Origin of the sequence: Gryllotalpicola kribbensis, assembly GCF_039538245.1 — a bacterium.
Lineage (GTDB): Bacteria > Actinomycetota > Actinomycetes > Actinomycetales > Microbacteriaceae > Gryllotalpicola > Gryllotalpicola kribbensis.
Genome location: NZ_BAABBX010000017.1, coordinates 1 through 56,807, shown reverse-complemented (window position 1 = coordinate 56,807; position 56,807 = coordinate 1). Strand labels below are relative to the sequence as shown.

General features: G+C 70.4%; 49 protein-coding genes and 3 pseudogenes (1 of these 52 running past the window's edge). 32 read left to right on the top strand and 20 right to left on the bottom strand.

Annotated features, from left to right (window positions below):
• The 8 genes and pseudogenes from ABD716_RS15535 to ABD716_RS15500 form a co-directional block, all read left to right on the top strand.
• Positions 1-80, top strand: the end of a protein-coding gene (locus ABD716_RS15535) for a carbohydrate ABC transporter permease (RefSeq protein ID WP_344778534.1). Its footprint begins 994 nt before the window's first position; the window shows 80 of its 1,074 coding nt (coding positions 995-1,074); its start codon lies beyond the left edge, outside the window; its stop codon occupies positions 78-80.
• Positions 77-973 carry a carbohydrate ABC transporter permease gene (locus ABD716_RS15530; RefSeq protein WP_344778532.1) on the top strand — a complete coding sequence of 299 codons (897 nt, stop codon included), beginning with the start codon at positions 77-79 and terminating at the stop codon, positions 971-973. The genes ABD716_RS15535 and ABD716_RS15530 overlap by 4 nt, the downstream gene beginning before the upstream one ends.
• A 146-nt stretch (positions 974-1,119) precedes the next feature.
• Positions 1,120-1,668: pseudogene (locus ABD716_RS16400) on the top strand (NAD(P)/FAD-dependent oxidoreductase); the annotation flags it as partial.
• Positions 1,669-1,768: 100 nt separating this feature from the next.
• A pseudogene (locus ABD716_RS15520) lies at positions 1,769-2,101 on the top strand (FAD-dependent oxidoreductase); the annotation flags it as partial.
• 97 nt (positions 2,102-2,198) lie between these two features.
• Positions 2,199-3,206, top strand: a complete 1,008-nt coding sequence (locus ABD716_RS15515; RefSeq protein WP_344778528.1) for a FecCD family ABC transporter permease — start codon at positions 2,199-2,201, stop codon at positions 3,204-3,206.
• Positions 3,203-4,285, top strand: coding sequence for a FecCD family ABC transporter permease (locus ABD716_RS15510; RefSeq protein ID WP_344778526.1), 1,083 nt, complete (start codon positions 3,203-3,205; stop codon positions 4,283-4,285). The genes ABD716_RS15515 and ABD716_RS15510 overlap by 4 nt, the downstream gene beginning before the upstream one ends.
• A gap of 61 nt (positions 4,286-4,346) precedes the next feature.
• On the top strand, positions 4,347-5,180 hold the full coding sequence (locus ABD716_RS15505) for an ABC transporter ATP-binding protein (protein WP_344778524.1): 834 nt from the start codon (positions 4,347-4,349) through the stop codon (positions 5,178-5,180).
• A 2-nt stretch (positions 5,181-5,182) separates the two neighbouring features.
• Complete coding sequence (locus ABD716_RS15500) at positions 5,183-6,199, top strand: ABC transporter substrate-binding protein (protein ID WP_344778522.1); 1,017 nt, start codon at positions 5,183-5,185, stop codon at positions 6,197-6,199.
• A 3-nt stretch (positions 6,200-6,202) separates the two neighbouring features.
• On the opposite strand, the gene ABD716_RS15495 is transcribed toward ABD716_RS15500, so the two are convergent.
• The 3 genes and pseudogenes from ABD716_RS15495 to ABD716_RS15490 all read right to left on the bottom strand — a co-directional run.
• Positions 6,203-6,817 carry a siderophore-interacting protein gene (locus ABD716_RS15495; RefSeq protein ID WP_344778520.1) on the bottom strand — a complete coding sequence of 205 codons (615 nt, stop codon included), beginning with the start codon at positions 6,815-6,817 and terminating at the stop codon, positions 6,203-6,205.
• Positions 6,814-6,972: a siderophore-interacting protein gene (locus ABD716_RS16395; protein WP_425553493.1), complete on the bottom strand. Its 159-nt coding sequence runs from the start codon at positions 6,970-6,972 to the stop codon at positions 6,814-6,816. The genes ABD716_RS15495 and ABD716_RS16395 overlap by 4 nt, the downstream gene beginning before the upstream one ends.
• Positions 6,973-7,124: 152 nt before the next feature.
• A pseudogene (locus tag ABD716_RS15490) lies at positions 7,125-7,478 on the bottom strand (hypothetical protein); the annotation flags it as partial.
• A gap of 89 nt (positions 7,479-7,567) precedes the next feature.
• On the opposite strand from ABD716_RS15490, the gene ABD716_RS15485 reads away from it, so the two are divergent.
• Positions 7,568-8,680 carry a glycerate kinase gene (locus tag ABD716_RS15485; RefSeq protein WP_344778518.1) on the top strand — a complete coding sequence of 371 codons (1,113 nt, stop codon included), beginning with the start codon at positions 7,568-7,570 and terminating at the stop codon, positions 8,678-8,680.
• A 95-nt stretch (positions 8,681-8,775) separates the two neighbouring features.
• Here ABD716_RS15485 and xylB read toward each other — a convergent pair whose 3' ends face one another.
• The 4 genes from xylB to ABD716_RS15465 all read right to left on the bottom strand — a co-directional run bounded on the left by xylB (position 8,776) and on the right by ABD716_RS15465 (position 13,888).
• Positions 8,776-10,203, bottom strand: a complete 1,428-nt coding sequence (gene xylB, locus ABD716_RS15480; protein WP_344778516.1) for a xylulokinase — start codon at positions 10,201-10,203, stop codon at positions 8,776-8,778.
• A 100-nt stretch (positions 10,204-10,303) separates the two neighbouring features.
• The gene (xylA, locus tag ABD716_RS15475) at positions 10,304-11,497 is read right to left on the bottom strand and encodes a xylose isomerase (RefSeq protein ID WP_344778514.1); all 1,194 of its coding nucleotides are present in this window, start codon (positions 11,495-11,497) and stop codon (positions 10,304-10,306) included.
• Positions 11,494-12,759 (bottom strand): endo-1,4-beta-xylanase, encoded by a 1,266-nt coding sequence (locus ABD716_RS15470; RefSeq protein ID WP_344778512.1) that lies wholly within the window; start codon positions 12,757-12,759, stop codon positions 11,494-11,496. The genes xylA and ABD716_RS15470 overlap by 4 nt, the downstream gene beginning before the upstream one ends.
• Before the next feature lie 91 nt (positions 12,760-12,850).
• Positions 12,851-13,888 (bottom strand): LacI family DNA-binding transcriptional regulator, encoded by a 1,038-nt coding sequence (locus tag ABD716_RS15465; protein ID WP_344778510.1) that lies wholly within the window; start codon positions 13,886-13,888, stop codon positions 12,851-12,853.
• A 221-nt stretch (positions 13,889-14,109) separates the two neighbouring features.
• Between ABD716_RS15465 and ABD716_RS15460 the strand changes: the two genes are divergently transcribed.
• The 14 genes from ABD716_RS15460 (at position 14,110) to ABD716_RS15395 (ending at position 31,789) form a co-directional block, all read left to right on the top strand.
• The gene (locus tag ABD716_RS15460; RefSeq protein ID WP_344778508.1) at positions 14,110-15,402 is read left to right on the top strand and encodes an ABC transporter substrate-binding protein; all 1,293 of its coding nucleotides are present in this window, start codon (positions 14,110-14,112) and stop codon (positions 15,400-15,402) included.
• A gap of 11 nt (positions 15,403-15,413) precedes the next feature.
• Positions 15,414-16,433, top strand: coding sequence for a carbohydrate ABC transporter permease (locus ABD716_RS15455; protein ID WP_344778506.1), 1,020 nt, complete (start codon positions 15,414-15,416; stop codon positions 16,431-16,433).
• The gene (locus tag ABD716_RS15450; RefSeq protein WP_344778504.1) at positions 16,433-17,335 is read left to right on the top strand and encodes a carbohydrate ABC transporter permease; all 903 of its coding nucleotides are present in this window, start codon (positions 16,433-16,435) and stop codon (positions 17,333-17,335) included. The genes ABD716_RS15455 and ABD716_RS15450 overlap by 1 nt, the downstream gene beginning before the upstream one ends.
• A gap of 3 nt (positions 17,336-17,338) precedes the next feature.
• On the top strand, positions 17,339-19,765 hold the full coding sequence (locus ABD716_RS15445; RefSeq protein WP_344778502.1) for a beta-xylosidase/alpha-l-arabinosidase: 2,427 nt from the start codon (positions 17,339-17,341) through the stop codon (positions 19,763-19,765).
• A 479-nt stretch (positions 19,766-20,244) separates the two neighbouring features.
• A complete protein-coding gene (locus ABD716_RS15440; RefSeq protein WP_344778500.1) occupies positions 20,245-21,567 on the top strand; it encodes an ABC transporter substrate-binding protein in 1,323 nt (440 codons plus the stop codon).
• A gap of 97 nt (positions 21,568-21,664) precedes the next feature.
• Positions 21,665-22,624: a carbohydrate ABC transporter permease gene (locus tag ABD716_RS15435; protein WP_344778498.1), complete on the top strand. Its 960-nt coding sequence runs from the start codon at positions 21,665-21,667 to the stop codon at positions 22,622-22,624.
• Positions 22,621-23,493: a carbohydrate ABC transporter permease gene (locus ABD716_RS15430; protein WP_344778496.1), complete on the top strand. Its 873-nt coding sequence runs from the start codon at positions 22,621-22,623 to the stop codon at positions 23,491-23,493. The genes ABD716_RS15435 and ABD716_RS15430 overlap by 4 nt, the downstream gene beginning before the upstream one ends.
• Before the next feature lie 4 nt (positions 23,494-23,497).
• Positions 23,498-25,570, top strand: coding sequence for a GMC family oxidoreductase N-terminal domain-containing protein (locus ABD716_RS15425; protein WP_344778494.1), 2,073 nt, complete (start codon positions 23,498-23,500; stop codon positions 25,568-25,570).
• Positions 25,567-26,571: a LacI family DNA-binding transcriptional regulator gene (locus tag ABD716_RS15420; RefSeq protein ID WP_344778492.1), complete on the top strand. Its 1,005-nt coding sequence runs from the start codon at positions 25,567-25,569 to the stop codon at positions 26,569-26,571. Before ABD716_RS15425 ends, ABD716_RS15420 begins: the two co-directional genes overlap by 4 nt.
• Positions 26,572-26,654: 83 nt before the next feature.
• Entirely contained in the window at positions 26,655-27,845 is a 1,191-nt protein-coding gene (locus tag ABD716_RS15415; RefSeq protein ID WP_344778490.1) for a Gfo/Idh/MocA family protein, read from the top strand.
• A gap of 44 nt (positions 27,846-27,889) precedes the next feature.
• A complete protein-coding gene (locus tag ABD716_RS15410; protein WP_344778488.1) occupies positions 27,890-28,894 on the top strand; it encodes a sugar phosphate isomerase/epimerase family protein in 1,005 nt (334 codons plus the stop codon).
• A 32-nt stretch (positions 28,895-28,926) separates the two neighbouring features.
• The gene (locus tag ABD716_RS15405) at positions 28,927-29,649 is read left to right on the top strand and encodes a ThuA domain-containing protein (protein ID WP_344778487.1); all 723 of its coding nucleotides are present in this window, start codon (positions 28,927-28,929) and stop codon (positions 29,647-29,649) included.
• Positions 29,646-30,764, top strand: a complete 1,119-nt coding sequence (locus ABD716_RS15400; protein ID WP_344778485.1) for a Gfo/Idh/MocA family protein — start codon at positions 29,646-29,648, stop codon at positions 30,762-30,764. The genes ABD716_RS15405 and ABD716_RS15400 overlap by 4 nt, the downstream gene beginning before the upstream one ends.
• Positions 30,765-30,775: 11 nt before the next feature.
• A complete protein-coding gene (locus tag ABD716_RS15395; RefSeq protein ID WP_344778484.1) occupies positions 30,776-31,789 on the top strand; it encodes a LacI family DNA-binding transcriptional regulator in 1,014 nt (337 codons plus the stop codon).
• A gap of 14 nt (positions 31,790-31,803) precedes the next feature.
• Here ABD716_RS15395 and ABD716_RS15390 read toward each other — a convergent pair whose 3' ends face one another.
• From ABD716_RS15390 to ABD716_RS15360, 7 genes are all read right to left on the bottom strand, one after another.
• Positions 31,804-32,796 carry an aldo/keto reductase gene (locus tag ABD716_RS15390; RefSeq protein WP_344778483.1) on the bottom strand — a complete coding sequence of 331 codons (993 nt, stop codon included), beginning with the start codon at positions 32,794-32,796 and terminating at the stop codon, positions 31,804-31,806.
• Positions 32,793-33,887, bottom strand: coding sequence for an NAD-dependent epimerase/dehydratase family protein (locus ABD716_RS15385; RefSeq protein ID WP_344778481.1), 1,095 nt, complete (start codon positions 33,885-33,887; stop codon positions 32,793-32,795). The genes ABD716_RS15390 and ABD716_RS15385 overlap by 4 nt, the downstream gene beginning before the upstream one ends.
• Positions 33,884-34,240: a tautomerase family protein gene (locus ABD716_RS15380; RefSeq protein ID WP_344778479.1), complete on the bottom strand. Its 357-nt coding sequence runs from the start codon at positions 34,238-34,240 to the stop codon at positions 33,884-33,886. Before ABD716_RS15380 ends, ABD716_RS15385 begins: the two co-directional genes overlap by 4 nt.
• Positions 34,241-34,271: 31 nt before the next feature.
• On the bottom strand, positions 34,272-35,060 hold the full coding sequence (locus ABD716_RS15375; protein ID WP_344778477.1) for a carbohydrate ABC transporter permease: 789 nt from the start codon (positions 35,058-35,060) through the stop codon (positions 34,272-34,274).
• Positions 35,060-36,028 (bottom strand): carbohydrate ABC transporter permease, encoded by a 969-nt coding sequence (locus ABD716_RS15370; RefSeq protein WP_344778475.1) that lies wholly within the window; start codon positions 36,026-36,028, stop codon positions 35,060-35,062. Before ABD716_RS15370 ends, ABD716_RS15375 begins: the two co-directional genes overlap by 1 nt.
• Positions 36,025-37,407, bottom strand: a complete 1,383-nt coding sequence (locus tag ABD716_RS15365; RefSeq protein WP_344778473.1) for an ABC transporter substrate-binding protein — start codon at positions 37,405-37,407, stop codon at positions 36,025-36,027. Before ABD716_RS15365 ends, ABD716_RS15370 begins: the two co-directional genes overlap by 4 nt.
• Before the next feature lie 241 nt (positions 37,408-37,648).
• On the bottom strand, positions 37,649-38,674 hold the full coding sequence (locus tag ABD716_RS15360; RefSeq protein WP_344778471.1) for a LacI family DNA-binding transcriptional regulator: 1,026 nt from the start codon (positions 38,672-38,674) through the stop codon (positions 37,649-37,651).
• 82 nt (positions 38,675-38,756) lie between these two features.
• Here ABD716_RS15360 and ABD716_RS15355 point away from each other — a divergent pair, with 82 nt between their 5' ends.
• Positions 38,757-39,548, top strand: coding sequence for an SDR family NAD(P)-dependent oxidoreductase (locus ABD716_RS15355; RefSeq protein WP_344778469.1), 792 nt, complete (start codon positions 38,757-38,759; stop codon positions 39,546-39,548).
• A gap of 7 nt (positions 39,549-39,555) precedes the next feature.
• On the opposite strand, the gene ABD716_RS15350 is transcribed toward ABD716_RS15355, so the two are convergent.
• Positions 39,556-40,641 (bottom strand): LacI family DNA-binding transcriptional regulator, encoded by a 1,086-nt coding sequence (locus ABD716_RS15350; RefSeq protein ID WP_344778467.1) that lies wholly within the window; start codon positions 40,639-40,641, stop codon positions 39,556-39,558.
• Positions 40,642-40,774: 133 nt separating this feature from the next.
• Here ABD716_RS15350 and ABD716_RS15345 point away from each other — a divergent pair, with 133 nt between their 5' ends.
• Positions 40,775-41,638, top strand: coding sequence for an SMP-30/gluconolactonase/LRE family protein (locus ABD716_RS15345; protein WP_344778465.1), 864 nt, complete (start codon positions 40,775-40,777; stop codon positions 41,636-41,638).
• A 9-nt stretch (positions 41,639-41,647) separates the two neighbouring features.
• Here ABD716_RS15345 and ABD716_RS15340 read toward each other — a convergent pair whose 3' ends face one another.
• From ABD716_RS15340 to ABD716_RS15320, 5 genes are all read right to left on the bottom strand, one after another.
• A complete protein-coding gene (locus ABD716_RS15340; protein ID WP_344778463.1) occupies positions 41,648-42,511 on the bottom strand; it encodes a fumarylacetoacetate hydrolase family protein in 864 nt (287 codons plus the stop codon).
• Positions 42,511-44,223, bottom strand: coding sequence for an IlvD/Edd family dehydratase (locus ABD716_RS15335; protein ID WP_344778461.1), 1,713 nt, complete (start codon positions 44,221-44,223; stop codon positions 42,511-42,513). Before ABD716_RS15335 ends, ABD716_RS15340 begins: the two co-directional genes overlap by 1 nt.
• Positions 44,224-44,307: 84 nt before the next feature.
• The gene (locus ABD716_RS15330; protein ID WP_344778459.1) at positions 44,308-45,441 is read right to left on the bottom strand and encodes a zinc-binding dehydrogenase; all 1,134 of its coding nucleotides are present in this window, start codon (positions 45,439-45,441) and stop codon (positions 44,308-44,310) included.
• Positions 45,438-46,886 carry a glycoside hydrolase family 5 protein gene (locus ABD716_RS15325; protein WP_344778457.1) on the bottom strand — a complete coding sequence of 483 codons (1,449 nt, stop codon included), beginning with the start codon at positions 46,884-46,886 and terminating at the stop codon, positions 45,438-45,440. The genes ABD716_RS15330 and ABD716_RS15325 overlap by 4 nt, the downstream gene beginning before the upstream one ends.
• Before the next feature lie 99 nt (positions 46,887-46,985).
• Positions 46,986-47,996 (bottom strand): LacI family DNA-binding transcriptional regulator, encoded by a 1,011-nt coding sequence (locus ABD716_RS15320; protein ID WP_344778620.1) that lies wholly within the window; start codon positions 47,994-47,996, stop codon positions 46,986-46,988.
• Between the two features lie 199 nt (positions 47,997-48,195).
• On the opposite strand from ABD716_RS15320, the gene ABD716_RS15315 reads away from it, so the two are divergent.
• Genes ABD716_RS15315 through ABD716_RS15285 form a run of 7 tightly spaced genes read left to right on the top strand, consistent with a single transcriptional unit; the run spans position 48,196 to position 56,636 of the window.
• Positions 48,196-49,428: a sugar ABC transporter substrate-binding protein gene (locus ABD716_RS15315; RefSeq protein ID WP_344778456.1), complete on the top strand. Its 1,233-nt coding sequence runs from the start codon at positions 48,196-48,198 to the stop codon at positions 49,426-49,428.
• Complete coding sequence (locus tag ABD716_RS15310; protein WP_425553488.1) at positions 49,425-50,390, top strand: carbohydrate ABC transporter permease; 966 nt, start codon at positions 49,425-49,427, stop codon at positions 50,388-50,390. Before ABD716_RS15315 ends, ABD716_RS15310 begins: the two co-directional genes overlap by 4 nt.
• The gene (locus ABD716_RS15305) at positions 50,387-51,238 is read left to right on the top strand and encodes a carbohydrate ABC transporter permease (protein ID WP_344778454.1); all 852 of its coding nucleotides are present in this window, start codon (positions 50,387-50,389) and stop codon (positions 51,236-51,238) included. Before ABD716_RS15310 ends, ABD716_RS15305 begins: the two co-directional genes overlap by 4 nt.
• A 41-nt stretch (positions 51,239-51,279) precedes the next feature.
• A complete protein-coding gene (locus ABD716_RS15300) occupies positions 51,280-52,086 on the top strand; it encodes a ThuA domain-containing protein (protein WP_344778452.1) in 807 nt (268 codons plus the stop codon).
• Positions 52,083-53,222 (top strand): Gfo/Idh/MocA family protein, encoded by a 1,140-nt coding sequence (locus ABD716_RS15295; RefSeq protein WP_344778450.1) that lies wholly within the window; start codon positions 52,083-52,085, stop codon positions 53,220-53,222. The genes ABD716_RS15300 and ABD716_RS15295 overlap by 4 nt, the downstream gene beginning before the upstream one ends.
• Positions 53,219-55,108: a glycoside hydrolase family 127 protein gene (locus tag ABD716_RS15290; protein WP_344778448.1), complete on the top strand. Its 1,890-nt coding sequence runs from the start codon at positions 53,219-53,221 to the stop codon at positions 55,106-55,108. The genes ABD716_RS15295 and ABD716_RS15290 overlap by 4 nt, the downstream gene beginning before the upstream one ends.
• A gap of 37 nt (positions 55,109-55,145) precedes the next feature.
• Positions 55,146-56,636: a basic amino acid/polyamine antiporter gene (locus tag ABD716_RS15285; RefSeq protein ID WP_344778446.1), complete on the top strand. Its 1,491-nt coding sequence runs from the start codon at positions 55,146-55,148 to the stop codon at positions 56,634-56,636.
• Positions 56,637-56,807 lie beyond the last annotated feature (171 nt).

Here is a 56,807-nt window from a genome sequence, read left to right as displayed (position 1 = left end):
GCGCCACTGCCGCGCCCGCACCCGCGGCGGCGGCGCCGAGCGCCGCCGCCGCCCCGATCCAGAGAGGAGTGAGCGGATGACCGCCACCAGGGCCGCCGAGTCGCCGATCACCGTTCGGCTGCGGCTGAGCGCCCGGAGGGCCGACCGGGGCGATACCGCCGTGGCATCCGTCTCTCACGTCCTCCTCGTCATCTGGTCGATCGTCGTGATCGTCCCGTTCCTGTGGGTCTTCCTGTCGTCGTTCAAGACGACGAAGGAGATCCTGTCGTCGCCGTTCTCGCTGCCGGCGCACTGGCAGTTCGACAACTATGTGCACGCGTGGACGGATGCCGGCATCGGCCGCTTCTTCCTCAACACCGTGATCGTGGTGGGCTTCGCGCTGGTGATCGTGATGCTGCTCGGGGCCATGTGCGCCTATGTGCTCGCGCGGTTCGAGTTCCCCGGAAACCGGGTCATCTACTACGCGATGCTCGCGGGCCTCACCTTCCCGGTGTTCCTCGCAATCGTTCCGCTGTTCTTCATCCTGCGGAACTCGGGGCTGCTCAACACGCTGCCGGGGCTGATCCTCACCTATGTCGCGTTCGCGCTGCCGTTCACGGTGTTCTTCCTCTACTCCTTCTTCAAGTCGCTGCCGGAGGACGTCTACGAGGCGGCGCTGATCGACGGGGCGGGCGACTGGCGCGCGTTCTTCCAGGTCATGCTTCCGATGGCGCGGCCCGGGCTGGCCTCCGTGGCGATCTTCAACTTCCTCGGTCTCTGGAACCAGTTCCTGCTGCCCGTCGCGCTGAACACCGACCAGAGCAGGTACGTGCTGACGCAGGGAATGGCGTCGTTCGCCTCGCAGGCGGGCTACGCCGTCGACTTCGGGGCGCTGTTCGCGGGCGTGGTGATGACCGTCGTTCCCGTGCTCGTCGTCTACGTGATCTTCCAGCGCACGCTCGAGGGGTCGGTGTCGTCCGGCACGTTCCGCTGAGCGGCGACTCCAGCGACATCCTCATCATCGGCGGCGGCATCGCCGGGCTGTCGCTCGCCGCGGCAATCGGGCCGCGCGCCTCGGTGCGCCTGCTCGAGCAGGAGCCCGGGCTCGCGTAGCACACGAGCTCCCGCTCGGCCCGGCAGATGCAGCCGAGCTACGGCCCAGAGCCGGTGCGCGTGCTCACCGAGCTGTCGATCGCGCTGGTGCGCGACATCGAGCGCCGCCTCGGCACACCGCTGCTGCGACCGCGCCCGCTGTACTGGCTCGCACTCGATGAGCAGGTCGACCTCGCCGCGCTCGCCGCGACCGCGCCCGGCCTGCGCAGCGTGCCGGCCGCCGAGCCGGCCGAGCGACTGCCGATCCTGCGGCGCGAGCGAGTGTGCGGTGCCCTGCTCGACAGCGCGGCGCACGAGGTCGACGTGCCCTGTCTGCTCGCCTGGTACGAGAGCGAGGCGCGGCGTGCGGGCGCCGAGATCGTGACGGATGCCCGAGTGTCGGTGCTCGGCAGAGAGGACGGCATCTGGGGCGCCACGGTTGGGGACCGTCGCTTCTCGGCGCCGGTCGTCGTGGACGCCGCCGGTGCGTGGGCGGACCGGGTGGCCGCGCTCGCCGGGGTGCAGCCCGGCGGGCTGACCCCGCTGCGCCGCACCGTCGCCGTCGCCCAGATCGACGCGCCGGTCGACCCGCACTGGCCGATGGTCAACGACGCGGCCGGCTCGCTCTACTTCCGCGCGGACGGCGAGCGGCTGCTGACCTCGCCCGCTCGAGGATGTCGTCGCCGAGCCGCACGACGCCCAGCCGCTGCCCGAGGTGGTGGCACGGGCCGCCGACCGGCTGTGCGCGGTGATCGCGCCGGAGCTCGAGGTCGTCGCCTTGTGGACGGGGCTGCGCACCGGGGCGCCCGACGGCGTACCCGTCGTCGGCTTCGACGCCGACGCGCCGGGCTTCTTCTGGCTCGCGGGGCAGAGTGGCTACGGCATCCAAACGTCTGCGGCGTTCGGGATGCTCGCCGCGGCGGCGCTGCTCGATCGGCCCACGGAGGTGGGGCCAGCGGCGGATGCGGCGTTCGCGGCGCTCGCGCCCACCCGCTTCGGCGATGCGTCGCCCGGGGGACCCGCCGCCTGAGCCGAAGCGGCCCCGGCGGCCCGAGGGTCGAGTCGCCCGCCCTCGTGGGGTGTCTGATTGGCACGCGGCCCCCTGGTTAGGTTAGCCTGCCCTTACCATGACCGAAAAACGCCGTGGCCGCCGTGCGGCGCTGCTCATCGTGGTTCTCGCGGTCCTCGCCGCGGCAGCCGTTCTCAGCCTGATGGTCGGGCGCCAGCCGCTGCCGCCCGCTGCCGCCCTGCGGGCGCTCTTCCGGGCCGGTCCGTCCGACGCGATCGACATCGTGCGCGGCTTGCGGCTCGACCGCACGATCGTCGCGCTCGTCGTCGGCGCAGCGCTCGGCGGTGCCGGCGCCCTCATGCAGGCGCTCACGCGGAACCCGCTCGCGGACCCCGGCCTGCTCGGCGTGAACGCCGGTGCGGCGGCGGCGGTCGTGACGGGCTTCGCGGTCTTCGGCATCTCCGGCCGCTTCTCGCAGATGTGGCTCGCGCTCGTCGGCGCAGCGATCGTCTCCGTCGCGGTGTACACCATCGGCTCGCGGGGCCGCGCGGCGGCGACGCCCGCCCGGCTCGCCCTCTCCGGCGCCGCCGTGAGCGCCGTGCTGCTCGCCTACATCAACGCACTCGCTCTGAGCGACCAGAGCAACTACGACGCCATGCGCTTCTGGGCGGTCGGCTCGGTCGTCAACAGAGGGCTCGACACCCTCGCCGCGGCGCTGCCGTTCATCGTGGCCGGAACCGCGCTGGCGCTCATCGTCACGCCGGGTCTGAACGCGCTCGCCCTCGGCGAGGACGCCGGGCGCTCGCTCGGCCTGCGCGTGGGGCGCGTGCGGCTGCTGACCGCAGTCGCGGTCACCCTGCTGTGCGGGGCGGCCACCGCCGTCGCCGGACCCATTGGCTTCCTCGGGCTCACGGTTCCGCACATCGTGCGCGGGCTGATCGGGCCCGACCAGCGCGCCGTCGTGCCGCTCTCGATGCTCATGGCGTCCGCGCTGCTGGTGCTCGCCGACACCGCCGGCCGGGTCGTCGGAACCGGGCGCGAGATCGAGGCCGGGATCATGACCGCCGTTCTCGGCGGCCCGGTCTTCGTCGCGCTCGTGCGCCGCCGGAAGCTGGTGGCGCTGTGACCGTTCTCTCGCGCGGCCCCGAGCGCACGCGCGTGGCCAGGCTCGGCCCGGCCACGGCGCTGTGGCGCCCGCGCACCGTCGTCGTGTGTGCTCTGCTGCTGCTCGCCCTCGCGGTGGCGCTGCTCGTGGCACTCTCCGTCAGCGTCAACTTCGTGCCGCCGGCACGGGTGATCGCGACCGTCTTCGGCCACGGGACGCCCGCGGAGCGCCTGATCGTCGGCGAGCTGCGGATGCCGCGCGCACTCGTCGGCGCCGTCGTCGGCCTCGCCCTCGGTCTCTCGGGCGCGCTGTTCCAGTCGGTGACGCGCAACCCGCTGGGCAGCCCCGACGTGATCGGCTTCGACACGGGAGCCGCGACCGGGGCACTCGTGGCCATGCTGTTCGCGGGCGGCGGCGTCGTGCCCACCTCGGTGAGCGCGGTCCTCGGCGGCGTCTGCACCGCGGTGCTCGTGCTGCTGCTCGCGCAGCGCGGCCGATCGGTGGCGCCGCTGCGGCTGGTGCTCGTGGGAATCGGCATCGGCGCGACCCTCGCCGCCGTGAACTCGATGCTGATCGTCGGTGCGCAGGTCTACGACGCGCAGAGCGCGGCCGTCTGGCTCGTCGGCAATCTCGCGGGCCGCGGCTGGGATCGCCTGGTCGTGCTGGGGCCCGTCGTGGCCGTCGCGCTGGTGCTCGCACTTCTTGTCGGTCGCTCGCTCGCCGTGGCCGAGTTCGCCGACGACCGGGCCGCGAGCCTCGGCGTCGCGCCGGACCGGGTGCGGCTGCTCGCGGTCGGCATCGGGGTGCTGCTGGCCTCCGCCGCCGTCGCGACCGCGGGGCCGATCGCGTTCATCGCCCTCGCGGCGCCGCAGGTGGCCAGGCGCCTCACCCGGGCGACCGGGCCGAACCTGCTCGCCTCCGGTCTCACCGGCGCGGTCTTCCTGGTGCTCACCGACTGGGCGGCCCGCGAGGCGTTCCAGCCCAGGCAGCTGCCGGTCGGCGTGCTCACCGGCGTCGTCGGCGGCCTGTATCTCATCTGGCTGCTGGGGCGCGAGTGGGGCGCGAGTCGCCCAGGCGCCGCGCGCGGGGGCCGGCTGTGACCGCGTCCACCGAGCAGTCCGCTCGCCGCCGCCCCCGAACCGCTCCGAAAGGAATCCGCCCGTGACGCTCGCGCCGCGCCTTGCCGCAGAGGCCATCTCACTGGGCTACGACGGCCGCACCATCGTCGACGCCCTCGACCTTGCCGTTCCCGACGGCTCGTTCACCGTGATCGTGGGCGCCAATGGCAGCGGCAAGTCGACGCTGCTGCGCGGGCTCGCCCGCCTGCTCAAGCCGGAGGGCGGCCGGGTCCTGCTCGACGGACGGGCGATCCACAGCTATCCGCCGAAGGAGGCGGCGCGGCGGATCGGCCTGCTGCCGCAGTCGCAGGCGGCGCCGGACGGCATCGCGGTGATCGATCTGGTCGCCCGGGGGCGGTACCCGCATCAATCGCTGCTTCGGCAGTGGTCGCCCGCCGACGAGGAGGCGGTGCGCCTCGCCCTCGAGCTGACCGACACGGCGGCGCTCGCCGGCAGTCTCTTCGACGAGCTCTCCGGCGGCCAGCGCCAGCGCGTCTGGCTCGCCATGGCGCTCGCGCAGCAGACCGACATCCTGCTGCTTGACGAGCCGACCACCTTCCTCGACGTCTCGCACCAGCTCGACGTGCTCGATCTGTGCGCGCGGCTGCGGGTCGAGCGCGGCCACACGATGGTCGCGGTGCTGCACGATCTGAGCCTCGCCGCCCGCTATGCGACCCACCTCGTCGCCATGAAGGGCGGCGCAGTGGTGGCAGCGGGGCCGCCGAGCGAGATCGTCACGCCCGAGATCGTCGAGCAGGTCTTCGGCCTGCCCTGCCGCGTCATCACTGACCCCGAGTCCGGCACGCCGCTCGTCGTGCCGAGGCACCGGATCATCGCTCCACCCTCCCGCCCTACCGACTCAGAAGGAGAACTCTGAACATGCACCGCCGAACCGCCGCCCTCGCGGCAATCGCTGTGGCCGCGGCCGCTGCGCTGACGCTTGCCGGCTGCAGCAGCCCCGGCTCGTCCGACAGGGGCAGCAGCACGAAGTCGAGCGCAGCGCCCACCGGCCCGTTCGACTACACCGATGCGCGCGGCCAGAAGGTCCACCTCGACACCGTGCCGACGAAAGTCGTCGCACAGAGCAGTGTCGCCGCCGCCCTGTGGGACGACGGCTATCACGTCGCGGGCGCCTACGGCGAGCTGACGCCGGTCGACGGCAAGCTCAGCTACCAGGCGGGCAGCCTCGACCTCGACAAGATCACGGTGCTCGGCAAGACCTACGGCGAGTTCGACACCGAGAAGTACGGTCTGATGAACCCGCAGCTGCTGATCGACTCGAGCTTCGACGGCAAGTCGCTGTGGTACGTCCCGGCCGAGCAGTCCAAGCAGATCCTGTCGCTCGCCCCCTCGATCGGTCTGCCGGGCACCTTCCCCGACACGACCACCGCGATCACGACCTACCTCGGTCTGGCGGGCAAGCTGGGCGCCGACACCACGAGCCCGGCGCTGACGAGCGCGAAGTCGGACTACGACGCCGCTCTGAAGGAGATCGCCACCGTCTCCGCGAAGTCGGGGCTCAAGGTCGCGATCATGTCGGGCGACACCGACAGCCTCTATGTCGTCGACCCGAAGAACCTCTCAGAGGCGGCGACCCTGACCTCGAACGGCCTCGACGTGATCGCCCCCGAGAAGCACACGAGCGACACCTTCCAGCAGTACAGCTGGGAGCAGGCATCCGATTTCGCCGATGCCGACGTGATCCTGTTTGACCAGCGCATCTACGGCGACTTCAAATCCGACCTGGCCAAGATCCCCACCTGGACGAGCCTGCCCGCGGTCAAGGCGGGCCAGGTCTACCCCTGGTACGCCGCCGCGCCTTACTCGTACAAGTCCTACGCGAAGATCTTCCAGCAGCTGGCCGACGAGCTGAAGGCGGCGAAGAAGGTCGGCTGAGCGTCAGCCGCGCATCGCCACACCGCGGCGCCAGTAGCCCATGAACGCCACCTGGTCGCGAGCGACACCGAGCTCGCGCACTAGGTGGCGTCTCAGTGTGGTCACGACGCCGCTCTCGCCCGCGATCCACGCATAGAGACCGGGGATGCCGGCACCGTCGACCCGCGTCACGGTGTCGCGGCTCGGGCGGCGCGCGGTGTCCCACACCGCCTCTGCGGCCTCCGTCGGGGCGAGGGAGCCGGATCCGCCGAGGTGGGCGATCACGGCGGGGATCAGCTCGCACCCGACGGCACCGCCGTCTCTGGGCAGCCAGACGAGCTCGACGCCGGCCGGGGCCTCGATCGCGGCGACGTCCGTGCTGAGCGGCACCTCGATCAGGTCTGTACCGCGGGCATGGGCGGGAAGGTCGCCGAGGATCCGGCAGATCGCCGGAAGAGCGGTCTCGTCGCCGGACAGCAGCAGGCGCTCTGCCGCCCCCCGGGGCGAACTCGATGCCCTGCGACGGGGTGCCGCGCCGCGGGCGATGAACACCAGCCGGTCGCCGACCGCCGCGTCGGCCGCCCAGCTGGAGGCGGGGCCGGTCGCGCCCGGCGAGAGGTGCAGCACGAAGTCGATCACCCCCCCCGGGTGCTCGCGCCCGACCCGGTCACCTCGCGCACCGAGTAGGTCCGCATGGTTCCGCGGCGGTCCTCGGGAAGCGCGAGCCACGCCTCGTACCAGGTGCCCGCCTCGGGGTCGAGCTCGGGCAGGGCGCCCGCAGCCGTCGGGAAGATGAGCTTGACGTGCTGGTCGAAGACGCCGCCCTCGGTGCGGAACTCCGCAAGATCGGGCCCCGGCGAACTCGACGCGGACGAAACTGGGCGTCGGCCGGCTGACTGCGACGGCCGTGACGGTGCTCACGAGCGACCAGAACTGCCTCACGCGCTCAGAGCTCCGTGACGAAGAGGTGGGCTGTGACGTCGTGCGGGATCGCGATGACGACTCCGTCGGGTCGCGCGGCATGCACAGCGGGGCCGTGCGTGCTCAGCGTGTACACGCTGCCAGGCATGACTCCGTCGCGCCGCAGCCGGGCGAGTGCGTCGGGGTCGGCCTGCAGCGGCTCCCCGATCCAGTCGGGTCTGCCCGTGATGGGGTGGGCGGCGGCGAGGGCGCGCACGAGGTTGGCCTGATCGGGCGCGGGTGCGCGGTCCGCCGAGAGCGGATTGCCGTAGGGCGTGGTCGCCGGCTGGTCGAGCAGCTCGGTGAGCAGCACCTCGACGCGGTCGCTCATCACATGCTCCCAGCGGCATGCCTAAGCTAAACCGCCGCGGCCGTCACGATGCGCACCGGGCCGAAGCATCCCGGGTGGAAGCACGGCAGACTGAGGCCGTGCGTCTTGTCATCGCCCCCGACTCCTTCAAAGGCTCTCTGACCGCGCGCGAGGCGGCCGAGGCGATCCGCGACGGCTGGCTGTCGGTGCGGCCGGGCGACCAGCCGGTGCTCGCGCCGATGGCCGACGGCGGCGAGGGCAGCCTCGACGCGTTCGAGGCCGCCGTGCCCGGGGCCCGACGCGAGCCGGTCATGGCGGTCGGCCCCGACGACCAGCCCGTGCTCGCGCACTGGCTGCGGTTGCCGCCTGCGCCCGGGCTGCCCGGCGGAACCGGCGTCGTCGAGCTCGCCGCGACGAGCGGGCTCCCGCTGATGCGCAACGGTCTGCGCCCCTTCGACGCGCACACCTTCGGCCTCGGCCAGGCGATCGCGGCGGCGCTCACGCTCGGCGTCTCGCGCCTGCTGATCGCGGTCGGCGGCAGCGCGTCGACCGACGGGGGAGTCGGCGCCCTCACCGCGATGGGGGCGAGGCTGACGGATGCCGCTGGAGCACCCGTTCCCTACGGGAATCTCGGCGCTGCCCGAGTCGCGCGGGTCTCCTTCGACGACATCGTTCCCCTGCCGCCCGCCGGCGCCGTCGTGCTCACCGACGTCGACAACCCCCTGCTCGGCCCGCGCGGGGCAGCCGCCGTCTTCGGGCCTCAGAAGGGGGCGAGCTCAGACGCCGCGGTGCGCGCGCTCGAGGGCAGCCTCGCGCACTTCGCCGAGGTGGTGCCGGGCGGGCGACGGCTCGCGAAGCTGCCGGGGGCGGGCGCTGCCGGGGGTGTGGCGTTCGGGCTGCTCGCGTGGGGTGCGACACTGTCGCCCGGTGCGCCCGCCGTCGCCGAGGCGCTGCGCCTTGCCGAGACGATCGGCGGCGCCGACCTCGTGATCACGGGGGAGGGGCGCTTCGACGGCCAGTCCGAGGCGGGCAAGGCGCCGACGCAGGTTGCGGCTGTGGCGCGTGCCGCCGGGGTGCCGACCGCTCTCGTGGCGGGTGCGGTCGAGGCATCCGTCGCCGCGTTCGCCGCCGCCGCCTCGCTCACCGAGCTGGCGGGGTCGACCGACGCCGCGCTGGCCGAGCCGGCCCGCTGGGCGTTCGCCGCAGGGGCCGCGCTCGCGCAGCGGGTGTGACGCGAACGGGGGCAGACCCGTGGATCTGCCCCCTGATCGGCTGAATTATCCTCAGGTGTGGGAAACCTGGGGATATCTCAGTGTCTGTGCTGTTCCTATGACGCCGCCGGAGCGCTCAGAAGCGCGTCCGCGTAGCGGTGGTACTGGGCCGCGATCTCAGGTCGGAAGTCGCGCTCGGGCGAGGCCGACATCGAGACGGCCCATGACGGGCGCTCTCCGGTCAGGGCCCACGCGGCCTGCACGGCGCCGCCGTCGGCGACGTACTCGCCGGGCTCGGGAACGACGACGGGTGCGTCGAACACCTGCGCCGCGACGGCCTGCACGGCGGGGTTCTGCGCCGCGCCGCCGATGAGCAGCACGCGACTCACCTCGACCCCGACGCCGCGCACCGCGTCGAGCCCCGCACCGAGACCCGAGAGCATTCCCTCGATCGACGCGCGGGCGAGGTTCTCGCGCGTGGTCGACGCGATCGACAGCCCGTGCAGGCTGGCCTTCGCCTGGGGCAGGTTCGGGGTGCGCTCGCCCTCGAAGTACGGCACGAGCACCACGCCGTCGCTGCCCGGCTTCGCCGCGAGGGCGAGGCGCGACAGCTCGTCGAAGTCGACGCCGAGCAGCTGCGAGGTCGAGACGAGCACGCGCGCGGCGTTGAGGGTGACGACGATCGGCAGGTAGTGGCCGGATGCGTCGGCGAAGCCCGCGACCGTGCCGGTGGCGTCCGCGCTCGGCTGGTCGGCGACGGCGAACACCGTGCCGCTCGTGCCGAGCGAGACGACGACGTCGCCCGAGGCGGCGCCGAGACCGAGAGCGGCGCCCGCGTTGTCGCCCGCGCCGGGGCCGACGAGCACGCCCGCAGGCGTCGTGCCCGCGGCCTCGCCGGGGCCGAGCACGCGGGGCAGAACCACGTCGCGGCGGCCGAGCGCGCGCTCGAGCAGGTCGAGGTCGTAGTCGTTCGTGAAGGGCGACCAGTAGGCGGTGCCCGAGGCATCCGAGCGGTCGGTCGTCAGCGCGTCGAGCACCGGCCCGAGCGGCGACTCGCCCGCGGGTCCGTAGCCGAGCAGACGCCAGGTCAGCCAGTCGTGCGGCAGCGCGACAGCGGCAACGCGGGCGGCGTTCTCCGGTTCGTTGTCCTTCAGCCAGCGCAGCTTGGTGGCGGTGAACGACGCGACCGGCACGAGGCCGGCGCGCTGTGCGTAGCCTTCGGCACCGAGCTCGTCGGTCAGCGCCGCGGCGGCAGCGGCCGAGCGGGTGTCGTTCCACAGCAGCGCGGGGCGGATCACCCTGCCCTCCGCATCGAGCACGACCATGCCGTGCTGCTGACCGGCGATCGAGATGGCGGCGACGTCGCCGATGCCCCCGGCGGCAGCGATGGCCTCACCGAGCGCTGACCACCACGCGGCCGGGTCGACCTCGGTGCCGTCGGGGTGGGAAGCGCGGCCGGTGCGCACGAGCGCACCGGTCTCCAGGTCGCGGATGACGACCTTGCAGGACTGCGTCGACGAGTCGACGCCGGCGACCAAGGGCACGGGAACTTCCTTCCAGGAGAGAGAGGTGACGGCAGCCGGGTCTGCCTCGGCAACCCGGCTGCCGCCTATGAGCGCGCGGCTAAAAGCCGCACTGCGGCTTTTAGCCGCGCGCTCCGAGCAGGTGCTCGGTGGCCAGCTGCTGCAGGCGGACGAAGCCGAAGCCCTTGCCGCCCAGGTAGGCGTCGGTGTCGAAGTCCTCCCACGCGGAGCGGTCGGCCTTGATCGTCTCGATCGTCTCGCCCGGGTTGAGGGTGCTCTGCTCGAGCTCGAAGACCTTGGCGGCCTCGAGCGCAGCCTGCACCTCGGGGTCGGCGCGGAATGCGTCGGCGCGCTCCTTGAGCAGCAGGTAGGTCTGCATGTTGGCCTTCGCCGACTCCCAGACGCCGTTCTCGTCCTCGGTGCGGCTCGGCTTGTAGTCGAAGTGACGGGGGCCGGTGTAGGCCGGGCCGCCGTTCACGCCGCCGTGCTCGAGCAGGTCGACCAGCGCGAAGGCGTTGTGCAGGTCGCCGTGGCCGAAGGCCAGGTCCTGGTCGTACTTGATCGAGCGCTGCCCGTTCAGGTCGATGTGGAAGAGCTTGCCGTGGTACAGCGCCTGCGCGACACCCGAGGTGAAGTTGAGGCCCGCCATGGTCTCGTGGCCGACCTCGGGGTTGAGGCCGACGAGCTCGGGGTGCTCGAGCGAGTCGATGAACGCGATCGCGTGGCCGAGCGTCGGCAGCAGGATGTCGCCGCGGGGCTCGTTGGGCTTCGGCTCGATCGCGAACTTGATGTCCCAGCCCTGCGAGAGGACGTAGTCGCCGAGGAAGTCGACGGCCTCCTTGTAGCGGGCGAGCGCGGCCTGGATGTTCTTGGCCGAGTCGTACTCGGCGCCCTCGCGGCCGCCCCACATGACGAAGGTCTTCGCGCCGAGCTCGACACCGAGCTCGAGCTGGCGCAGGATCTTGCGGATCGTGTAGCGACGCACCTGGCGGTCGTTCGAGGTGACGCCGCCGTCCTTGAAGACGGGGGCGGAGAAGGTGTTCGTCGTGACCATCGGCACGATGAGGCCGGTCTCGTCGAGCGACTTCTTCAGGCGGTCGATGTAGCTCTGGCGCTCGGCGTCCGACGAGCCGAACGGGAACAGGTCGTCGTCGTGGAACGTGAGGCCGTAGGCGCCGAGCTCGGCGAGCTTCTCAACGACGTGCTCGATCTCGAACGGCTTGCGCGTCGGGCCACCGAACGGGTCGGTGCCGTTGTAGCCCACGGTCCAGAGACCGAACGAGAACTTGTCCTCGCGAGTGGGGGTGAGAGTCATCGTGCTTGTCCTTCAACTTCCATGGTGAGGTGGACGGAGTGATTTTGTTGTTGCGATAAACATATCGCGGATCGGGGCGAAGTGCCACCGGCCGACACCTCGTAATCGCCTGCGAATCCGCGCAGGCGGAAACGCCCGTCGGCATCGGTGCGCACGGGGGTCGCCGGCAACCACCACTCGCCCTTGATCAGCGCGTGCAGCGCGTCGTAGCCCGGCTTCGGGCTGCCGTCGGCGCGCACCAGCCCGATCGGCGCGCCGAGCCATGCGCCGGCATCCGTGATGCCCCAGTACGTGATCGACGCGACCTGCGGGTGCGAGACGAGCGAGCGGTAATGGCGCGCGAGCTCGTCCGCCTGACGCGCCTCGCCCTCGGGCGTCGACGGCCACGATGCGATCCGGTAGTCGTTCAGGTCGACGATCTCGGCCGGCATGAGGTGGCCCGAGACCAGCGAGTTCTCGGTGAGGTGCAGCGGCAGGCCGTAGCGCGCGAAGCGGTCGATCATCGCGAGCATCGTCTCTTCGCCCCAGTAGCCCTGATGCATGTGCGTCTGCAGGCCGATCGCGTCGATCTGGATGCCCGCCTCGAGCACGCCCTCGATGAGGCACTCGTACGCGCTCGACAGATCGAAGTCGTTGATCAGCAGAGTCGCGTTCGGGTTGGTCGCCCGCGCCTCCTCGAACGCCATGCGGATCATCGGGATGCGCCCCTTGGCGCGCGCGAGCGGCGTGATCGCATTGTCGCCGTTCTCGAACACCGGCATGATGACGGCCTCGTTGATCGCGTCCCACGTGTCGATGAGGCCGGCGAAGTCGGCGATCTCGCGCCGGATTCGCTCGCGCTGCAGCCGCTCGACCTCGTCGAGCGGCTTGCCGAGCAGCCAGTCGGGCTGCACGGTGTGCCAGACGAGCGGATGCCCCTTGAGCGACACCCCGCGCTCGCGCAGGAATCGCGCCGTGTTCGCGAGGCCCTCGGTGTCGGGCTCGCCCTCGAGCGGCTCGAAGCGACCCCAGTAGAACGGCAGGGTCGCCCAGTTGAACAGCTCGGTGTAGAGCTCGGCGAGCTCGAGGTCGCCCTCGGTGCCGCCGCCGTTCGCCAGGTCGATGAAGTCGAAGCCGATGTTGCCGAACCCGAAGGCGTGTCGCGTCTGCGAGACGGTGACGTCGGTGTCGGCGAGCGGACGCCCGCTCGGATCGGTGAGGGTGACGACGGCCTCTCCCAGGCGATGGCTGGGCTGGGTGGCACGGCAGGAAGCGAGCTGCATCGGCGGCGATGACTCCTCAAATCGCTGGGGGTTGCGCGCCGAACGTATCACCGCGCGACGACGGCAGAAAGGGTGCTCGGCCCCCACCGGGTCAGTGCGCGGGCGGCGGAGCGGTGGTCTCGCGCACGACGAGCTCCGAGCGCAGGTGCTCGTGCCGGGTGCCGGACTCCTCGCCGCTCAGCTGCTCCACGAGCATCTTCAGGGCGGTCGCCCCCATCTGATGCAGCGGCTGCGCGATGGTCGTGAGACGCGGCATGGTGCTGGTGGCGTCGGGGATGTCGTCGAAGCCGACGATCGACAGCTCGCCCGGCACGTCGATGCGGAGCTCGCGGGCCGCATCGAGCGCGCCGAGGGCCGACAGGTCGTTCGCGGCGAAGATCGCGGTCGGCCGCTCGACGCGGTCGAGCAGGTCGAGGGCGCCGACGCGGCCCGTGCTGCGCTGATAGTCGCCGTCGATCACGAGCGAGGGGTCGAAGGGGATGCCGGCCTGCTCGAGGCAGCGGCGGTAGCCCTCTTCGCGGCGATGCGACGACTCGAGGTCGGCGCGGCCGCGCAGGTGCGCGATGCGACGGTGACCGAGCGAGATGAGGTGCTCGACCGCGGCGCGGGCGCCGCCGACGTTGTCGGCATCGACGGTCGAGGGGCCGCCGCGGCCCGTGTGCGGGTCGATCGCCACAACGGGGATCGGCGTGTCGGTGGCCACCGCGGTGGGCGTGACGAGGATCGCGCCGTCGATCAGGGTGCCGGCGAGTCGCGAGAGCGAGCGGCGCTCCCAGCCGACCGGGGGAGCGTCGCCGCCCACCCAGCCGGAGTGAGCGAGCAGCTCGTAGCCCGTGCCGTGCGCCGCGGCGCCGATGCCCTTGAGCAGCTCGGCGGAGTACGGCTCGAACTCGGTGACGAGCACCCCGATCACATTGGTGCGGCTGCGGCGCAGGCTGCTCGCGATGAGCGACGTCTCGTAGCCGAGCTCGTTGACGACGGCCATGACGCGCGCGTAGGTCGCGGGCGCGACGCCGTAGCGGGAGTTCACGACCTTCGAGACGGTGGCGACGGAGACGCCTGCTGCGCGTGCGACGTCGGTGATCGTCACCCGTCCCAAAACAGGGGGGACGCCAGCATCCACGCTCATGCAGAACAACGTAGCGCAAGCCTGAGAGTCGCTCACAGCAAAGGCGAGTACGGATATAAAACGTTATCGACATCGTTTGACAACGGGTGTCGAGATCACGGATGCTTTTAGCCGCGGTCGCAACAAACCCTGCACTACCCCGCAAACATCGCCGTCGCAGTCCATCGCGGCGGGGTGTTCACCACAGCGTCAATGACGACAACACAAGGAGTGTTTCCACAATGATGAGGAAAGCAACGGGCGCGGCAGTCGTCGCGCTTGGGCTGGGCGTCGTCCTGGCCGCCACCGGCTGCGCCGGCTCCGGCAACGACAGCGGATCGTCTTCGGGCGGCAAGGTGTCGCTGACCGTCTGGACGAACTCGACGACCGGCCCCGGCGTCCAGTTCTTCAAGGACGCAGCCAAGTCCTTCGAGCAGGCCCACTCGAACGTCACGGTCAAGATCCAGTCGATCCAGAACGAGGACCTCGACGGCAAGCTGCAGACCGCGCTCAACGCGAACTCCGCTCCCGACATCTTCCTCCAGCGTGGCGGCGGCAAGATGCAGGCCGAGGTCGACGCCGGGCAGCTGCAGGCGCTCGACCTGAGCAGCACCGCGAAGGAGAACGCCGGTGCCGCCGCGCTCGCGGGCGAGTCGATCGACGGCAAGGTCTACGCCGTGCCGCTCGACTTCCTCCCCGAGGGCATCTACTACAGCAAGGACCTGTTCCAGCAGGCCGGCATCACCTCGACGCCGACGACCATCGATGAGCTGCAGACCGACGTCAAGAAGCTGCAGGACTCCGGTGTCGACGCGATCGCCGTCGGCGCCAAGGACGCGTGGCCCGCTGCGCACTGGTACTACAACTTCGCCCTGCGCGAGTGCAGCCAGGACGTGCTGAACAAGACCGCCAAGACCCTCAAGTTCGACAACGAGTGCTGGACCAAGGCCGGCGAGGACCTCGCCTCCTTCCTCAAGATCGACCCGTTCAACAAGGGCTTCCTGACCACCTCCGCCCAGCAGGGCGCCGGCTCGTCGGCGGGTCTCGTCGCCAACCACAAGGCCGGCATGGAGCTCATGGGCGGCTGGGACCCGGGTGTGATGGCCGGTCTGACCGCCGACCAGAAGGTCCCCTCGGACCTCGGCTGGTTCCCCTTCCCGTCGATCGACGGCGGCAAGGGTGACCCGAGCGCGCTGCTCGGTGGCATCGACGGCTACTCGGTCTCGAAGAACGCCCCGAAGGAGGCGACCGAGTTCCTCGAGTTCCTCGTGACGAAGGACCAGCAGGAGGCCTACGCGAAGGCGTTCAACTCCATCCCCGTCAACAAGGACGCCCAGTCGGTCGTGACCGACTCGTACAACGTGTCGGCTCTGCAGGCCTTCAACAAGGCGGCCTACGCGTCGCAGTACCTCGACACCCTGTACGGCCAGAACGTCGGAAACGCGATGAACACCGCCGTCGTCAACCTGCTCGCAGGCAAGGGCACGGCCAAGGACATCGTCAAGGACACCAACGACGCCGCTGCGAAGGGCTGAGTAGCAACAACATGAGCAACACCCTGGGTACTGACACGGTCATCGACCGGCAGTCGCAGGGCTCCGCAGGGGTCGGGGGCGCGCCGAGCGCGTCCCCGGCCTCGCCGCGGGCGGCCAAGCGCCGCTCCGGCCGGGGTCGCATGCGGCTCGAGATCGCCGTCCTCTCCGGCCCTGCGATCATCGTCTTCCTCGCGTTCGTGATCTTCCCGGTCGCGCTGGCCGCCTACTACGGATTCTTCCGGTGGCACGGCTACGGCCCCGCCACGGACTTCGTCGGCTTGAACAACTACAAGCTGATCCTCACCGACCCCGCCTTCCAGCAGGTGCTCTGGCACAACCTGCTGATCGTGGTGCTGTCCCTCGTGATCCAGGGGCCGCTCTCGATCGTGCTGGCGCTGCTGCTGAACCAGAAGATCAGGGGCCGCGCGCTGATCCGCGTGCTGATCTTCGTCCCCTACGTCATCTCCGAGGTCATCGTCGGCACCGGCTGGAGCCTCATGCTCCAGAGCAACGGCGCCGTGAACGACTTCCTGCACACCATCGGCCTGGGCGGCATCGCCGCCGACTGGCTGTCGGACCCGAAGCTGGCGATCTGGTCGCTGATGGGCATCATCTCGTGGAAGTACATCGGCTTCGCGGTCATCCTGATGCTCGCCGGTCTGCAGTCCATCCCCGAAGAGCTCTTCGAGGCCGCGCAGATCGACGGCGCCTCGTACTGGCAGATCCAGCGCCGCATCACCTTGCCGCTGCTGGGGCCGACGATCCGCATCTGGGCGTTCCTGTCGATCATCGGCTCGCTGCAGCTGTTCGACCTCGTCTACATCATCTGGGGTCAGTACATCGCCTCGACCGCCGGCACCTCGACCATGGCGACCTACATGGTCGCTCAGGGCCGCATGGCCGGGAACTACGGCTACGGCAGCGCCGTCGCCGTGGTGATGTTCATCATCTCTTTGATCATCGCGCTGCTGTACCAGCGCTTCGTCCTGCGCCGTGACCTTCAGGGCGCCGTCACCGAGGGAGCCAAGTGATGAGCGCGTCGACTGCCGCCACGACCAGCCCCGCGACCCGCAACCGCGGCACGAAGGCCTCCCGCTCGGGTGACCGCGACGCGCCGCGCAAGTGGGGGAATCCGTTCACCTACTTCATCGCGCTGCTCTTCATCGCGGTGTGCATCGCCCCCGTGCTCTACATCGTGCTGGGCGGCTTCCGCACCAACTCGCAGATCACGACGAGCCCGGCCGGATTCCCGCACCCGTGGGTGTTCAGCAACTATGTCGACGTGCTCAAGACCTCGACCTTCTGGGGCGAGTTCGGCAACTCGATGATCGTCGCCATCGTGACGACCGTGGGCGTCGTGGTGCTCGGCGTCATGGTGAGCTTCGTGCTCGCGCGCTACGAGTTCAAGGGCAAGGGCGCGGTCTACTCGCTGTTCGCCGCCGGCCTCATGTTCCCGCTCGTGATCGCGATCACGCCGCTGTACATCATCATCAAGGACATCGGCCTCGTGGATAACCTCATGGGCGTCGCGATCCCGCAGATCGCCTTCGCCCTGCCCACGACCGTCATCATCCTGGTGCCGTTCCTGCGCGCGATCCCGAAGGAGATCGAGGAGGCCGCCTCGATCGACGGAGCGAGCCGCCTCGGCTTCTTCTGGCGCATGGTGATCCCGCTGTCGCTGCCCGGTGTGGTGACGGTCGCGATCCTCGCCTTCATCGGCGCCTGGAACAACTACGTGCTGCCGCTGTACATCCTGAACTCGCAGGCGAACTTCACTCTGCCCCTCGGTGTGCAGGCGTTCTCGTCGCAGTATTCTCAGGACACGGCAAAGGTGCTCGCGTTCACGTCGCTCTCGATGCTTCCTGCGCTGATCTTCTTCTCGATCTTCCAGCGCCGTATCGTCGGGGGCCTGACGGGCGCAGTAAAGGGCTAGAACATGACCACCACCGAAGGCGGCGCTGCCGTCGCGCTCCCTGATGTCTCCGAGCGCGTGCTGACGCTGCACGCGCGGATGACCCTTGAGGAGAAGCTCGCCCAGCTGGTCGGCTACTGGCTCGATCAAAACGGCGTCGTCGCTCCGATGCAGAGCGAGATGTCGGCCGGTCAGAAGGGCGGCGAGCAGCTCAGCGAGATCACGAAGGACGGGCTCGGGCAGTACACGCGCGTCTATGGCACACGCCCCGTCGAGCCGGCCGAGCGGGCCGCGTGGCTGTGGAACGAGCAGCGCCGGCTCAAGCGCGAGACGCGTCTCGGCATCCCCGCGCTCGTGCACGAGGAGTGCCTCACGGGCCTCGCCGCGTGGCAGGCGGCCACCTTCCCGACGCCGCTCGCGTGGGGCGCGTCGTTCGACCCCGAGCTCGTCGAGCAGGTCGGCCGCGCGATCGGCGGCTCGATGAAGCAGCTGGGCGTGCACCAGGGCCTCGCGCCCGTGCTCGACGTCATCAGCGACCCGCGCTGGGGCCGCGTCGACGAGTGCATCGGCGAGGACCCCTATCTCGTCGGCACGGTCGGAACGGCGTATGTGAAGGGGCTGCAGGGGGCAGCCATCCACGCCACCCTCAAGCACTTCGTCGGCTATTCGCGCTCGCGTGCCGGGCGCAACCACGCGCCGGTCTATGCCGGCCCGCGCGAGATCGCCGACACGTACCTGCCCCCGTTCGAGATGGCGATCGCCGATGGCGGCGCGAAGTCCGTCATGAACGCGTACGTCGACGTGGACGGCGTGCCGATGGCCGCCAACACGCCGCTGCTGACGGATGTCCTGCACGACCGCCTCGGATTCGACGGCGTCGTCGTCGCGGACTATTTCGCGGTCGCCTTCCTCGAGGTCATGCACGCCGTCGCGAAGGACCGTGGCGAGGCCGCGGCGCTCGCCCTCGAGGCGGGCATCGATGTCGAGCTGCCCACGGGCGATGCATACCTCGCACCGCTCGCGGCTCGCATCCGCGCCGGTGAGTTCGACGAGGCCTACGTCGACCGCGCCGTGCTGCGCGTGCTGCGGCAGAAGGAGGAGCTCGGCCTGCTCGAGCCCGACGTCTACGAGGACGAGCCCCCGACCGACATCGACCTCGACTCGCCCGAGCATCAGCGCCTCGCACGCAAGCTCGCCGAGGAGTCGATCGTGCTGCTGGCCAACGACGGCACCCTGCCGCTGAACGCCGGCGCTCCGCGCGCCAAGGTCGCGGTGATCGGCCCGAACGCCCACCGCGCCGAGGCGCTGCAGGGGTGCTACTCCTTCGCGAACCACGTGCTCGCGCACCACCCGGAGTTCCCGCTCGGCTTCGAGATCCCGACCGTCTTCGAGGCGCTTCCGCAGGCGTTCGAGGGCGCCGGCCTGGCCGTGCCCGAGCTCGTGTTCGCCGCCGGCAGCGACAACGAGAGTGACGACACGTCCGGCTTCGCCGAGGCGACGGATGCCGCACGCGGCGCCGACCTCGCCATCGTGGTCGTCGGCGACCAGGCGGGCCTGTTCGGCCGCGGGACCGTCGGCGAGGGCAACGACGCTGAGTCGCTCGAGCTGCCGGGCGTGCAGCGCCGGCTCGTCGAGGAGGTCGTCGCGACCGGCACGCCGACGGTGCTCGTGCTGCTCACGGGCCGGCCGTACGCCGTCGCCTGGGCCTTCGACGGGCCGTCGGCGCCCGCCGCTGTGCTGCAGGCGTTCTTCCCCGGTGAGGGTGGCGGCCTCGCGATCGCCGACGTGATCACCGGCGCCGCGAATCCCTCCGGCCGGCTGCCGGTCTCGCTGCCGCGCTCGACGGGTGCGCAGCCCTACACCTACCGCCACCCGATCCTGGGCGGGCCCTCCGACGTGACGTCGGCCGACTCGACGCCGCTGCGGCCGTTCGGCTACGGCCTCGGCTACACGACCTTCGCGTATGACGGCCTGGCGGTGCAGGACTCCGTCGCGGCGGGCGGGGTGTTCGAGGCATCCGTCACGGTGACGAACACCGGCGAGCGCGCCGGCGCCGACGTCGTGCAGCTCTACGGCCACGACGTGCTCGGCACGGTCGTGCGCCCCGTCGAGCAGCTCGTGGGCTACGCGCGGGTCGAGCTCGAGCCGGGGGAGTCCAAGCGGGTGACGTTCACCGTGCCGACGACGCGCTTCGCCTTCACCGACCGGAGCCTCACGAAGATCGTCGAGCCGGGCGATGTCGAGCTGTGGGTCGCGGCGCACGCGGGCATCGCGCCGGCCGCGGACGAGGCCGTGGAGGACTCGACGGGCGGGGCGATCGTCAACGACAAGAAGGCCGCGCGGCGCGACCTGGGCGGCGCGGCGACGCCGCGTGCCGTCATCGCCATCACAGGAGAGGCGTACCCCGTCACCCGGGCCGACGCCCGCCTGGTGAACGTCAGCGTCGCCTGACGGACATTCCCCCATTTCGCCCCGAGGTGTGAGTTCGGGTCCTTCGACCTGTGTTCGAGGAACCCGAACTCACACCTCGGGGTTTTTGCGTCGCCGCGAGGGGCGAGGGGCGACGGGCGAGGGGCGAGTCGCCGGTGGGAATGTTTCGCGGGTTGCGTGGGAAAGATTCGAACCGGTCACGATTTCCTGTGAGCCGGAAACCGGATCTACCCACCTGCGGGGGCCATTCGGCACGAAATCTACTGAACCGGTTAGCCACGCGCCCGCGTGATTCCCAGCTGACCGGGCAATTCGCTGCTGAACAGCCGTGTTGAGCGGCGGCGAGCGGGGCTCGCGACCCTCTGCGCGGCTTCATTGACATCCCCTCAGGGGCACGGTAGGAATAGCCACGTCACTCTTGACACCGAGGCCTGCTCGGAAATGTTTTGTTCAACGAAGAGCAAAAGTCCCGCGCTTTAGACGGGACGGAAGGACGACTGATGGCACAGCAGTCAGGCGCCGCGTTCACGCGTCGCACGTTCATTGGAGTCGCCGGCGGGGTCGCGGCAAGCACCCTGCTCGCAGCCTGCAGTCGTGCGGGTGGCAACGGCGGCGCCGGTGGTGGCGGTGGGAAGACCGCCAAGTTCTGGAACATGCCGTGGGGCAGCGACGCGTTCCTCGCGGAGGACAAGAAGATCGTCGCGGCGTACAAGCCGACGGGCGACCTGCCGTCGTTCACCTACCAGCAGATCCAGTGGGCGAACTTCACGCAGACCTTCCAGTCCGCGGTCGCCTCGAACACCAACCCGGCGGTCTCCTCCGGTGGCGGCACCCAGGCGTTCCAGTTCGCCGCTCAGGGCAAGATCGCCTACGCCGACGACCTGATCGACTCGTGGTCGGGCGACCTCGAGGACGACTTCCTCGACGGCCTGCTCGACACCATGAAGACCGACAAGGGCTACGCGGCGATCCCCTACAACCTCGACGTCCGCTGCTCCTGGTACAACAAGACCCTCATGGACGAGGCCGGCGCGACCCCGCCCACCACGTGGGACGAGTACGTCGAGACCTGCAAGAAGCTCAAGGCCAAGGGCTACTACGGCTTCGGCCTCGGCTCGGGGGCCGGCTCGTTTACCGGCTCGCACATCCTCACCGGCTTCATGATCAACAACGGCGGCGGCATCTTCAACGAGAAGCTCGAGCCCGACCTGGTCACCCCCGAGAACGAAGAGGCGATCGAGTTCATCCTCGAGCTCGTGAAGAACGGCTACTCCGACCCGAACTCGGCCACGTACACCTCGGCCAACGTGCAGTCGCAGTGGAAGGCGAAGAAGTTCGCGTTCGGCTGGGACGGCGCGGGTCTTCCGGCCAACGTCGGCGCCGTCGCGCCCGACCTGGTCGTCGGCGAGCCGCTCACGAGCCGCTCGGGCAAGCAGGGATTCCTGTACTTCCCGAACAACATCATGATGTACAAGAACACCCCCAGCCAGAAGGGCTCCGAGGCGTTCCTCACGTACTACTACAAGAACATGAAGACCCTGTGGACCAAGAAGACCGGCATCGGCCTTCCCCCGCTCAAGTCGATCGCCGACGCGCCTGAGGTCTCGGGCGACCCGAACAACAAGACGATCCTCGACAAGTGGAACCCGATCTACCACACCTGGGGCGCCCCGGGCACCAAGGGCCTGTTCGCCAACGTCGCCTACACGGTCGACGGCACCCAGCCGATGATCACCTTCACGCAGTCGATCCTCGGCGGCAAGGTCAAGGCCGCCGACGCTCTGAAGACCCTTCAGAACCAGATCGAGCCCCTGATGAAGTAAGCCGAGGCCGGGTGGGCCCTGCCGCCTTCGGGCGCGGGGCCCACCCGGTTTTCGCTTCCCCACTTGGCCCGCGAGGGTGTTTCAAAGGAGTTTCTGAATGACGACCGAGTCGGTCACCCGCAGCCTGCAAAGGGCGCGGAACGGTGTGGGCGTCGGGGGTGGAGGTGCGCCGGCGCGCAATCGCCGGAACAAGGCACTGAACCACGGCACCACGTTCTTCTTCTTCGCGCTGCCGTCGCTCTTCCTGCTGCTGCTGCTGAACCTGTACCCGGTGATCTACGCAGGTTTCCAGTCCGTGCACGACGGCGACCTGATCCAGCCCGGCAACTTCATCGGCCTGCGCAACTACCTGACGGTGCTGCAGACCGCGGACTTCTGGCGCGCCGCCCGCTTCACGGTGATCTTCACCGTCGTGGGCGTGTTCGGCAGCTGGGCCGTCGGCCTCGGCATCGCGCTGCTGCTGCGCACGAGGATTCCCGCGAACCCGGTGTTCAAGGTGCTGCTCCTGCTTCCGTGGGTCGTGCCCACGGTCGTGTCGGCGACCGCGTGGAACTGGCTGGTCGCCACGCCCCAGGCCCCGCTGCCCGTCATCGCGAAGGCGATCGGATTCGGGGACGTCTCGTTCCTCGGCGACCCGCTCGCGGCGCAGGTGCTCGTCTGCATCTTCAAGGTGTGGATCAGCTTCCCCTTCATGATGATGATGCTCAGCTCGGCCCTCGCCGCGGTCGACACCAACGTCTACGAGGCATCCAAGGTGGACGGCGCCGGCACGTGGCAGACGTTCACGCGCATCACGCTGCCGATGATCTCGCGCACCACCTACGTCAGCTGGATCCTCATGACGATCTTCTGCGTCAATGACTTCCCGACGATCTACCTCCTGACCGGCGGCGGGCCCGTCAACGCGACGCAGTCGCTCGTCGTCATGGCGTACCAGACGGTGTTCGCCAACCAGCAGGTCGGCCCGGGTGTCGCCATCGCCTTCATCATGACGATCGTCCTCGTGATCGTCTCGGTGGTCCTGTACCGCCAGATCCGAAAGTCGAGCATCGAATGACCACCGAAACCGCCAACATCCGCCTCGCCGGCATCTCCGGCAAGCGCCGCCGCCTCGGCGAACTCGGGGAGCGCGGCAAGTGGTGGCGCTTCCTCGCCATCCTGTTCATCACGGCCGTCGTCATCGTGCCGGTCGTCGCGGTCTTCATCCTGTCGCTCACCCCGGCCTTCGGGTCGACCGAGACGGGGCTCACGTTCGCGAACTACGGGCACATCTTCACCGCGACGAACCTCAGCTACTGGCTCGAGAACAGCCTGCTGGTCGCACTCGTCACCGTGGTCGTGGCCGTCGCCGTCGCGGCGCCCGCGGGCTACGTGCTCTCGCGCGGCCGCAGCAGGCTCATCTCGGGCTACGCCCTGATCCTGTTCGTCATCCAGTCGCTGCCGGTCGTGACCGCGGTCATCCCGCTGTTCTTCCTGTTCGTGAAGCTGAACCTCAACGACAACCTCGCGGGCGTCATGATCATCTACATCGGCTCGACCATGTCGGTCGCGATCTGGATGATGGCCGCCTACTTCGACTCGATTCCGATCACCCTCGAAGAGGCCGCGTGGATCGACGGCGCGAGCGTGTTCGGCTCGTTCACGCGCGTCGTGCTGCGCAACTCGCTTCCGGGCATCCTGTCGACCGCGATCTTCTCGTTCCTGCTCGCCTGGAACGACTACCTGATCGCCGTCGTGTTCCTGAAGAGCGATGTCAACTACACGCTGCCGATCGGCCTGCAGACGTTCTTCCAACAGAATGCGACCGACTGGGGCAACGTCATGGCCGTCGCCGTGATCATGATGCTGCCGCCGATCATCGTGTTCGCCGCGCTCAACCGCTACTTCAGCGTGGGCGGCATCGGCGGTTCGCTCGCAGGTCGCTGACGACGTGGCACACGACGATCGGGAGGGGATCGTCGAAGACCGGGCGCTGCGCGCCGCGGTCGACCGCATCATCCCCGCGGATGCCTGGCCGGCAGGCTGGGGCGGGGGAGTCTCCGAGTACCTGAGGGTTGCGGGGCGGGAGCCGCTGGAGGCGGCTCCCGGCCTCGCGGCCCTCTCGGCTCGGCTCGACGCGAGCGCGGCCGACGCGCGGCCGGGTGCCGGCTTCGCCGATCTCTCAGACACGGAGCAGGACGCGATCCTGCGCGCACTCGAAGCGGGGGCTGGCGCCGAGGGATTCGCCGAACTGCGGCGCGTCGCGTTCGAGGGGTTCTACGCCGCGGACGCGCGCCGCAGCGACCCCGTCGGGCTCGGCATGATCGGCTTCCGGCATGTTCCCGAGGGCGCCGAGATCGTGGAGCCCGAGCTTCCGGCCGGGCGCGATGCGGCATCTGTCGCCGCGCACTACGACGCGATCGTCATCGGAAGCGGGCCGGGCGGCGGCGTCGCCGCGCAGGTGCTCGCCCAGGCGGGGAAGTCGGTGCTGCTCGTCGAACGGATGCCCGCGGTGCCGAACCGCCTGCTGCGCGGCGACCACCTGCACGACAAGCGCAACGCGGTGTACGCGGTGCGCGTGGGGCCGGGGGCCGGGCACCCCCGAGTGCACTCGAGCGATGCCGGGGACGAGGTCATCGATGGAACCGGCGATGCGAGCCGCTACGGCCTGAACGCCGATGCGTTCGGCGGCGGCAGCCGGATCTGGCAGGGAATGGCCTGGCGCTTCATGCCGGAGGACTTCCGGATGCGCGAGGTCTACGGCAACCCGGACGGGGCGAGCCTCGCCGACTGGCCGATCGACTACGACGAGCTCGAGCCGTTCTACACCCGCGCCGAATGGGAGCTCGGCGTGGCCGGCGAAGAGGGAGCGCTGACGAGGCGGATGCCGCGCAGCGCGGGCTACCCCATGCCTCCGTTCGGCACCGAGCCCGCGCGCGAGCTGCTCGCGGCGGCCGCCGACCGGCTCGGCTGGGGGTGGGGGCCGATTCCGCTCGCGCTCAACAGCGTTCCGCACGACGGCCGGCCGGCCTGCGTCAGGTGCGCCCAGTGCGTCGGGCACGCGTGCCCGGTGAACGCGAAGAACGGCTCGCACAACACCTTCATTCCGCGCGCGGTCGCGACGGGGAACTGCGATGTGCTGTACGACGCCGAGGCGATCGAGGTGACGGACGGCGCCGGCGGGGCATCCGTCGTCATCATGGCGAACGCCAGCGCGCCGGGAAGCGAGCCCGTTCGGCTCACGGTGCGCGCCGACGTGGTCGTCGTCTCGGCGGGTGCGGTCGAGACGCCGCGCCTGCTGCTCGCGAGCGGCCTGGGCAACGATCACCTCGGGCGGCACATCCACGACCACCGCACCTCGACCGTGCTCGGCACCGTCGACGAGAAGGTGAAGAACTTCATCGGCCCCGGCCACTCGATCGCGACGCTCGACCACGTGCACGCCGCGAGCGTGCCGTGGGGCGGCGGCGTGCTCGTCGACCTGATGAGCCTGCTGCCGCTGACGAGCGCGCTGGCGCCCGCCCCCGGGATCCCCGCGTGGGGCGCCAGACACAAGGAGTGGATGCGCGACGGCCGCGCCCACTCGTTCGGCGTGTTCGCGATGGGGCAGGAGATCCCGCTGCCGAGCTCGCGGGTCTCATTGGCGGCGGGTGTGCTCGACCGCTGGGGGAAGCCCGGCGCGCGGATCCGGAAGGACGTGCACGGCGCGTCCCGCGAGGTCGAGGCGGGGCTCGCGCGGGAGGGCGCCGCGTGGCTCGAGGCAGCCGGCGCCCGCGAGGTGCGACGGCTCGTCGGCACGGCGACGGCGTCGGCCGCCGGCGAGCACAGCTGCGGAACGGCACGCATGAGCGACGACCCGGCGACGGGCGCCACCGACCGCTTCGGGCGGCTCTGGGGCACGCGCCGCGTGGTCGTCTGCGACTCATCGCTGCACCCGACCAACGGCAGCGTGAACCCGACCCTGACGATCGTCGCGAACGCGTTCCGCGTCGCGAGCCGGCTCATCGAGGACTGGCCGCGATGAGCCGGTCCGCGGCGACGCTCACCCACATCGCGCGCTCGGCCGAGGTGTCGCCCTCGACGGTGTCGAAGGTGCTGAACGGGCGCTCAGGCGTCTCGGCCGAGACGCGGGCGCGGGTCGAGCAGGCGCTGCGCACCCACGGCTACAGCCCGCCGGCCGAGCGGCACCGCCAGCCGTTCATCGAGCTCGTCTTCGAGCGTGTCGAGTCGGTGTTCGCGATCGAGATCATCCGCGGGGTGCAGCGGGCGGCGGTGGCGCGCGGCCTGAGCCTCGTGCTGAGCGAGACCGGCAATCGGCACACCCCGGGCCCCGAGTGGCTCGATCAAGTGCTGCGCCGCCGGCCCGCGGGCGTCGTGCTCGTCTTCAGCGACCTGCCGACGTCGGCGAAGGAGCGGCTCGCCCTGCGCGGCATCCCCTTCGTCGTGCTCGACCCTGCCGGCGACCCGGCGCCCGACGTGCCCTCCGTCGGCAGCGCGAACTGGTCGGGCGGGGTGCAGGCCGCGCGGCACCTCATCGAGCTGGGGCACCGCTCGATCGCGGTGATCGGCGGCCCGAACGACATGATGTGCTCGCGCGCCCGGGTGTCGGGCTTCCGGGCCGCGCTCGACGAGGCGGGCGTGCCGTTCCGCGAGGACGCGCTGCGCTGGGGCAACTTCGCCCGCGAGGACGGTCTCGCCTTCGGGCGCGAGCTGCTGCAGCTGCCCGACCGGCCGACCGCGGTTTTCGCCGGCAACGACCTCATGGCGCTCGGCGTGCTCGAGGCGGCGCGGATGCTGGGGCTGTCGGTGCCGCGCGACGTGTCGGTCGTCGGCTACGACGACCTCGAGATCGCCCACTGGTCGGGCCCGCCGCTCACCACGGTGCGGCAGCCGCTCGCCGAGATGGGCGAGCAGGCGGCGCTGCTGGCGCTCGACGCCCAGGACGGCGCGCTGCGCGCCGCCCGCGTCGACCTCGCGACGAGCCTCGTCGTGCGCGAGAGCACGGCGCCGCCGCCGCGGGCCTGAGGCAGGGCGGGCGATCCGAGCACGAATTCGCGAAAACTACCGCGCCAAAATGCGATAGCTTTCTTGAGAGACGAAGGAGTCCCATGACTGCACCCCATCCCCTGCGCGTCGCTCTCATCGGCACCGGCTTCATGGGCGCCGCCCACAGCCAGGCCTTCCGCGTCGCGCCCCGGTTCTTCGACCTGCCCCGAGGCGTCGAGATGACGGTCATCGTCGGGCGCGATGCCGCGAAGACGCAGGCAGCCGCCGAGAAGCTCGGCTGGGCCGAGGCCTCCACCGACTGGCGCGAGGTCATCGCACGCGACGACATCGACCTCGTCGACATCTGCTCGCCCGGCGACAGCCATGCCGAGATCGCCATCGCCGCGCTCGAGGCAGGGAAGCACGTGCTGTGCGAGAAGCCGCTTGCGAACACCGTCGACGAGGCGAAGGCGATGGCGGATGCCGCGCGCGAGGCCGCCTCGCGCGGCATCCGCTCGATGGTCGGGTTCTCGTATCGCCGCGTGCCCGCGCTCACCTTCGCGCGCGACCTGGTGCAATCGGGGCGCATCGGCGAGGTGCGCCAGGCGCGCGCCGCGTACCTGCAGGACTGGCTCGTCGACGAGAACGGCCCCATGACCTGGCGCCTCGACAAGAAGCTCGCCGGCTCGGGCTCGCTCGGCGACATCGGCGCGCACGCGGTCGACGCCGTGCAGTTCATCACGGGCCAGTCGGTCGAGCAGGTCTCGGGCTACCTGCGCACCTTCGTCACCGAGCGGCCCCTGCTCGCCAAACCCGCTGAAGGGCAGAGCACGGTCGGGCTCTCGGGCACCGCCTCCGACGAGCGCGGTCAGGTCACGGTCGACGACGCCGCGTGGTTCACGGGGCAGCTCTCGGGCGGCGCGGTCGCGTCGTTCGAGGCGACGCGCTACGCCACGGGGCGCAAGAACGGCCTCAAGATCGAGATCTTCGGCTCGCGCGGGGCGATCGTCTTCGACCTCGAGAAGCTGAACGAGCTCGAGTTCTACGACGGCACCGACGCCGCAGGCGAGCAGGGCTTCCGCCGCATCTTCGTCACCGAGCCCGAGCACCCGTATGCGGCCGCGTGGTGGCCGACGGGTCACGGCCTCGGCTACGAGCACGCGTTCTCGCACCAGGTGCGCGACCTCGTGTTCGACATCGCGGAAGGCCGCCAGCCGCGGCCCTCGTTCGACGACGGGCTGCGGGTACAGCAGGTGCTCGATGCCGTCGAGCGCTCCGCCGCGGTGAACGCCGTGTGGACCCCCGTCGCCTGAACTGCATTCCGGAATCATCGAGAGCCTCAAAGGAGAGCTGAGCCATGGCACGACCTGTCACCCTGTTCACCGGCCAGTGGGCCGACCTGCCGTTCGAGGAAGTGGCGCGACTCGCGGGCGAGTGGGGCTACGACGGCCTCGAGATCGCCTCGTGGGGCGACCACCTCGACCCGAACCGCGCCGCCGTCGATGACGACTATGTGCAGAACCGCCTCGACATCCTCGAGAAGAACGGCCTGAAGGTGTTCGCGATCTCGAACCACCTGAAGGGCCAGGCGGTCTGCGACGACCCGATCGACCAGCGTCACCGCGACATCCTGCCCGACTCGGTCTGGGGCGACGGCGATGCAGAAGGCATCCGCCAGCGCGCTGCCGAAGAGGTCAAGAACACCGCGCGCGCCGCCGCGCGCCTCGGTGCCAAGGTCGTCACGGGCTTCACCGGCTCGTCGATCTGGAAGTACGTCGCGATGTTCCCGCCCGCCTCGCAGGAGCTGGTGGATGCCGGCTACCAGGACTTCGCCGACCGCTGGAACCCCATCATCGACGTCTTCGACGAGGTCGGCGTGAAGTTCGCGCTCGAGCCGCACCCGAGCGAGATCGCCTACGACTACTGGACCACCAAGGCGACGCTCGAGGCGATCGGCCACCGCGAGTCGTTCGGCCTCAACTGGGACCCCTCGCACATGGTGTGGCAGGACCTCGACCCCGTCGGGTTCCTCTGGGACTTCCAGGACCGCATCTACCACGTGCACTGCAAGGACACGAAGAAGCGGCTCAACGGCCGCAACGGCCGGCTGTCGTCGCACCTCGCGTGGGCCGACCCGCGCCGCGGCTGGGACTTCATCAACACGGGCCACGGTGACGTGCCGTGGGAGGACGCCTTCCGCATGCTCAACGCGATCGGCTACGAGGGGCCCCTCTCGGTCGAGTGGGAGGACGCCGGAATGGACCGCCTGAAGGGCGCCCCCGAGGCGCTCGCCTTCGTGCGCGAGCATGCGATCGAGGCATCCGCCACCGCATTCGACGCCGCGTTCAGCACCAAGAACTAGCAACGAACCCTAGATATAAGAGAGAAGCAAGCATGACGCAGCGCAATGCGCTCATCGTCCGCGGCGGCTGGGACGGCCACGAGCCGGTAGAGACCACCGACTCGTTCATCCCGTTCCTCACCGACCACGGCTTCCGGGTCCGGGTCTCCGAGGGAACGCGGGTGTACACCGACGACGCGTACCTCGACACGGTCGACCTCATCGTGCAGATCAACACGATGAACACGATCGAGAACGGCGAGTTCGCGGGTCTGCGCCGCGCCGTGCTGAACGGCACCGGGCTCGCGGGCTGGCACGGCGGCATCGCCGACTCGTACCGCAACAACGCCGACTATCTGCACATGATCGGCGGCCAGTTCGCCCACCATGCCGGTATCGAGCCTCGCTTACGCACCGGCGAGCAGTCCGACAACTACCTCGACTACACGGTGAACATCACCGAGTACGGCAAGACCCACCCGATCACGCAGGGCATCGAGGACTTCGAGCTGCACACCGAGCAGTACTGGGTGCTCTCCGACGAATACAACGACGTGCTGGCGACGACCACGCAGGCCGCGCGCCCGTGGGACGCCTGGAACCGGCCGGTCACCGCGCCCGCGATCTGGACCCGCCAGTGGGGCAAGGGGCGCATCTTCGTCTCGGCGCCCGGGCACAAGCTCGAGGTCGTGAACGACCCCAACGTGCGCACGATCATCGAGCGCGGCCTGCTGTGGGCGGCGCGCGGCTCCGAGAACGAGGGGGCCCACGAATGAGCGCGGATGCCTCGAGCGAGGTCCTGCGCGTCGGCGTGATCGGCGTCGGCGTGATCTCGAAGCAGTACTTCGCGAGCCTGCCGAAGCTGCCGAACTTGAAGCTCGTCGCGGTCGCCGACCTCAACGAGCCGCGGGCGGCCGAGGTGGCCGCCGAGCAGGGCGTCGTCGCGCGCACGGTCGACGAGCTGCTGGCCTCGGACGACATCGACGCCGTCATCAACCTCACCATCCCCGCCGCGCATGTGGAGGTCGGCCTGCGCGCGCTCGCCGCGGGCAAGCACGTCTTCGCCGAGAAGCCGCTCGGGCTCTCGACGGCGGAGGCCAAGCCGCTCATCGACGCTCAGAGCGGCGTCGATGCCCGGGGTCGGGCGCTGCGCGTCGGCAGCGCCCCCGACACGGTGCTCGGCACCGGCATCCAGACCGCGCGCAAGGTCGTCGACGACGGCACGATCGGCGAGGTGCTCGGCGCGTCGGTGCACTGGTCGGCGCCGGGGCACGAGCGCTGGCACCCCGCGCCCGCGTTCTACTACCAGCCGGGCGGCGGCCCGCTGTACGACATGGGCCCGTACTACCTGACGAGCCTTGTGCACCTGCTCGGCCCCGTCGTGCGCGTCTCGGGCGTCGCCCGGCGCTCGGCGCGCGAGCGCACGATCGCCACCGGGCCGAACGCGGGCACCGTGCTGCCGGTCGATGTCGACACGCACATCACGGCGCTGCTCGAGCATGCCTCCGGGGTCGCGTCGAGCGTGACGGTGAGCTTCGAGGTGTGGGCGACGCGCTCGCCGCTGTTCGAGGTCTACGGCTCGCAGGGGACGCTCGCGGTGCCCGACCCGAACCGCTTCTCTGACCCCGTCGAGGTGTTCACCGCGGCGTCGGGGGAGTGGGCGCCCGTGCCGGAGTCCGCGGGATATCGGGACGCAGGTCGCGGCTATGGCCTCGCCGACCTCGCCGCGGCGATCGCCGCGGGCACGCCGCATCGCGCCTCGGGCGAGCTCGCCTTCCACGTGCTCGACATCATGGAGTCGATCCTCACGGCCGCGCACGAGAAGCGCACCGTCGAGCTGACGAGCACGGTCGAGCGGCCGGCGCCCGTCCCCCTCTCGGACACGCCGTAGGATCTGTCCCGATGACGGATTCGGGCAGCGACCGCGCGACGCTCTCCCGCATCGCCGACGAGGCGGCCGTGTCGCTGTCGACGGTCTCGAAGGTCTTGAACGGGCGCGCGGGGGTCTCCGACCTCACGCGCGCCCGCATCGAGGCGCTCTTGCACGAGCACGGCTACAACCGCCGCGGCACCGCGCAGTCGAGCTCGCTCATCGAGGTCGTGTTCGGGCAGCTCGGCACCGAGTGGACGCTCGAGATCGTCCGCGGCGTCGAGCGCGTCGCCCGCGAGCACGGGCTGTCGGTGGTCGTCACCGAGAGCGGTGACCGGCACGCGCCCGCCCCCGACTGGATCGAGGGCGCGCTCGAGCGCCGGCCGGTCGGTGTGGTGCTCGTTCTGTCTGGCCTGCCAGAGGACTCGCGTCAGCAGCTGCGCGTGCGGAACATCCCCTTCGTGATCATCGACCCTGCGGGTGACCCGCCGCCCGACGTGCCCGCGATCGGCGCCGCGAACTGGTCGGGCGGCACCCTCGCCGCCCGGCACCTGCTCGAGCTCGGTCACACGCGGGTCGCGGTGATCGCGGGGCCCTCAGACATGCTGATGTCGCGCGCCCGCCTGTCCGGATTCCGCTCGGCGCTGGATGCCGCCGGGGTGGCCGTGCCACCCGAGTACGTGCGCGTGGGCGACTTCACGCTCGAGAGCGGCGTCGAGCACGGCGCGGCGCTGCTGTCGCTGCCCGAGCCGCCGACGGCCATCTTCGCCGAGAGCGACCTGCAGGCGCTCGGCGTCTACGAGGCGGCCCGCGCCGCGGGCGTCGTCATTCCCGACGCGCTCTCGGTGATCGGATTCGACGACCTGCCGGTGGCGGCGTGGGTGGGGCCGCCGCTGACCACCGTGCGGCAGCCGACGGCCGACATGGCCGAGCAGGCGACGCGGCTCGCGCTGCGGCTGCGCGACACGGCGGCGCACGAGCACCTGCGCATCGACCTCGCGACGCAGCTCGTGGTGCGCGGCTCGACGGCGGCGCCGCGCGCGTAGCCGCGGCGCGGAAGCTAGCCGAGCCAGAGCTCGGCGGGCGGAACCACGGATTCCAGCTCGGGCCAGAGCCCGTCGGGAATGTCGAGGGTCGCGTACGCGACCGTCTCGGCGACGCGCGCGGGCGACGAGACGCCCACGACGGTCGCGTCGACGAAGGGCGCACGCAGCGAGAACTGCAGCGCGGCGGCCGCGAGCGGCACCCCGTGGCGCCGGCACGCGGCCTGCATCGCCCGCGCGGCATCCGCCACTCGCCCGTCGCGCTCGCCGTAGCCGTACTTCGTCTGCGTGTCCGGCCCCTTGGCGAGCATGCCGCCGCCGTACGGCGCGGCGTTGACCACGCCGATGCCCCGGGAGCGCGCCGCCTCGAACAGCCGCTGCGCCGAGCGGTCGAGCAGGGTGTAGCGGTTGTGGCTGAGCACGACGTCGAAGGCCCCCGTGTCGAGGTACTGCTCGAGCACGTCGACGGGTCCGCCGGCGACGCCGATGTGGTCGACGGCGCCCGACTCCTTCAGCGCGACCATCGCCTCGACGGGGCCGCCGGGCGCGACGCCCTCCGCGAAGGAGATCCGCTCGGGGTCGTGCAGGTACAGCAGCGGCACCCGGTCGACGCCGAGCCTCTCGAGGCTCTCCGCGAAGGAGGCCCGGATGCGTGCGCCGTCGAACGACCCCGTCTCGGGATCGGGGTCGGTCTTCGTGGCGAGCACGACATCGGCCGGGAGGCCGCCGCGGGCGCGGATCGCGGCGCCGATGCGGCGCTCGGCCGAGCCGTCGTCGCCGTAGCCGTTCGAGGTGTCGAGGAAGCGGATCGGGCTGTCGAACACCGCCTCGACCGTGGCGACGGCGCGCTCGTCGGGCACGTCGTAGCCGTACAGCCGCTTCATGCTCGCGAGCGGACTCGTGCCGACGCAGAGCGCCGTGACCTCGAGACCCGTGGAGCCGAGGGGATGCCGCGGCAGCGCCGGCTCGCCACCGAGACGGGCGCCGCGGCCGCCGTCGAAGGTGCTCACGAGGCGACCCCCGCCGTGGCTTCGGCCGGCGCCCGGTCGGCGAACGCCCGCCGCGCCGCGTGGTAGGCGTCGACGATGCGGCCCAGGACCTCCTCCGTCGCGGCGTCGCCGACCGCGAGCTCGGGGTGGGCGGCGCGCCAGTCCAGCATTCGTCGCACGGCGCGCTCGAACGTGAGCTTGGGCGCGAAGCCGGGCACGAAGCGGCGGATCTTGGCGTTGTCGAAGACGGCCGAGTGGCCCAGATCGCCGACGAACTCGCCCGACCAGAACCACTCGGGGGCGACCACGGGGTAGAACTCGCTCGGCACGTGCACGAGGCGCGGCTCGACCCCGAGCGCGCGCGCGAACAGCGTGTGGATCTGGTCCCAGGTGAGCACGTCGTCGCCCGTGATGTGGAACACCTCGCCGATCGCGCGGTCGCTGCCGAGCAGCCCGACGAGGCCCTGGGCGAAGTCCTCGGCGTGCGTCAGCGTCCACAGCGAGGTGCCGTCGCCATGCACCGGCACCTCGTCGCCTCGGGCGATGCGGTCGACGACCGCCCAGCCGCCGGGCAGCGGGGGGTTCGCGTCGTCATAGGTGTGCGAAGGGCGCACGACGGTCACGGGGAAGCCCTGCTCGCGATGCGCCCGCGCGAGCGCCTGCTCGGCGCGCCACTTCGCGGTGGCATACGGCAGCGGCGGGTTGGGCGCCGTCGGGGTGGACTCCGTGATCGGCGTGCTGAGCACGGGCTTCGCGTAGATCGACCCCGAGCTGATGTGCACGTACTGCCGGGTGCGGCCGCTCCACAGCGCGACCATGCGCGCGACGTCGTCTTCGTCGTAGGAGAGGAAGTTCACGACGGAGTCGAAGGAGCGATCGCCGATCGCGGCGAGAACGGATGCGTCATCCGTCACATCGCCCGTCAGCCATTCGACCTCGGGCGGCAGTTCGCGCCCGGTCCCGTTGGCGCCGCGGTTCAGCACCGTCACGGCGAAGCCGTGCGCCACGGCCAGCCGCACGGACGACGCGCTGATGGTTCCCGTGCCGCCGATGAAGAGCACCGCGAGCGCGGCGCTGTCGTGGTCGTGCATCCCGTATGTCCCGTCCGTCACTTGCCCGCGTACCAGTCCTCGAAGCCGTTCTCGACGAGCGAGATCAGCACATCCTCGCGGCGCACGCCGAGGGGTGCGAGCCGCTCGACCACCGCCTCGAAGAAGCGGCGCTTCACCGCGACGGGGTACATGTGCACCGCCGTGACCTGGATGAGCAGGAGCTTCTGCCGGTCGACCCCGTTGTAGCCGGGGTCGAACTTGAGCTCGCCCGCCGCGTGCGGCCGGAACACCTGGAAGCGGTCGTCGGCGGGGATGCCGAGCGCGTCGATCTGCGCCTGGTGCACGGCGTCGCCGATGGCATCGCCGCTGCGGGCGTACAGCTCGGCGTCGAGGTCGACTTGGATGAGTGGCATTCGTTCTCCTTGGGGTGCGCTCTTCAGCGACTCATTTGATGGCGCCGGCCGAGAGGCCGCGCTCGAACAGGCCCTGCAGGCACAGGTAGGCGACGACCTCGGGGATCGCGGTCAGCACGGCCGAGGCCAGGATCTTGGTCTGGTCGTTGCTGAACTCGCCGACGAAGAACTGCGGGACGAGGGTGATGGTCTGCATGTCCTGCGACTGCAGGAAGACGAGCGGCATGAGGTAGTCGTTCCACGCGCCGATGAGCGTGAAGATGAGCACCGCCGCCGCGATGGGCCGGGTCAGTGGGATCACGAGGTACAGGAAACCGCGCACCGAGTTCGCCCCGTCGACCCGGGCCGCCTCGAACATCTCGTCGGGCAGGCCGTTGATGAAGTTGCGGGTGAGCAGCACGGCGAACGGCACCTGCAGCGCCGCGAGCGGCAGGATGACGGCCCAGTAGGTGTTGAACAGCCCCACCGTCTGCGTCGTCGTGAACAGCGGGGTGAGCAGCACGACCTCGGGCAGCGTGAGGCAGGCGAGCAGCAGCCAGAAGTAGACCTCGCGGGCGCGGATGTGCAGCTTGGCGAATCCGTAGGACGCGAGCATCGTGACGACGTAGACGATCACGATGACGCCCGCGGCGATGACCGCGCTGTTCACGAAGAAGCGGAAGAAGCCGGGCACCTGCAGCACGTCGCGGTAGTTGCCCCAGCCGTCGCCTTGGAAGGAGCCCTGCACCATGGCGACGAGGGGAAGCAGATACGGCAGCACGAGCAGCGTGGCGACCAGCTGCAGGATGCCCTTGCTCCACCACCTGCGGACCTCGAACATCAGCGGCCCTCCCTCTCGCGGCGCCGTGCCGCGCGGCCGGCCCGCCCGCCGCCGTCTTCGCGGCCGACGAGCTGCAGCACGATCGCCATCGCGAGGGCGATCACGAGCAGCACGATCGAGAGCGCGGCGCCGTAGCCGACGTGGGCCAGCTGAATGGTCATCTGGTAGATGTACGTGCCGAGGAACTGGGTCGCGTTGTTCGGGCCCGCGATCGTGACGAGCCACGGCACATCGAAGGTCTTGAGCGCGCCGATCGCGCCCAGGATCGCGAGGGCGACCGTCGTGCCGCGCAGGCTCGGCCAGATGATGCTGACCAGGGTGCGCAGATTGCCGGCGCCGTCGATGCGCGCCGCCTCGAGCAGCGACTGGTCGATCTGACTCATCGCGGCGTAGTAGAGGACGAAGGTGAGGCCGGTCCACTGCCAGATGGTGATGACCATGATGACCGGCAGCGCGGTGGATTCCTGACCGATCCAGGGCTGGGCCAGGAATCCGAGCCCCACGTGCGCGAGCAGCCAGTTGAGCTGCCCGTCGGCCGCGAAGATCTGCCGGAAGACCGGCGCCATGATCGCCGGGGCGAGCACGACGGGCACGAACACGACGACCTTGTAGAGCACCGCGAGCCGGATGCGCGAGTGCATGATCACGGCGAAGACGACGCCGAGCACGGTCTGCACGACGAAGGTGACGACGAAGAACGCGACCGTGTGCCAGATCGCGCGCCAGAAGATCGGGTCGCGGGCGATGTTCAGGTAGTTCTGCGCGCCCACCGAGATCTTGTCGGGGCTCGCGCCGTCCCAGTTGAGGGTCGAGATGTAGCCGGTGTAGGCGATGCAGTAGTAGATCAGCCCGACCGAGAGCACCAGGGCCGGCAGGATCCAGGGCAGGCCGGGGGCGGTGAGGCGGCGGCGGGGCCGGCTCGATGAGCCGACCCCGCTCGCGGTCAGGCGTTGTGAGGCGACCGTCATCCGTTCGCTGCCTTCGCTGCGTCCGCGGCCTGCTGCAGCGTCGCCGCCGCCTTCTGCGGAGTCGCACTGCCGCTCGCAACGGACTGCGCCGCCGCAAGGAAGGCGTTCTCGATGTCGGCGTTGAGGAGCGCGAAGCGCGGCTCGTCGACGCTCGCCGTGCCCTTGAGATAGTCGTTCACGGGGCCCGACTGGATGCTCGGGTCGACGAACGCGATCTTGTCGAAGTTCGGGGCGACGCCGGCGAGCACGGGCGTCGTGTCGAGTCGGTCGGCGATCTGCTGCTGGCCGTCCTTGCTGGTCGCCATCCACGTGACGAAGGTCTCGGCGGCCGCCCGGTTCTTCGACTTGCTGGCCACCGCGAGACCGTAGTCGGCATCGCCGAACATCTCGCTCGTGTTGCCCTTGCCTGCCACGTCGGGGAACTGCATGGGCAGGATCGGGAACGGCTTGGCGCCCGCGACGCCGGCCGCCGAGATGGCCTGGGTCATGGCGGCCTCTGTCGCGTACTGGGTGTACCAGCTGCCCATCATGACCATCGCGTACTTCCCGGTCAGGAAGGCGTTGTTCACGTCGGGGTACTGCTGGGCGCCGAGAGCGCCCTCCTGCATGATGCCGCTCGTGAACAGCTCCTTCCAGATGCTCAGGGTCTTGACGATCTGCGGGGAGTCCCACTTCTCGTCGCCCTTGGAGGCCTTCGTCCAGAAGCCCGGGTCGACCGAGTTCGCGATCGCCTGCAGGGTGTCCTGGTCGAAACCCTCCTGAGAGGCGCCCTGGGCGAAGCATCCGACGTTGTTCGCCTTGAACGTCGCGCAGACCTGCTTCCACTCGTCGAGCGTCTTCGGCGGCTGCAGATCGAACTTCTTGAACAGATCGGCGTTGTACCAGAGCGAGCCGGCGAAGGTCGAGCCGATGGGCAGGGCGGTGAGCTTGCCCTTCGAGCTGAGGCCGTCGACGGCGATCTTCGCGATCTTCGACTTCCAGTCGCTGCCGAGGGCCTTCTTGGCGACGGGGGTCAGGTCCTCGGCGTAGCTGCCGAACTGCTGCACGTACGCGCCGGGCTGCAGGTCGTAGACGTCCGGGCCGTTGTTGGAGGCGAGGGCGGGGCGCATCGCGGCCTGGTAGTCGGAGATGCCAACCAGTTTGAAGTTGACCTTGATGTCTGGGTACTGCTTGTTGAACGCGGCGATGAAGCCCTTCGCCTCGTCGGTGTTGGTCGGGGTCCAGCCCCACCAGTTGATGGTGCCTTTGGTGGCGGAGCCGGCCGCGCCCTGGCTCGCGCCGCCGCCGCTGCACGCCGCCAGGCCCGTCACGGCGAGGCCTGCCGCAGCGAGGACGGCGAGCGATCGGAGAACGCTCTTCGATCGGAATGGGAATCGCATGTTCTTCCTCGTTGGTCGCGGGCACGTCGTCGTGCCCGGGTGAGCGCCCGGCCGGGGGACCTGGCGTGATTCGAGGCTGGGGTGCGCGCGAGCGGACCCCGTTGTCACTCGGGGATGAAGGTAATCACGGCGAAAATCAGCGTCAAGGTTTCCTGCAAAACAGGAAATGTTTCGTTATCCGGTCGTGGCCGTGGCCATGACAGTGGCCGTGGCCGCCGTGCGCGCCCCGGCGGGTGTGTGGCTATGCGCCGGGCGCGGCCGTGCTGTCGCGGGCGACCAGCGTCGTCGCCATGTCCACGCGCCGGTAGGCGAGCTCGGGCTCGTCGTGCAGTCGGGTGACGAGCTGCATCGCCTGCTCGGCCATCTCGGCGAGCGGAACGTGCACGGTCGTCATCGCGGGGCCCGCCCACTTCGCGATCGCAAGATCGTCGTAGCCGACGACGGAGAGGTCGCGGGGGATGTCGAGCCCGAGTGCGCGCGCCGCGTCGTAGACGCCGAGCGCCTGGATGTCGCTCGAGGCGAAGATCGCCGTGGGCCGGTCGTCGCCGGAGAGCAGGGCGAGACCCTGCTCGTAGCCGTCGTCGTGGTGGAACTTGCCCGGCTTGACCCACTCGCGTCGAATGGGGATGCCGGCGGCGTCCAGCGCCGCGCGATAGCCCGAGAGCCGCGCCGTCGAGGCCAGCATGTCGTCGGGCCCGGTGATGATCGCGACCCTGCTGTGGCCGAGCTCGATGAGGTGGGAGGTTGCCAGATAGCCGCCGTTCCAGTCGGCTGAGCCGACGGAGGGGGCATCGGTCGAGGGCGCGCCGTACGGGTCGATCATGACTACCGGGATGTTGTGGCTGCGCAGCCGGGTCCTGACCTTCTCGCTGAGCTGCGCCGCGACGAGGATGACGCCGGCCGGCTGCCGCCGCACGACGCCCTCGATCCACGACGGGTGCGGCTGATGGCTGTCGAGCGTGCCGTTGACGACCATGCCGATGCCCTGCTCGCGCGTGACCCGCTCGATGCCCGCGATCGCGGCTGCGCCGAACGGGCTGTCGATCTCGAAGCAGAGCACCTCGACGAGCGGCGCGGTGCTCTGTGCCGTGGCGCGCCGGTTGTAGTTCCGATCGTTGAGCACCGCCTCGACGCGGCTCCTGGTCTCTTCGGAGACCCCCGAGCGGCCGTTCAGCACCTTCGAGACCGTCGCGATCGAGACGCTCGCGAGCGTGGCGACTTCGGAGAGGGTGGCGCGGCCTCGGCGCCCGGCTGCGGGTGTGCTCATGCTTCTTCTCGCGTTACTCTCGGGTTCGGCGGGACGATACGTTTCTTCCAAGCCGAGAAACTTTGTGCACCAGAGGTTAGCAATGACGATGACCGATCACCCGCAGGCCGACGCCTTCGCGCGCTACCCGTCCCTCGCGGGGCGCACGGCATTCGTCAGCGGCGGCGCCACCGGGCTGGGGCGCGAGTTCGTCGCGCAGCTCGCCGCGCAGGGGGCGCGGGTCGCCTTCGTCGACGTCGACGCGGAGGCCGGCGCGGCGCTCGCCGCCGAGGTCGCAGCCCGGGGCCGGCCTGAGCCGCTGTTCCTGGAGGTCGACGTGACCGACGTGCCCGCGCTGCAAAGCGCCATCGCGCAGGCATCCGCCCGCCTCGGCCCGATCACGGTCCTCGTCAACAACGCCGCGAACGACACGCGCCGCGCCGTCGACGACATCGACGTCGCCGGGTGGGACGAGGGCATCGCAGTCAACGTGCGCCATCACTTCTTCGCCGCGCAGGCGGTCCGTCCCATGATGCGCGCCGCGGGCGGCGGCTCGATCGTGAACCTGGGCTCGATCAGCGCGCACATCGACCTCGTCGAGCTGCCGGTCTACATCACGGCGAAGGCGGGCATCGAGGGGCTGACCCGCACCCTGGCGCGCGAGTTCGGTGCTGACGGCATTCGCGTGAACTGCATCATTCCCGGGTGGGTCATGACGCCGCGGCAGCTCGAGAACTGGGTCGGCGACGCCGAGCGGGCGAAGATCATGGCCGCGCAGTGCCTGCCCGAGCTGCTGTACCCGGCCGATGTGGCCCGCCTGCTGCTGTGGCTCGCGGCAGACGACTCGCGCATGTGCACCGCGCAGAGCTGGGTGGTCGACGGCGGCTGGATGTGAGGCCGCGCTACGAGGCTCGCCGCGGGGGAGCCGTGCTCGCGCGCACGACGAGCTCCGTCGGCAGATCGACGTGCCGGAACGAGAGCCCGGGCTGCTCACGTGACCGTTCGACGAGCGTCATCGCCGCTTCGGCCATCTGCGCGATCGGCACGTGCACGGAGGTCATGGCCGGGCTCGCCCACTGCGAGACCGAGAGGTCGCCGTAGCCGATCACGGAGAGATCGCCGGGGATGTCGAGACCGAGCGAGCGCGCGGCGTCGTACACGCCGAGGGCCTGCAGATCGCTCGAGGCGAAGACGGCGGTCGGGCGCTCCTCGAGCTCGAGCAGCGCGCGCCCCTGCGCGTAGCCGTCGGCGTGGACGAAGCGACCGGGCTTGATCCACTCCGGGCGCACGCGGATGCCGGCCGTCTCGAGCGCCGTGCGGTAGCCGGCGAGGCGCGCCGCCGCCGCCTGCATGCCGTCTGGCCCCTTGATGATCGCGATCCTCGTGTGGCCCAGCTCCTGCAGGTGACGGGTGGCGAGGAAGCCGCCGTTCCAATCAGCGGAGCCGATGGATGAGGCATCCGCCGCCGGCGGCCCGAACGGGTTGATCGCGACCACCGGGATGTCGCGGCTGCGCAGCCGCGTCTTGATGCGGGGGCTCAGCTCGGACAGGAGCAGGATGACGCCGAGCGAGTCGCGGTGGAGCACGCCGTCGACCCAGCCCGCAGGCGGGCCGTAGTCGTTTTCCGCCCCCGAGATCACGAGGCCCCTGCCGGCACGCCGCACGACGCGCTCGAGAGCGGCGGTCATGGCGGCGCTGAAGGGGCTGGCGATGTCGAAGCACAGCACGTCGATCACGGGCGCCGGCCGGTGGGCGGTCGTCCGCCGGCTGTAGCCGCGGGCGTCGAGCAGCGCGTCGATGCGGTCGCGGGTCTCGTCGGAGACGCCGTCGCGCCCGTTCAGCACCTTCGAGACCGTCGCGACCGAGACGCTGGCGAGCGCCGCGATGTCGGCGAGGGTGGCACGGGTGGCACGGGTGGCACGGGTGGCACGGGTGGCGCGCGGGGCGGGCGCTGCAGAGGTCGGGTCCTCGGCAAGCTCATTCGTCACCCTGGCAGATTATCTGTGGAACCGCGCAATTCGGGGACAGGGCGGTCTGTGCATCGGCTCTCGCGTGTCGCGTGCCCGCGGCGGTGTGCTGCGGCGCTTTCCGTGGCGGGCGCTCTGCAATAGCGTCGATCTCATGAAGGCGCAGCAGCTGACGGCCCCGGTGACGTATCACGGCGAGGGGCCCTGCTGGGATCCGGTGGGCGAGCGGATGCTGCTCGTCGACATGCTGGCCGGCGCGGTTGTCGACCTCTCATCGCTCACCTCGCCGGCGCGCTACGACGTCGGCTCGCCGGTCGCGGCCGTCGTACGGCCGCGCCGCAGCGGCGGGTTCATCGTGGCGACCGAGCACGGCTTCTCGCTGTTCGACTCGGGGTTCCGGCGGGAGCGCGAACTGACGCAGGTGCTCGACGACGCCGCGATCCGACTGAACGAGGGCGGCTGCGACCCGGTGGGGCGCCTCTTCTGCGGGGGAATGGCGTATGAGCAGACGCCCGGCGCGGCGGCTCTGTTCCGGCTCGAACCCGATGGCACCGCGTCCGTCGCCCTCGACGACATCACCATCTCCAACGGGCTGCAGTGGAGCCTCGACGGTGAGCGCGCCTACTACGTCGACACGCCGACGAAGCGCATCGACGTCTTCGACTACGACGCCGCCGAGGGCACGCTGCACGAACGGCGCCCGCTCGCCGACGTCAGCGACCTCGAGGGCGGCCCCGACGGCATGACGATCGACGCAGAAGGCGGGCTGTGGGTCGCGTTCTACAACGGCGGCGCGGTGCGCCGCTTCGACCCGGCAAGCGGCGCGATCACCGAGCTGATCGAGATTCCGGGGGTCCGGCAGATCACGGCGCCGGCCTTCGGCGGGGCATCCCTCGACACCCTCTACATCACGACCTCGCGCGAGAACCTGCCCGACGACGCCCAGCCCGCCGCGGGCGCGGTGTTCGCCGTGCAGCCCGGTGTGCAGGGGGTGCCGCTGCCGGCGTTCGCGGGCTGACGGGCCGCGCTATTCGGCCACCGGGGTGCGCCCCACCGTCACGACGGGGTTCGTCAGTCGGCCGATGCCGGCAATCTCGATGGTGACCTCATCGCCGTCGCGCAGGGTGAACTCGCTGGGGGGAACGAGACCCGTTCCCGTCAGCACGACGACGCCGTCGGGGAACTCGAGACCGCGGAAGAGCCAGTCGGCAAGGTCCTCCAGGCGCCGCGCCAGCTGGTCGGTCGACGTGACCTCGTCGTACACCGAGCTGCCGTCGCGCTCGATGAGCAGGCGGATGTCGAACGGGGGAGTCGCGAGCCAGGCAGGGACGATCTCGGGACCGAGCGCGCAACCGGCCGTGAACACCTTCGCCTGCGGCAGGTAGAGCAGGTTCTCGCCCTCGATCGAGCGGCTCGACGAGTCGTTGCCCGGCACGTAGCCGAAGATCTCGCCCGCGGCGTCGACGACGATGCCGAGCTCGGACTCCGGCACGTCCCAGGTGGAATCCGCGCGCTTGCCCACCGGCTCGCCGTCGCCGACCACGCGCACGCCCGTCGACTTGAAGAACAGCTCGGGGCGCTGCGCCCCGTAGACCTTGTCGTAGGGGGTGCCGTCGCTCGCCTCTTCGATGCGCCCGTCGCGGCTGCGCAGGTACGTCACGCCGGCCGCCCACACCTCATGCTGCGGGTCGATCGGAGCCAGCACACGAGCGGGCCGGATGCCTGCGCCGGCGGCCCCTTCGACGCGTTCGCGCGCCTCGGCGGCGGGCAGCCGCAGCAGCCCGGCGAGGCTCATGCCGAGAGGGGTATATTCCTCGCCGCGGCGCACGGCCCACAGGACGTCGCCGTCGACCTCGACGCGGGCGAGGGCGGTATCGGGGCGGTTGCTCATCAGTGCGACTCCCTCGTCACGATCGATCCGCTCGACCCCACGAGGAAGTCGAGGTCGGCACCCGTGTCGGCGCCCTGGACGTGTTCGATGTACAGCTTCTGCCAGCCGCGGTCGGCCTTCGCGAACGACGACACCTCGCGGAACGCGGGCTTGCGCGCCGCGAGCTCCTCCTCGGGCACCAGCAGCTCGAGCTTCCGGTTCGGCACATCGAGCGAGATCAGGTCACCGTCCTGCACGAGGGCGAGCACGCTGCCCGGCGAGGCGGCCTCGGGGGCGACGTGCAGCACCACGGTGCCGTATGCCGTTCCCGACATACGACCGTCGGAGATGCGGACCATGTCGCGGACGCCCTGCTTGAGCAGCTTCGGCGGCAGGGGCGTGTTGGCGACCTCGGGCATACCGGGGTAGCCCTTCGGCCCGCAGCCGCGGAGCACGAGCACCGAGTCGGCGTCGACGTCGAGCTCGGGGTCGTCGATGCGGGCGTGGAAGTCCTCGATGGAGTCGAAGACGACGGCCCGGCCCGTGTGGGTGAGCAGCTCGGGACTCGCCGCCGACGGCTTGATGACGGCGCCGCGCGGCGCGAGGTTGCCGCGCAGCACGGCGATGCCCGCCTCGTCCTGCAGGGGGTTCTCGCGCAGTGAGATCACGTCACGGTCCCACACGGGGTGCTCGCCGAGGAAGGAGATGAGCGGCGCGCCGACCACGGTCTGCGCGGCGGGGTCGAGCAGGTCGGTGAGCTGGTCGAGCACGGCCAGCACGCCGCCGGCGCGGAACAGGTCCTCCATCAGGTAGCTGCCCGAGGGCTGCAGATTCACGAGCAGCGGGACCTTCCCGCCGATGCGGTCGAAGTCCTCGAGGGTGAGGTCGATGCCCAGGCGGCCGGCGATGGCGAGCAGGTGCACGACCGCGTTCGTCGAGCCGCCGATTGCGGCGAGGGTAACGATCGCGTTGTGGAACGACTCCTTCGTGATGACCTGCGAGATGCGCCGGTCCTCGAGAGCCAGCTCGACCGCGAGCCGGCCCGAGGCGTGCGCCGCCTCGAGCAGGCGGCTGTCGGGCGCGGGCGTGCCGGCGACGCCCGGAATCGTCATGCCCAGCGCCTCGGCCATGATGCCCATCGTCGAGGCGGTGCCCATGGTGTTGCAGTGGCCCTTCGAGCGCACCATCTGCTTGTCGAACCGCTCGAACTCCTGCTCGGAGAGGTTGCCGGCGCGCACCTCTTCCGACAGGGCCCAGACGCCGGTGCCGCACCCGGAGCGCTCGCCGCGGAAGTAGCCGTTGAGCATGGGGCCGCCCGGCACGACGACGGCGGGCAGATCGACCGATGCGGCGCCCATCAGCAGCGCGGGAATCGTCTTGTCGCAGCCGCCGAGCAGCACCGCCGCGTCGATGGGGTTCGCCCGCAGCATCTCCTCGATCGTCATCGCCGCCATGTTCCGCCACAGCATCGCGGTCGGCTTCACGAGCGTCTCGCCGAGCGAGGTGACCGGCAGATTCACGGGCACGCCGCCCGCCTCCCAGACGCCCTGCTTGACGTACTCGGCGACCTCGTTCAGGTGCGCGTTGCACGGCGTCAGGTCGCTCGCGGTATTGGCGATCGCGATCTGCGGGCGGCCGTCGAAGGCGTGGTCAGGGACCCCGCGCCGCATCCACGCGCGGTGGATGAACGGGTCCCGCCCCGTGCCGCCGTACCAGTCCTGACTGCGCATCATCGCGCCCTCCTTCGGGTCAAGGTCCATCTTGTCTGATGATCGATTCGAAACTCGCCACGGGCGCGCCTCAGCGCTCCGGCGAGGTCACGGCACGAGGATGCCGCGGCCGACCGCGCCCGAGACGAGGTGCTCGTACGCCGCCGCCACCTCGTCGAGCGGCAGTCGCTCGCCGAGGAGCCGGTCGATCGGCAGCCGGCCCGCGAGGTAGAGCTGGAAGATGCGCGGCAGGTCGATGGGCGGATTGCTCGACCCGTAGAGCGAGCCGATCACGCGCTTCTGCCGCTGCACGAGCTGGTTGAGCGGCACGGCGAACTCCGTGTCGGCGGAACCGAGGCCGACCGCGACCACGGCACCGCCTGCCGCCGTGCAGTCGAGCGCCTGGCGCAGCGTCGCGGGTCGCCCGATGGCCTCGATCGCCCAGTCGACGCCGCGGCCACCGGTGGCGGCGAGCACCGCCGCCGTGGCATCTGTCTCACGCCCGTTGATGGCGATCGCGGCTCCCAGTTCGCGCGCGAGCTCGAGCTTGCGGTCGTCCACATCCACGACGATCACGGGGTGCGCACCGGTCAGTGCCGCGCCCATCACCGCCGAGAGCCCGACGCCGCCCGCGCCGATCACGAGCAGCGGCCGGCCCGCGGCGAACTCGACGACGTTCAGCACCGCTCCGACCCCGGTGATGACGGCGCACGCGGAGATCGCCGCGACCTCCGGCGGCACCCCGTCGGGCACGACGACCGCCGCGTTCTCGTTCACGACGACCTTCTCGGCGAAGCAGGACACGCCCATGAGGTGGTGCAGCGCCGTGCCGTCGGCCGCGCCGCCTGAGTCCACGGGAAGCGAGAGCCGCGAGGTGCCGTCGGGCAGGCCGCCCGTGGCCGCCTGCACCTTGCCGAGCTCGCAGAGAACCGGGTTGCCTGACACGCAGGCCTCGCAGACGCCGCAGCGCGGGCGCCACAGCAGCGCCACGCGGTCGCCCACCCTGATGCGGCCGGATGCCCGCGGCCCCAGTTCCTCGACGATGCCGGCCCCCTCGTGGCCGAGCACGAGCGGCAGCGGCGCCGTGAGGTCGCCGGTCATGTAGTGGTAGTCGCTGTGGCACACGCCCGCCGCCTCGATGCGCACGACGATCTCGCTGTCGCGGGGTGCAGCGAGCTCGACCTGCTCGATCGCAGGGGGTCGGCCGGGGGCGCGCAGCACGGCGGCGCGGATCGCGGTCATGCGCGCGCGGCCGAGGACGGTGCGCGGTCGCCGCCGGCGACGAGCTGGTCGCGCAGCGACTCGCGCACGACGCACTGCTCGAACGCGAACGAGTCGGCGAGGGCGTCCAGCTCGTCGTCGCTCAGCCCGCGGAACAGCTCCGCGTACTCCTCGGCGAGCGGCTGCGCGAACAGCAGGTTGTTGAGTACCGTGGAGACGGTGTCGAAGCGGCCCCACGGGTACGGGTTCCAGTTCGGGAACTCGCGCGCCACGAGAGCCTGAACGGCCTCGCTGACCTCGCGCACGCCCTCGCCGCCGAGCCGGTCGCTGCCCCACTGGTCGGCGGCGAGCCGGTTCTTCTTGGCGACGAAGGCGTCGAAGCGCTGCCGATACGGTGACTCGGGCGCGACCGAGACGAGCCCCTGGCGGCCGAGGTCCTTGTACATCCAGCTCGTCCAGCTGACGTCGAACTCGCGATAGAGGTCGAGCTGATCGGCGAGGATGCGGCGGCGCATGGCATCCACGTGCTCGTCGCCCGTGTAGATCGGTGCGAACTCGCCGACCATGATGGGCGTGCCGCTCGCGCGGGCGTACGCGGAGCGCTGCAGGAACTTGCGGCGCGCGTAGTCGCGGTCGATGTAGACGCCGTCGGTCTCGCCCGGGTAGTCGCCCCCGCGGCCGAGGCCGGAGGCGACGTAGTCGTGCACCGAGTAGACCGTGTTCGGCCAGGGGTCGGCGGGGTCGAACATGTCGAACTCCGTGGAGTAGGTGTTGCCGTCGAGGAACACGGTGTGGTCGGGATCGATCTCGCGCACGGCGTCGAACAGCCGCCGATAGAGGGGGCCGACGACGCGCCGGGTCTCATCGGCGGGCTCGTTCATGAGGTTGTAGCCGGCCACCCAGGTGTTGCCCTTGTAGTGCTCGGCGATCGCCTTCCAGATGTTCACGACCCTGTCCTGGAAGTGCGGGTGGCGCCACAGCTGCGCCTGATGGGTGTCGTTGTCGGAGTGCCAGTGGTGGTTCTGGCTGCCGGGCAAGGCGTGCAGGTCGATGAGCGAGTACACGCCATGGCGGCCGGATGCCTCGATGGCGCGGTCGAGGTGCTCGAACGCCGTCGGCAGGATCTCCAAGGGGCGGTCGTCGGACTCGAAGTGGTGGTAGTTGACCGGAATGCGGATCAGCGTCATGCCGAGGGAGCCGAGGAAGGTGGCATCCGCCTCGCCGTAGAAAGCGGTGAGCAGCCGCTCGAAGAACCGTGCCGCGCGGTCTGCGCCGATGACGGCGGCGACCTTCTCGCGCATGAGGGTCTCGTTGGCGGCGTAGCCCGTGATGAAGTTCTCCATGTTGAGCCAGCCGCCGACGCAGACGCCCGTGAAGCGGATCGGCTCGCCGTAGCCGTCGAGCAGGCGTGCTCCCTCGGTGCGGACGAAGTGGGGCGGCCTCGCGGGGGAGTGCGCGCTGGACATACCGATGACCTCGCTGTCATGTACGGAACGAAACATTTCGCGATCCCTTGGTGGAGTTTTCGCGAATGCTCTCAGGCTAGGAATCGGTGCGGTGCGGTGTCAAGCGCGCGCGGGTGCCGGCCCCATGGAAGCGCCCGGGTGCAGCGCGCACGGCACGAGCACCTGCGTCGCCGGCCCGTCGCGGCCCTCGAGTCGCGCGATGAGCGCCTCGGCCGCGGCTCGGCCGAGCACGTGGCCCGGCGCCTCGTAGGTGCTGAGCGGCGGCTGCGACAGCGCGGCGAGCGACGCGGTGGTGCCGATCGTGACGATCGAGAGGTCGCGGGGGACCTCGATGCCGCGCCGCGGCAGCGCGCTGAGCAGGGCCAGGCTGGCGGCGTCGTGCATCGAGACGATCGCGGTCGTCTGCGGCGCGCTGCTCGCCAGCTCGGCCGGCAGCGCGGAGATGGAGCCCGAGTCGTGGGCGACGTGGAAGACCGTTCCCGCGAGCCCGCGGGCGGCCACCGCCTCGCGGAAGGCCTGCTCGGTGCGGATGGGCGGCGCGTAGCCGGCCAGCGGTGTTCCGCGCAGGTCTTCCAGCACGAGCGCGAGATCGCGGTGGCCGAGCTTCGCGAGCTCATCGACCGCCGTCTGAGTCGTGCGCTCGAAGTCGATGTCGACGTAGTCGATGCCGGCGAGCTCGCGCGTGCGGCCGATCAGGACGAACGGCGCCTGCGCCTCGCGCAGTCGGCTGACCCGCTCGTCGTCGAGCTGCACCTCCATCAGCAGGACCCCGTCGGCGAAACCCGCCTCGATCAGCGATGCGATCTCGGTCGTGACGTTGTCGCTGTGCAGCGGCCACAGCACGAGGTTGTACCCGCGCTCCTCGGCGGCGGTCGCGGCCGACTCCACGAAGGCGTGGTTGTTGCGGTGATCGAGCATGGGGTAGATCAGCGCGAGGATGCGCGACTTGCGGCTCGCGAGCGCGCGTGCCGCGCGGTTGCGCCGGTAGCCGAGCTCGTCGATCACCTGCAGCACGCGCTCGCGGGTCTCGGGGGTCACGGGCTTGGTGTTGTTGACCACGAACGACACCGTCGAGATCGACACCTTCGCGCGATCGGCGACCTGCTGCATCGTGACCACGGTGGCGCCCTTTCTCTCGCGCGAGCTGAGTGCCGCAAGTATCGCATCGACATCGCGCCATTGTGGTAAAGCGCTTGACTTCGGCCACGTGATCTGGTCAGACTGCCGTGCAGGTCAAGCGCTTGACCCGATTCGGCTCGGGCGCCGGGCCCTGTTGCTCGACCCTCTTGTGACGCAAAGGAGCTCACTCGTGAAGAAATCGCGCACCCTCGTGGCGATCGCCGCAGCATCGGCCGTCGCGCTCACCCTCGCCGCCTGCTCGTCGGGCTCGTCCGCCAGCGCAGGCGGCAAGCAGACGCTGACGGTCGAGGACTACTACTCGTCGGACCCGAGCATGAGCGGTTACAACGCCGTCTACAAGGAATGCGCGGCGTCCATCGGGGCGAAGGTCAACCCCGTGCACATCGCCGGGGCATCCCTCATCCAGAAGGTGCTGCAGCAGGCATCCTCTCGGACCCTGCCCGACGTCCTCATGCTCGACAACCCCGACGTTCAGCAGATCGCCGCGACCGGCGCGCTCGCCCCGCTCAAGAACTTCGGCGTCTCGGCGCCCAAGGGCGACGTTCCCGGCGTGATCAAGGCGGGCACCTACAAGGGCGAGCTCTACGGCCTCGCGCCCGTGATCAACTCGATCGCGCTCTACTACAACGTCGACATGCTGAAGGCCGCGGGTGTGACCCCGCCGAAGACGTGGGACGAGTTGCAGGCCGCCGCGAAGAAGCTCACCGACCCGAGCAAGGGCGTCTACGGCTTCGCGATGAGCAACATCAACACCTACGAGGGCACCTGGCAGTTCCTGCCGTTCCTGTGGACGAACGGCGGTGACGAGAAGAACATCGACACTCCTGAGGCGGCGCAGGCGCTGCAGCTCGACGTCGACCTGCAGAACGACGGCTCGATGTCGAAGAGCTCGGTGAACTGGTCGCAGCAGGACGTCAACAACCAGTTCGTCGCGGGCAAGGCGGCCATGATGATCAACGGCCCGTGGCAGCTGCCCGTGCTGAACGCGAAGAAGGGGCTCAACTTCGCGAGCGTTCCGATTCCGACCCGCACGTCGTCGCAGACCGTCGTCTCCCCGCTCGGCGGCGAGACCTTCAACGTTCCCCAGACCGGCGACAAGGCCAAGATGGCCCTCGCCGGAAAGTTCGTCGCGTGCCTGAACAAGCCGGCGACCCAGCTCAAGATCGCCAAAATCTCGGGCAACGTCCCCTCCGACCAGGACTCGGCCGCCACGTGGGCGACGTCGCACCCGCAGGTGCAGGCGTTCACCGAGACCGTGAAGACGGCGCGGGCGCGCACCGGTGAGCTCGGGCCGAAGTGGCCCACCGCGGCGACGGCGATCTACACGGCCGTGCAGCTCGCACTCACGGGCAAGGCGAGCCCCGAGGACGCGCTGAAGCAGGGGCAGGCGCAGAACAAGTGACGACCTCAGTGGATGCCGGGCGCGCGCACAGCGCCGCCCCGCCGGCCCGCCGCGCCCGACCGAGCACCGAGCCGCGCAGGAAGGCGCACCCCGCCCGCTACCTCACGCGCTGGTTCTTCGTCGCGCCCGCGATCCTGTTCGTGCTGGTGTTCTTCGGCTACCCCATCGTGCAGAACGTGGTCATGTCGCTGCAGAACTACACGACCACCACGTTCTACACGGGCGAGGCGCCGTGGGTCGGGTTCAAGAACTACACGACGGTGTTCACGAACCCCGTCTTCGGAACGGCCGTGGTGAACACCGTGCTGTTCACGATCGGTTCGATCGTGCTGCAGTTCGGCGTCGGGCTCGGCCTCGCGCTGTTCTTCAAGCGGCACTTCCCGCTGAGCGGGTTCCTGCGCTCGCTGCTGCTGCTGCCCTGGCTGCTGCCGCTCATCGCGTCGGCGGCCGTGTGGAAGTGGATCCTCGATCAGGGCAGCGGCGCGCTCAACGGGTTCCTCGGCCTGTTCGGCGTCGACCCGGTGCCGTGGCTCGTCAGCCCGAGCCTCGCGCTCATCGCCGTCATCGGCGTGAACATCTGGCTCGGCATCCCGTTCAACACGACCATCCTCTACACCGGCCTGCAGGCCGTGCCCGAGGAGCTCTACGAGGCCGCCTCGCTCGACGGCGCCGTGGGGTGGCGCGCCTTCTGGCACATCACCTGGCCCAGCATCCGCTCGGTCGTCAGCGTCGTGATCGTGCTCGGCGTCGTCTACACGCTGAAGGTCGTCGACATCATCCTCGGCCTGACGGGCGGGGGCCCGGCGAACTCGACGCAGACGCTCGCGACCTGGGCCTACCAGAACTCGTTCGTGAAGTTCGCGTTCGGGCAGGGCGCCGCGATCAGCAACGTGCTGATCGTCGTCTCGCTGCTGTTCTCGGCCGTCTATCTGTACATGAACCGCAAGGGAGTCGACGAATGAGCGAGACGCGCGCGCTGCGGCTCGCGGGGGTGCCGAACCGCGCCCCCGCCCGGAAGTGGCCGATGACGGTGCTCGGCATCGTCTTCCTCGGCATCATGGTGTTCCCCGTCTATTGGATGATCAACAGCAGCCTGCAGGCCAACTCCGGGGCGGCGAGCACCGACTGGTTCCCGATCCACCCCACGATCGCCGGCTACGTCACGGCCATCCACCAGCAGGGCGGCAACCTCGTCACGAGCCTCGTGATCGCGATCAGCGCGGTGGTGCTCACCCTCGTGGTCGCGACGCCCGCGGCATACGGCCTCGCCCGCTTCAAGATGCGGGGCATGACCGCGTTCGTGCTCGTGCTGCTGATCACCCAGATGATCCCGACGATCGTGATCGCCAACGCGCTCTACACGCTGTTCAACGACTGGGGCCTGCTGAACTCGTACCTCGGCCTGATCCTCGCCGACAGCGCGCTGCAGATCCCCTTCGCGATCATCCTGATGCGGGCGTTCATGGCGTCGATTCCGCAGAGCCTGGTCGAGGCGGCTCTCGTCGACGGCGCGAACAACTTCCGGGCGTTCACCGCGATCGTCGTGCCCATCAGCAAGAACGCGATCATCACGGCCGCGCTCTTCACCTTCCTCGGCGCGTGGGGCGACTTCCTGCTCGCGTTGACCCTGACGAGCACCCCGGCCGTGCGCCCCATCACCCTCGGCATCTACAACTACATCGGCGCCAACGTCACGCAGTGGGGGCCCGTCATGGCGACCGCCGTGATCGCCTCCATCCCGGCCGGCGTGCTGCTCATCATCGCGCAGAAGTACATCGCGGCCGGCGCCCTGGGCGGAGCGATCAAGTGACGACGGACGCCTCGGCGAAAGACCACTCAGAAGGAGAATCCATGAACGCCATCCCCACCACCTCCACCCGCCCGCTGCGTGTCGTCGTCTGGGGCGAGAACCGGCACGAGCAGGTCGAGCCGCACGTCGCCGAGCTCTACCCCGACGGCATGCACAACGCCATCAAGGCGGGCATCGAAGAGAACCTCGGCGAGGGCGCCGTCGTCACGACCGCCCTGCTCGACGACCCCGAGCACGGCCTCACCGAAGAGCGCCTCGCCGAGACCGACGTGCTGACCTGGTGGGGCCACGCGGCACACGGGGAGGTCTCGGACGAGGTGGTCGAGCGGGTGCACCGCCACGTGCTCGAGGGCATGGGGCTCGTCGTGCTGCACTCCGGCCACTGGTCGAAGATCTTCCAGAAGCTGATGGGCACGACCTGCACCCTGCGCTGGCGCAGCGAGAACGACCGCGAACTCGTCTGGACGGTCGACCCCACCCACCCCATCGCGCAGGGGGTGCCGCACCCAATCGAGATCCCCCAGCAGGAGATGTACGGCGAGCAGTTCGATGTTCCCAAGCCCGACGAGATCGTCTTCATCTCGTCGTTCTCGGGCGGCGAGGTGTTCCGCAGCGGCATCACCTATCGCCGCGGCAACGGCAAGATCTTCTATTTCAGCCCGGGCGACCAGGACTTCCCGGTGTATCACCACAAGGACGTGCGACGCGTCATCGCGAACGGCGTGAAGTGGGCGGCCTCCGACCGGCCGGCCCGCGCGCTGCCCACCCTGCTGCGCTACGAGACCGGCGACTTCTTCAACGGGCGCGGCTACCAGGGCGCCATGAGCAACCACGCGGACGCCGAATGAGCCGGTTCGCGACCGTCGACGCCGCCGGCCCGCTGCGGGTCGTCCTCGTCGGCGCGGGGAACATGGGGCGCCACTGGCTGGACGTCATCGCCGAGACGCCCGAGGTCGAGCTCGTCGGGCTCGTCGACCTCGATCTGCCGCTCGCGCGGCGCGCGCTCGCGGAGCGGGGGCTGAGCGTGACGGTGGGCGAATCGCTGACGCAGGTGGCGGGGGACGCCGGCGCGCAGGCCGTTATCGACGTGACCGTGCCGCCCGCCCACCACGCCGTGAACACCGAGGCGCTGTTCGCGGGGCTGCCGGTGCTGTGCGAGAAGCCGATCGCGCCGACCGTCGCGCAGAGTCTCTCGCTGGCCGCCGCGGCCGAGGCATCCGGCCAGCTGCTCATGACGAGCCAGTCGCGGCGCTACTACGCGGCGCTCGCCGAGCTGAAGGACGCGCTCGGCGCGCTCGGCCCCATCGGCATCGTCACCACCGAGTTCTTCAAGGCGCCGCACTTCGGCGGATTCCGCGACGAGATGGCGCACCCGCTGCTGGTCGACATGGCGATCCACGCCTTCGACGTGTCGCGCTACCTGCTCGACGCCGAGCCGGTGTCGGTCGACTGCCGCACCTTCAACCCGAGCTGGAGCTGGTACCGCGGCGACGCGGCGGCGACCGCGGTGTTCGAGTTCGAGGGCGGCACCAGGTACACCTTCACCGGCAGCTGGTGCAGCCCCGGTTTCGAGACCTCGTGGAACGGCAGCTGGCGCATCAGCGGGGCGGGCGGCACGGCGCTGTGGGACGGCGAGGGGCGCCCAGAGGTGGAGTACGTCGAGGGAGCAGGGCCGGGCGACGTCACGCGCGCGACCCTGCCCACTGCCGTTCGTCCCGAGATCGCCGGGGCGCTCGACGAGTTCGTCGATGCGCTGCGCACCGGGCGGACGCCCTCGGGCGACGTGCACGCGAACGTGTTCAGCCTCGCGATGGTCGAGGGCGCGGTGCGCTCGGCCGAGACCCTCGGCACCGTCAGCCTCGAGGCCGTGCTGGAAGACGGCTACCGCGACGCGCTCGCGAGCGAACGCCGCGAAGACGTGAGAGGCGTGCTCGAATCATGGGGGAGCGCGGCAGCGGGGCTGCGCACGAAGGGGGTCGCATGACGGTCGCCGCACAGCCGATGGCCGCGCCCGGGCGGGGCGCCGTGGCCCCGCTCGCCGGCGGGGTCGCCCTCGGCGACGGCCTGCTCGGGCGCTGGCAGCGCCGGAACCGCGCGACGACGATCCCGCACGGCATCGAGCGGCTCGAGACCGAGGGCAACCTCGACAACCTGCGCAGGCTGATCGGCGAATCGGATGCCCCGTTCCGCGGCCTCGTCTTCGCCGACAGCGACGTGCACAAGACGCTCGAGGCGGTCGCGTGGGAGCTCGGCCACGGCGAGGACGCCCGGTTGCGCGCCTTCTATGAGGAGGCGGTCGCGCTGCTCGCCCGCGTCCAGGACGACGACGGCTACCTGGATTCCGCGTTCCAGCGCGCCGACCGCGAGAAGGAGCGCTGGAGCGACCTCACGACGGGGCACGAGCTCTATTGCGCGGGGCATCTGATTCAGGCATCCATCGCCGCGAAGCGCGCGCTCGACGACGACCGGCTGCTCGCCATCGCGACCCGGGTCGCCGATCTGATCGTGCGCCGCTTCGGCGGCTCAGCGGCCGAGGGGTACCCGGGCCACCCCGAGGTCGAGTACGCGCTCGTCGAGCTGTTCCGGCTGACGGGGCGGCGCGAGTACCTCGACGTCGCCCGGGCCTTCGTCGACCGGCGCGGCGCGGGGTGGCTCGGCCGCGGCGGCTTCGGCTCGAGCTACTACCAGGACGACACCCCGGTGCGCGAGACGGCCATCATGCGCGGCCACGCCGTGCGGGCGCTCTATCTCAACAGCGGAGTGACGGACGTCTACCTCGAGACGGGCGACGAGAGCCTGCTTTCCGCGCTGCGGGCGCAGTGGGACGACATGGTCACCCGGCGCAGTTACCTGACGGGCGGCACGGGGTCGCGGCACAAGGACGAGGCGTTCGGCGACGCGTACGAGCTGCCGAGCGAGCGGGCGTATGCCGAGACCTGCGCGGGCATCGCCGCGATGCACTGGGCGTGGCGCATGTATGTCGCAACGGGCGAGCTGAGCTACGGCGACTTCTTCGAAACCGCGCTCTACAACGTCGTCGCCGACGGGATCTCGGAAGACGGGGCGGCCTTCTTCTACAGCAACCCGCTGCAGCTGCGGCCCGACCACGTCTCGGGGCAGCAGGAGGCCGCCGCGCGGCGGCTCGACTGGTATTACTGCGCGTGCTGCCCGCCGAACCTGATGCGCACCTTCGCCAGCATCGAGGGCTATCTCGCAGCCGCACGCGGCAACGAGCTGCAGCTCGTGCAGTACACCCGGGCGCGCATCGAGGCGGAGCTCGAGGGCGGCCGCGTCGCGCTCGACGTCGACACCGAGTACCCGCTCGACGGGCGGGTGCGGATCTCTGTGATCGAGGGATTCCCCGGCGCGGCTCTGGCGCTGCGGGTGCCCGCCTGGGCATCGGGCCACCGGGTCTCGGTGGGCGGTGGGGCCGTTTCCGCCGAGCTGCGCGGCGGGGCCCTGCGCCTGCCCGCGGTGCTCGTCGCCGGCACCGTGATCGAGCTTGAGCTCGACATGCCGGCGCAGGTGCTGACGGGCAACGCGCGCATCGACGCCGTGCGCGGTGCGGTCGCGGTGCGCCGCGGGCCGATCGTCTACTGCCTCGAGCAGGCCGACAACGACGTCGACATCGACGAGGTCGAGGTCGATCCGGCGCGGCCGCTCGCCGCGGGGCAGGCGGCGACGCCGCTCGGGCCGGTGCTCGTGGCGACGGGGGCGCGGCGTGCGCCGGGCGGTGCGCTGTATTCGGCGTGGCAGGCGCGGCCCGAGGCATCCGATCGCCCCATCGCCCTCACGCTGCGACCCTATGCCACCTGGGGCAACGGCACGCCGGGTGCGATGCGCGTCTGGATTCCGGCCAGCACCGGCTGAGGGCGGCTCTCAGGCGGTGGAGAGAACATAGAAGGTCGTGTCTTCCGAGCTCTCCACCGCCCCAGCACCCCCGGCCACCGCCAGCGGGGGAGCGGCGCCGAAGCGCACGCTTCCGGTCATCGCGCTCAGCACGCTCGTCGTCGGCACCATGGTGGGCGCCGGTGTCTACTCGCTGCCGGCGAACTTCGCCGCGTCGACGGGCGTCGTCGGCTCGCTGATCGCGTGGGTCGTCTCGGGCCTCGGCACGCTGATGCTCGCGCTCGTCTTCCAGCGCCTCGCGGTCAGCCGCCCTGAGCTCGATGCGGGCATCTTCGCCTATGCCAAGGCGGGCTTCGGGAACTACGTCGGCTTCTTCTCGGCGTTCGGCTACTGGGCGAGCGCCGTGGCGGGCAACGGCACGTATGTCGTGCTGATCGGCTCGGCCCTCGGGCAGGCCTTCCCCATTCTCGGGGAGGGGAACACGCCGGCATCCGCCCTGCTGTCGACCGCGATCCTCTGGGCGTTCCATCTTCTGATCGTGCGCGGCGTGCGGCAGGCCGCGCTCATCAACACCGTCGTCACCATCGCGAAGATCGTGCCGATCATCGTCTTCATCGTGCTCGTCGCGCTGGTCGGCATGCACTGGCACACGTTCTCGGCGAACCTGTGGGTCGGGGCTGGGGATGCCCGCTCTGCCGGGGCCCTCTTCGGGCAGGTGCGCTCGACCATGCTCGTCGCGGTCTTCGTCTTCCTCGGGGTCGAGGGCGCGTCGGTCTATTCGCGCTACGCCCGGAAGCGGCGCGACGTCGGGCGCGCGACGATGCTCGGCTTCGGCAGCGTGCTCGTGATCCTGATGCTGGTCACCCTCGTGGCGTATGCCGCACTGCCCGTGGCGAGCATCGCCGGGCAGCACCAGCCGTCGATGGCCGGAGTGCTCTCGGCCGTCGTCGGCCCGTGGGGCGGCGTCTTCGTCTCGGTCGGGCTGCTCGTGTCGGTGCTGGGGGCGTTCCTCGCCTGGACGCTCATGGCCGCCGAGGTGTTCTTCAATGCGGCGCGCGGCGGGGATGCGCCCGCCGTGTTCGCGCGCGTCAACAGGGCCGGGGTGCCGAGCAGCGCGCTGCTGCTGACGACGCTCGCGGTGCAGCTGCTCGTCGTGGTCTCGCTGTTCTCGAACGACGCGTTCCAGTTCTGCCTGATGCTCTGCGCCGCCCTCGCCGTGGTGCCCTACGTGCTGACGGCGGGTTTCGCGCTGCGCGAGGCCGTCGCCGAGCGACGGCGAGCCGGTGAAGCATCCGCTCGAGTCGCCGGCCCCGTCGTCACGGCCGCGCTCGCGCTCGTCTACACGCTGTTCCTCGTCTACGCGACGGGCATCACCTATCTGCTGATCTCGGCGATTGTGTATGCGCCGGCGTCACTGCTGTTCGCGGCGGCGCGGCGCCGCAGCGGTCGCCGGGTGTTCCGCCCGTGGGAGGTCGCGCTCGCCGCATTCACCGTGGTCGCCGCGCTCGTCGGGGTGGTCGCGCTCGCCGCGGGGTGGATCGCGGTTTAGCGGGTCGGGATGCGGGACGCCGAGTTGCTCGACACGCTGCGGGCATGCTCGTGTCGGCACGCGCGGAGACAGACCTCTGCCTTGCGGCCCGGTTGTGTTGCTAGGTGGCGGGGGTGAGGTTGCGTTTGGGGGTGTGGACGGCTGCGACCCATTCGGTGGCGTGGGATCCGA

What these genes read in the sequence shown, in the direction of transcription:
- ABD716_RS15360 (WP_344778471.1), bottom strand. Translation starts at nt 38,674, where the DNA reads ATGAGCACACCCGCAGCCGGGCGCCGAGGCCGCGCCACCCTCTCCGAA.
- ABD716_RS15445 (WP_344778502.1), top strand. Translation starts at nt 17,339, where the DNA reads ATGACCACCACCGAAGGCGGCGCTGCCGTCGCGCTCCCTGATGTCTCC.
- ABD716_RS15410 (WP_344778488.1), top strand. Translation starts at nt 27,890, where the DNA reads ATGGCACGACCTGTCACCCTGTTCACCGGCCAGTGGGCCGACCTGCCG.
- ABD716_RS15415 (WP_344778490.1), top strand. Translation starts at nt 26,655, where the DNA reads ATGACTGCACCCCATCCCCTGCGCGTCGCTCTCATCGGCACCGGCTTC.
- ABD716_RS15320 (WP_344778620.1), bottom strand. Translation starts at nt 47,996, where the DNA reads ATGCAGCAGGTCGCCGATCGCGCGAAGGTGTCGATCTCGACGGTGTCG.
- ABD716_RS15465 (WP_344778510.1), bottom strand. Translation starts at nt 13,888, where the DNA reads ATGAGCGTGGATGCTGGCGTCCCCCCTGTTTTGGGACGGGTGACGATC.
- ABD716_RS15460 (WP_344778508.1), top strand. Translation starts at nt 14,110, where the DNA reads ATGATGAGGAAAGCAACGGGCGCGGCAGTCGTCGCGCTTGGGCTGGGC.
- ABD716_RS15300 (WP_344778452.1), top strand. Translation starts at nt 51,280, where the DNA reads ATGAACGCCATCCCCACCACCTCCACCCGCCCGCTGCGTGTCGTCGTC.
- ABD716_RS15370 (WP_344778475.1), bottom strand. Translation starts at nt 36,028, where the DNA reads ATGACGGTCGCCTCACAACGCCTGACCGCGAGCGGGGTCGGCTCATCG.
- ABD716_RS15420 (WP_344778492.1), top strand. Translation starts at nt 25,567, where the DNA reads ATGAGCCGGTCCGCGGCGACGCTCACCCACATCGCGCGCTCGGCCGAG.
- ABD716_RS15515 (WP_344778528.1), top strand. Translation starts at nt 2,199, where the DNA reads ATGACCGAAAAACGCCGTGGCCGCCGTGCGGCGCTGCTCATCGTGGTT.
- ABD716_RS15330 (WP_344778459.1), bottom strand. Translation starts at nt 45,441, where the DNA reads ATGACCGCGATCCGCGCCGCCGTGCTGCGCGCCCCCGGCCGACCCCCT.
- ABD716_RS15340 (WP_344778463.1), bottom strand. Translation starts at nt 42,511, where the DNA reads ATGAGCAACCGCCCCGATACCGCCCTCGCCCGCGTCGAGGTCGACGGC.
- ABD716_RS15405 (WP_344778487.1), top strand. Translation starts at nt 28,927, where the DNA reads ATGACGCAGCGCAATGCGCTCATCGTCCGCGGCGGCTGGGACGGCCAC.
- ABD716_RS15500 (WP_344778522.1), top strand. Translation starts at nt 5,183, where the DNA reads ATGCACCGCCGAACCGCCGCCCTCGCGGCAATCGCTGTGGCCGCGGCC.
- ABD716_RS15400 (WP_344778485.1), top strand. Translation starts at nt 29,646, where the DNA reads ATGAGCGCGGATGCCTCGAGCGAGGTCCTGCGCGTCGGCGTGATCGGC.
- ABD716_RS15335 (WP_344778461.1), bottom strand. Translation starts at nt 44,223, where the DNA reads ATGATGCGCAGTCAGGACTGGTACGGCGGCACGGGGCGGGACCCGTTC.
- ABD716_RS15345 (WP_344778465.1), top strand. Translation starts at nt 40,775, where the DNA reads ATGAAGGCGCAGCAGCTGACGGCCCCGGTGACGTATCACGGCGAGGGG.
- ABD716_RS15380 (WP_344778479.1), bottom strand. Translation starts at nt 34,240, where the DNA reads ATGCCACTCATCCAAGTCGACCTCGACGCCGAGCTGTACGCCCGCAGC.
- ABD716_RS15290 (WP_344778448.1), top strand. Translation starts at nt 53,219, where the DNA reads ATGACGGTCGCCGCACAGCCGATGGCCGCGCCCGGGCGGGGCGCCGTG.
- ABD716_RS15440 (WP_344778500.1), top strand. Translation starts at nt 20,245, where the DNA reads ATGGCACAGCAGTCAGGCGCCGCGTTCACGCGTCGCACGTTCATTGGA.
- ABD716_RS15450 (WP_344778504.1), top strand. Translation starts at nt 16,433, where the DNA reads ATGAGCGCGTCGACTGCCGCCACGACCAGCCCCGCGACCCGCAACCGC.
- ABD716_RS15325 (WP_344778457.1), bottom strand. Translation starts at nt 46,886, where the DNA reads ATGTCCAGCGCGCACTCCCCCGCGAGGCCGCCCCACTTCGTCCGCACC.
- ABD716_RS15470 (WP_344778512.1), bottom strand. Translation starts at nt 12,759, where the DNA reads ATGCAGCTCGCTTCCTGCCGTGCCACCCAGCCCAGCCATCGCCTGGGA.
- ABD716_RS15375 (WP_344778477.1), bottom strand. Translation starts at nt 35,060, where the DNA reads ATGTTCGAGGTCCGCAGGTGGTGGAGCAAGGGCATCCTGCAGCTGGTC.
- ABD716_RS15430 (WP_344778496.1), top strand. Translation starts at nt 22,621, where the DNA reads ATGACCACCGAAACCGCCAACATCCGCCTCGCCGGCATCTCCGGCAAG.
- ABD716_RS15395 (WP_344778484.1), top strand. Translation starts at nt 30,776, where the DNA reads ATGACGGATTCGGGCAGCGACCGCGCGACGCTCTCCCGCATCGCCGAC.
- ABD716_RS15305 (WP_344778454.1), top strand. Translation starts at nt 50,387, where the DNA reads ATGAGCGAGACGCGCGCGCTGCGGCTCGCGGGGGTGCCGAACCGCGCC.
- ABD716_RS15530 (WP_344778532.1), top strand. Translation starts at nt 77, where the DNA reads ATGACCGCCACCAGGGCCGCCGAGTCGCCGATCACCGTTCGGCTGCGG.
- ABD716_RS15355 (WP_344778469.1), top strand. Translation starts at nt 38,757, where the DNA reads ATGACGATGACCGATCACCCGCAGGCCGACGCCTTCGCGCGCTACCCG.
- ABD716_RS15435 (WP_344778498.1), top strand. Translation starts at nt 21,665, where the DNA reads ATGACGACCGAGTCGGTCACCCGCAGCCTGCAAAGGGCGCGGAACGGT.
- ABD716_RS15365 (WP_344778473.1), bottom strand. Translation starts at nt 37,407, where the DNA reads ATGCGATTCCCATTCCGATCGAAGAGCGTTCTCCGATCGCTCGCCGTC.
- ABD716_RS15295 (WP_344778450.1), top strand. Translation starts at nt 52,083, where the DNA reads ATGAGCCGGTTCGCGACCGTCGACGCCGCCGGCCCGCTGCGGGTCGTC.
- ABD716_RS15455 (WP_344778506.1), top strand. Translation starts at nt 15,414, where the DNA reads ATGAGCAACACCCTGGGTACTGACACGGTCATCGACCGGCAGTCGCAG.
- xylA (WP_344778514.1), bottom strand. Translation starts at nt 11,497, where the DNA reads ATGACTCTCACCCCCACTCGCGAGGACAAGTTCTCGTTCGGTCTCTGG.